This is a genomic window from Rhodococcus sp. NPDC055112, from assembly GCF_053607505.1.
Genome location: NZ_JBSGTR010000024.1, coordinates 1 through 56,109, shown reverse-complemented (window position 1 = coordinate 56,109; position 56,109 = coordinate 1). Strand labels below are relative to the sequence as shown.

Genomic DNA, 56,109 nt, shown 5'->3' with positions numbered 1-56,109 from the left:
CAGACGTTCCCGTCGACCAACTCTCACTACCTGCCCAGCGGCAACGCTGCCGTAGACCCTGGCGATCTGCTGGACGCGATCAACCAGGTGCGGAGTAAGGGATTCGGCACCAGCTCCAGCACGCGACTGATTGTGCTCTGCCACCCCATCGAGGCGGAGGAGATCAGCACCTTCCGGGCTGGCATCGAGACCAACGGCATCGCTAGCAAGTTCGACTTCATCCCGTCCGAAGGTGCGCCCGCGTACCTGACGGCTGAGAACGTTGTCGGACAGGTAGCTCCGGGCGAGTTCGGCGGGCTGGAAGTGCGCGGCTCGTACGGTCCGGCCTGGATCATCCCGAGCTACTTCGTCCCGCAGGGTTACCTGGCCGTTGTCGCAACGGGCGGGCCGAACAGCAGCCTGAACCCGGTGGCTTTCCGCCAGCACGCGAACCCGGCTTATCAGGGGCTGCGGATGATCCCAGGTCGCGATCAGCGGTACCCGTTGCAGGACAGCTTCTTCCAGCGGTCGTTCGGCTGTGGTGTCCGGTACCGGAGCGCAGCGTGCGTCGTGCAGGTGACCACGGGCAGCGTCTACACCCCGCCCGTGTGGTCGTGGTCGTGATGCTGCGCCCACGGGAGGGTCACCGCGACCCGGAAGCGGTTCCCGGCGAGTACTCATGGGGGCCGGGGCTGACGCCTAAGGGCCTCGAAGACGCCCCATCGAGCGAGGGCGGGCGGTATCGGGGGAAGTCGCCGGCGACAGAAGACGACCCCGGCTTACGTGCCCTGGCCGACCGGCTGACCGAATGGGGCCGACGATGAGCCGCCGCCGCTCGTACCGGCGCGACCGGCTCGGGCGATTCGCTGGCGCGGGAACGAAGGTCTCTGCGACGGCGAAGGGTGCCCGCATCGCTGCGAAGGCGGTGACCAAAACCGGCGCGACGAAGGCCGCTGGCAGGATCGGCCACAGCTACGTACAAGGTTCCTTCTCCAAGAATCTCGTCGTCGGCCAGGGCGGCGACTACAAGGGCGTGAAGGTTGGCGCGGAGTTCGAGACGCCGAAGGGCCGGGGAGTGCTCGTCAAGGGCATCGTGGGTTATCACGGTAAGCCCAATCGCCGGCTCGACATCACCCCGTCTCTAGATAAGGCGCAGAAGAAAGTCACGGTGTCGGTCAAACCGAACCTCAACCGCCGAGCCAGTGCTGGCACGAGGTTGAGGCGGTAGCGGTTGACCTGCTGCCGGATGTGGGCAACCGCCCGGCAGCATGCACGATATTGTCGCCGCCATGAGTCTTGCGAACCTGACTGCCGAGTCAGTCGAACGTGCGCTAGCTGAGTGCGAGGATCTCGGAGACGATGCATTCCTCGCCAAATACGAGTTCGGTAGGGCCACCGCTTACGTGATTCACCACAATGGGCGGACGTACGACTCGAAGGCGATCGCTGGCGCTGCCCACGGCCACCTCCCTGGCAGGGCCCCTCTCCGTAAAGATGAGTTCTCGGGCGGCGAGAAGACTGTCGCGCGCAAGCTACGCAAATTGGGGTTCCACGTCCCACCTGCGCGCTCACCCAAGTGGACGCGTGATGAGGTAATCCTCGCCTGCGACCTTCTCATGCAGAATCACTGGAAGTATCTAACCCCTGAGGACGAGCGTGTAGTCGAGCTGTCGGCGTTACTCCAGCGGGCACCGTTCTATCCAATCGAAGAACGCAGCGCAAAGCACAGGAATGCGAATGGGGTGGCAAAGAAGACGGTAAACATCGCCAGCCATCACCCGGACTACGTCGGAGCCCCTACAAAGGGCGGCGGTTACGACAAGGTTGTTCTGAAGCAGTTTCTTAAGGACCCGTCCGAAATGCACGCGATTGCTCTTGCAGTACGCGACGCGATCGAGGTGGGGGAAGCCAACCCCATGCTCGCTGTGCCCAACGCCGAGGAGGACGATTCAGCCAGAGAAGGCCGACTCCTGCAACGCCAGCACTACGTCCGCGAACGAGATCCTAAACTCCGCCGAAAGAAGATCACTCAGTTCCTCAAGACAAGTGACCGTGTGCATTGCGAAGTCTGTGGGTTCGACTTCGAACTGGCATACGGAGACCGTGGCCGCCAGTACACCGAAGTACATCACGTCGTGCCGCTGCACCACTCAGGGGCGACCCGCACGAAACTCTCCGATCTGATCCTGCTGTGTGCGAACTGCCACCGCATGGTGCATCGAGCTTCGCCTTGGCTGACGCCCAAGGAACTACGCGGCCGGTTGAGCGCAAGCGCACTGGGCGCGAATGCCGACGCACATTTAGCCGCCATCCAAGCCCCGCATTAGCCCCGTTGCGGGACGTTTCGGGGTGAACAGGAGGCGGCGACGCACTGTACACAAACCGGCGAGAAACGAGCTCTCACCAGCACGTTTACCGAGTGCGTCAGCCGCCCACCTGGGGAGACTTAGCCCCGCTAGACGTTGAAGCGGAACTCCACGACGTCACCGTCGACCATCACGTAGTCCTTGCCCTCCATGCGCACCTTGCCGGCGGCCTTGGCGGCGTTCATGGAGCCGGCGGCGACCAGGTCATCGAAGGAGACGATCTCGGCCTTGATGAAGCCGCGCTCGAAGTCGGTGTGGATGACGCCCGCCGCCTGCGGGGCGGTGTCACCCTTGTGGATGGTCCAGGCGCGCGACTCCTTGGGGCCCGCGGTCAGGTAGGTCTGCAGCCCGAGGGTGTGGAAGCCGGTCCGGGCCAGCGCGTGCAGGCCGGGCTCGGACTGACCGATCGAGTCGAGCATCTCCTGGCGGTCCTCCTCGTCCAGCTCGAGCAGCTCCTGCTCGACCTTCGCGTCCAGGAACACCGCGTCCGCCGGGGCGACGGAGTCGCGCAGCTCGGCGACCTTTGCCTCGTCGGTGAGCACGGCCTCGTCGGCGTTGAAGACATAGAGGAAGGGCTTGGTGGTGAGCAGGCTCAGCTCGCGCAGCAGCCCGAAGTCGAGCTTGTCCCTGACGCTGAACAGGGTCTTGCCCTCGTCGAGGAACGCCTGAGCCTTGACCGCCTCCTCGTGCAGCGGCTTGAGCTCCTTGTTCTTCTTCGCTTCCTTCTCCAGGCGCGGGAGGGCCTTCTCCAGCGTCTGCATGTCGGCGATGACGAGCTCGGTCTCGATCACCTCGATGTCCGAGGCGGGGTCGACGCGACCGTCGACGTGCACCACGTCATCGTCGGCGAACACGCGAACGACCTGGCAGATGGCGTCGGCCTCGCGGATGTTGGCCAGGAACTTGTTGCCGAGGCCCGCGCCCTCGGACGCACCCTTGACGATGCCTGCGATGTCGACGAAGGACACGGTCGCGGGCAGCAGCCGCTCGGAACCGAAGATCTCGGCGAGCTTGGCCAGCCGAGGATCGGGCAACTCGACCAGGCCGACGTTGGGCTCGATGGTCGCGAACGGGTAGTTCGCGGCCAGCACGTCGTTGTTGGTCAGCGCGTTGAAGAGGGTGGACTTGCCGACGTTGGGCAGTCCGACGATTCCGAGGGTAAGGCTCACGGTCTCCAGAGTCTACGGACCGGTGCGGGCGCCCTGCACACACCGGTCCGTAGACCTGCGGATCAGTACCCGCTGGCGCTCTCCTCGACGCCGCTGATCGCGACGGCGATGATCACCCCGTAGAGGATGACGAACAGCACCCCCAGGCCGATCCCCACCCACAGCGCGATCTTGCCGAGCTGCTTGGCGCGGTCGGAGGCGTACTGCGCGCCGTGGTAGTCGCCGAGCGCCCACCTCGGGTAAACCGAGGACGAGTGATTGAACGCGGCGAACGCCAGCGGCCAGAAGAAGACGAGCGCGGCCACCGCCCAGCCGGCGTTCGACGGCGGCGGCGCGGGCACCGCGCCGGGGATCGGACCCCCGTACGGCGCCTGGGCCTGCACGGGCTGCGGAGCCTGCATTTGCTGTGCGGGCTGCTGATAGGACGGGTATGTGGGCGCCCCGTAGGACGGCGCCGCCGCGGTCGTGGGCGCGCTCGTAAATTCGGTTTCGGACATGGTCCCCCCTGAAGATCATTCGGATGCAGCGCAAGCACCCTAACCGAGCGAGTTGTCGCGCTGTCGTCAGAGCAGCCCGGACTGCGGGCCTGCACCCACGGCTCAGCGAGGGCGGGCAAAACAAGTAGCCCACGGCCGTGACATGCGGTGTCCCGGCGCTCACAATGAGAAGAGCGCAATCCGAGGGCACCCGGAACCGCGCGGTGCGCTACGCCGCGCCACCAGGAGGAACACCATGACCAGAAATCGACTCCGCGCAGCAATAGTGGCCGCGGCTACGGTTCCGATGATCGCGTTCGGCCCGGCGATCGCCGCCGCGGGACCGGCATCGCCGGTCCCCACCCCCGTCTCGCCCGCGACCCTCAATCCACAGCAGGGCCCATTGGGTGCCGCACTGACCTGCTCGCCCCTGGCCTTCATTCCGTTCGCCGGGCCGCTCGCCATAGCCTGTTGGGTCTGAGGCGGCCGCTACCCTCGCTTGCGCGCGACCGTCACCGCCCATGTCGCGTCCGCCCGCCATGGCCGCAGGTCCCACGTCGCGAAGCGCTGCTCGAGTACCAGTCCGGCGGCCTCCAGGTCGGCGTCGAAGTCCCGGACCGAGTACCGGTAGTCGGTGGCGAACCCCGTCACCAACACCCCGCCGTCGGCCAGGTGCGCGGCAAACCGTTGCAGCACAGTCCGTTCCGTTCCCGGCTCTAGGAAGATCAACACATTCCCCGCCGCGATGATCGCGTCGAACACCTCGCCCGGCAGGTCGAGTTCGGCGAGGTCCGCCCGGTGGACGGTCAGCTCCGGGTGCGCCCGCGCCGCCTCCACCAACACCGGATCCAGGTCGACTGCGGTCACATGGTGTCCACGCCTGGCCAATTCGACGCCGACACGCCCGGTGCCGCATCCGGCATCGAGCACCCGCGAGCCCGGCACGATCACGGCATCGAGCATCCGGGCCTCCCCGTGCAGATCCACGCCCTGCGCCGCCAGCTCCTCGAAACGCCGGATATAGGCGCGTGATTGCTCTTCGTCACGTTCGTTCTCCCAGCGCGTCACATTGTTCAGACTATGTTCAGATGCCCCGTCAGCCCCAGCGAAACTCATTCGCGCCGCGTACGCTCTGTGAGCACGCCGAGGACCGGATCATGCGGTCTCCGTGTGGATCAGCACTACAAGCGCTTCACCGACGATCACCTCTGAAAGGGGAACAACGTGGCGGACACCTTGCAGGCCGGTTCGAGCCTCACGGCCGGACAGTCGATCACCTCCAACAACGGCGCGTACACGCTGACGCTGCAGGACGACGGCAACCTCGTGCTCAGCGAGGGCGGCAACGCTGTGTGGGCCAGCAAGACCAACGGCAAGAGCGCTGTCAAGGCAGACCTGCAGGACGACGGCAACTTCGTGCTGTACACCGAGGGCAACGACGCCGTGTGGGCCTCCGAGACCTCGGGCAACTCCGGCGTCAAGCTGGTCGTCCAGGACGACCGCAACGTGGTGCTCTACGCGGGCGACAAGGCCGTCTGGGCCTCGGACACCGCCGTCGAGACCCCGGCCGAGCCGGAGCCCGAGCCCGCCCCCGTCGCCCCGGCCGCCGCCGAGGCTCCCCCGGCTCCCCCGGCCCCGCGCACCCACACCGTCGCCCCCGGCGACACCCTCTGGGACCTCGCCACCCACTTCTACGGCGACGGCAACCAGTACCAGCGCATCGCCGATGCCAACGGCATCCCGAACCCGGACGCCATCAACGTCGGCCAGGTTCTGACCATCCCGGCGTAGTACACCCGCTCCACCCGACACGGCGGTCCCGGACTCGTTTCCGGGGCCGCCGTGTCGTTTTCGGCGCCACGCACGGCCGAGTGCGAGACTCGATCGACCCGACCGGCGATGGACGTGACACGAAAAGGATGCACCGTGGTGAGATGGCTGATCGTTGTCGGAGTGTGGCTGGCCGGACTGGCTGCGCTCGCCCTCGCCCTCGGCGTCGGGTCCGGATGGTGGGTTCTCGCCGTGATCGCCCTTGCGCTCGCGTGCCTCGGCACCTGGGACCTGATCCAGCGTCGACACAGCATCCTGCGCAACTACCCCATCCTCGGGCACGCCCGGTTCCTGCTCGAGAAGATCCGCCCCGAGATCCAGCAGTACTTCATCGAATCATCCACCGACGGAACGCCGTTCGACCGTGAGACCCGCGATCTCGTGTACGAGCGGGCCAAGGGCACCAAGGACGACGAGCCCTTCGGCACCGAACGGGACGTGCACGCGCCCGGGTACGAGTTCATGGCTCACTCGCTGCGGGCACGGCACGCCCCCGAGGCGACCCCGACGGTCCGGCTCGGCGGGCCCGACTGCACCCAGCCCTACGACATCGCGCTGCTCAACGTCTCCGCGATGAGCTTCGGCTCGCTGTCCGCCAACGCGGTCGAGGCGATGAATGCTGGCGCCGCGCGCGGCGGCTTCGCCCACGACACCGGCGAGGGCGGCATCAGCCCCTACCACCGCAAGCACGGCGGTGACCTGATCTGGGAGATCGGTTCCGGCTACTTCGGATGTCGCACCCCGGACGGGCGGTTCGATCCGGAGGTCTTCGCCGCGAAGGCCGTCGACCCCCAGGTCAAGGCGATCTCGATCAAGCTGTCCCAGGGCGCCAAGCCCGGACTCGGCGGCGTACTGCCGGTCGCGAAGGTGAGCCAGGAGATCGCCGACACCCGTGGGGTCCCGGTGGGGGTGACCGTGATCTCGCCGCCCGCGCACAGCGCCTTCGACACCCCCGTCGGGTTGATCGAGTTCGTCGCGACACTGCGCGCCCTCTCGGGAGGCAAGCCCGTCGGGTTCAAGCTCTGTGTGGGCTCGCGTGCGGAGTTCCTCGGCATCTGCAAGGCAATGCTGGAGACCGGGACCGCGCCGGACTTCATCATCGTGGACGGCTCGGAGGGCGGAACCGGCGCCGCCCCCGTCGAATTCGAGGATCACATGGGCATGCCGCTGACCGAGGGCCTGATGCTCGTGCACAACGCGCTGGTCGGCGCCGGCCTGCGGGACCGGATCAGGATCGGCGCCTCCGGCAAGGTCGCCAGCGGGAGCGACATCGTCAAGCGCATCATCCAGGGTGCCGACTTCACCCTGGCGGCCAGGGCGATGATGTTCGCGGTCGGCTGCATCCAGGCCCAGGCCTGCCACACCAATCACTGCCCGGTCGGTCTCGCGACCCAGGACCGCGCTCGCGCGAAGTCGATCGACGTACCGGACAAATCGGCCCGGGTGTACCGGTTCCAGAAGTCGACGGTGGCCAGCGCGAAGCAGTTGATCGCCTCGATGGGCCTGGACGGTTTCGACGAGCTGCGGCCGTCCATGCTCAACCGGCGCGTGGACACGTACACCACGAAAACCTATGCGGATCTTTATGAGTGGCTGCAGTCGGGCGAGCTGCTCGAGGACCCGCCCGCAGGCTGGCGGGGTGACTGGATCGACGCGGACGCCGCCCGGTTCTGACCTGGCGACCGCGCCGCGCCGTCAGTCCGCGAAGTTCCGATCGATCCAGTCGATGGTCTGCATGCCGAACAGGTCGGTCCCCCACCCGTACGGGTCGGTGAACAACCGGTTCAGGTTGCAGTCGCTCGGCGCATAGGTGACGTCCGTGCCGCCCGCCCGGTAGCGGTCCGCGAGGTCACGGGAATCCTGAGCGGGTACAAGGGACATGGGCGAATCGTCCCTGCCGCACGAGGAGATCAGCACCTTGGATCTCGGCGCCTTTCCGCCGAGCCGGTTGTCGTCGTATACATGCTGGAACTCGGGGATGTCGGCGGGACTCTGGCCGTTGGCGAACAGCAGCCGGAGCGGCACGAAGGGCGCCGTGAAATAGGACGGCATCTGGCACTGCACGCGGTACTCGTCCGCCAACGCCCGACCGACCGGGTTGAGCTTGTCGTTGATCCTCATCTCCGGGTACCAGGGCTCGAGTCCGAGCAGGGTCGCGAAGGCGAACCCCGATCCGACCGAGCCGTCCGCGGTGCGCATGAAGTTCCGCTGATCGATGACCATGCCCTCGAGGACAGTGGATTTGACGTTCAGCTCGGGTGCGTAGTCGGCCTGCATCTCCGCCGAGGACGCGGCGCCGACACCGCCGCCCGCGACGCCGAACAGCGCGATGGGGGCCCGCGGATCGAGTCCCGTTGCGCCGCCGGAGGTGGCCGCGCGCAGCGCGTCGAGCTGGGCATGGCCCGCGAACTTCGCCGCGAAGACGCCGTGCGGATCGGGGTCGGCGTCGTTGCCGACATCGGAGATCACGACGGCATACCCCTTGCCGAACATCAGCGCAAGCGGACCGAGCGCGGACCACGAGGCGCCGTCGAGGGGGTCCCCGCCCGTCCACTGGGTGCTGGGGTGGCAGTAGGCGCCGACGCTGTCGTTGGCCTCCTGGTACCCGATGACCTTCTTCTGCGCGGCGGGCACGCCGTCGACGGGGATCATCACGATCCCGGTGCTGATCGTCGGGGTCACGCCGTCGTTCCCGGTAGTGACGTACATGATCTTGTACGCCTCGAGGTTTGCCGGCTTGAAGCCGGTGAACATCACCTCGACCCGTTTGGCCTTGAGGAGGGTGCCCGGCTTCTCGGCGCCGGTGAGCGGCGGCTCGGCGTAGAACGGATCGTTCGGCCGCAGCGCTCCGAGGATCTCGTCGCGGGTGCCGAACTCCCCGCCCTCGAACGCGCCCTCGACGAAATCGTTGAACACCTCGCCCTGCAGCGCGGGGGTGTCGACCGGGACGGGCGGCGGGGGTGCCTGCGCCGCACCGACACCCGGCGACAGGATCGCGAGGACGACGGCCGCGGCGGCGGCCGAGAGCGATCGCGCCCCGCTGGTGCGGGGACGAGGGTGGCGCGGATCGGTCGACATCAGGACACCGTCACTTTCGTGTTCTGGAGGGCCGATTGCAGAATCTGCGGAATGTTCATCAACGGCCGGTGACTCTCGATCTGGATCTCGTACGGGGTGCGGAGCTCCACCGCGAGCCGCGGCCAGTCGTATTCGACCGTCGCCTTGTACCTGGGCAGCAACTGGGTGGTGATGTAGTCCCACCGCTCCTCGTAGACCGACCAGTTCCAGCTCGGCAGCGGCGTCGTCAGGGTGGCGGTCCTGCCGTCGGGCAGCGCGGTGGCGATCTCGACGGGACGGAACGAGCGCGGCGGCAGCACGCCGGCGACCGAGGGTGACCCCGCGACCGTGGACAGGTAGGTGACGGCCTCTCCGACGTCGCCCTTGTAGGCCCGCACCGCGTCCCATTGTTCCCGGATGATCACGCCCTGCTCGCGACGCAGCAGGGCCACGTTGCCACGGGCGATCCGGTCCGCATCCGTCGAGGCGATGTCGCGCCACGCGTCCATCACGTCCTGCCCGAACAATCCCGCCACGCGCATCTCCTCGAGAGCGGGCAGGCCCTCGGTGACGTACGCGCGGTGCATCGGCATCAGATCCGAGAAGATGTTCTTCTGCATCACCAGGATCATGCCCAGGATGTGGTGCAGGTCGTCGCCGGTGACCGTGGCGCCGGCACCGGCCAACGCGCGCAACCCCTTCGGGAGCCGGTCGACGATCTGCGGTCCAGCCACCTCGGTTGCCGTCGCGACGATGGCGCGCGTGCTCTGCTGCAGCTGCGGAATGTCGTAGATGTTCGTGATCAGCTCGAAATCGATGAGCCCGCCGCCGAAGTCGGCGCCGACCTGCCCGGCCATGCCCGCCCACTGCAACTCGCGGTGCTGCAATTGCAGCTGCTCGTAGTACCGGTACGACCGGATCAGATTCTCCCGATTCGCCTCCACCCCGGTGCGGGGATCCCACCCCGCCAGGTCGATTCCGGCCTCGGAGGTGACATCGACGAGCCAGTACTGGTAGAGCAGTGCCGCATACGAGGTCGGCGCCGCACCGGACGCCCTTGCCTGGTCGAGCAACCGCGCGAGCACGCCGCGATCGGTCGGCAGCGCCGGGTTCACCCCGCCCGGTCCGTGCGCGGCGTCGCGATTGACCAGCGGCAGGTTCAGGTAGGTGTCCACCTCGGACGCGGCGGCGGGCGCAGGAGTGCTCGGTCCCGCGACGGCCAGACCCATCACGACGGCGGCCAGCGCGGGTAGGCACCTCCGGAGAACGGAGGACCGCGACGGCGCGCGGGTGATGCGAGCACTCATGGCTCTCCCGGTGTCCGAACATACCGCGAAGTAGGTTTTCCGAGACTAGTTCACCTTCCGTGAGGCTCTTGGCATTTTCGGCGGACCGTTCTCCTCGGCAGCCTCACTCCACGCCGGCGATAATCTCGCGCAGCGCCGCAACATGCGCCTGCAGCGACTTGCGGCCCTTCGCGGACAACGAGAGCCAGGTGGTCCGGCGTCCCAGGTGCACACCCTTGCGGCTGCGGACATACCCGGCCGCGGCGAGCGCCGACACGTGCTTGGAGAGCACCGAGTCGCTGACCTCGAGCCGATCCCGCACCGTCGCGAACTCCGCCTCCGTGACCGCCGTCAGCATCGACATCAGCCGTAGCCGGGCCGGCTGCTGCAGGTGTGCGTCGAGCTCCGGCATCAGCGACCGATCACCAGCAGGACGAGACCGGCAAGAGCCAGGACGCCGACCAGCGCCAGCCACACGACACTCTCCGCGGTGGCCAGGCGCGCAGGCTCTCGCCGGTACGACGCGACCCAGCGCCGCCCGCTCATGGCGTAGGCGACTCCCCCTGCGGCCGCCGCCGGAACGGCCAGCCACCACCAACCGTGTGTCATGGCGGCGTAGGCCGCACCCAGTCCGGCGGCGTACCCGATGGCAGCCAGCACACCGCTACCGAAAACCACGCGGCTGGCGAAGCCCTCGACCCGGACGCCGTTGGCGCGCCGAAACCGGCGCAATTGCCACCACGCCACGGCGGCGTAGACCGCGACGCCGGCCGCGATCCACCACGGCCCCCACCGATCCCCGCTCGGCATCCCGACGGCTGCCGTCGCGATCTGCACCGCCACCGCCGCGCCCAGCCAAACATGGGTCGACGACGGAATGACCACGCCGCCCGCCAGGCCGAATCGCGACGCCTCGACGGCCTCGAGGGCGTCCGCAGCCTCGTTCGGCCCCACTCCTGAATTTTCCATATTGGAAACTATGTCGCACACTTTCCAGATTGGCAAGAAGCGGGGCGGTCGCGGCCACACGCTCGACAGGGCCGGGTCCCGCGATTCGGACAATCGTCCAGTTCCGGGCGCAAGCCGGAGCGGCTGCACTTAGGATCCGAGGTTCCCTCAGTGAACGGAATGTGTCGGATGTCTTCGAATCGCCTTGCCTGGATCGCGGCCCTCGCACTGGGTCTGCTGGTGATCATCCAGGCCGCCGCAGATCCGAGCGGCCTGCTGAGCCTTGTCGGCTGGACCGGCGCGGACCTGTGGCCGATTCGGGCGCCATGGCAGATCGCGCCGTTCGTCGTCTACCTGCCGGTACTGCTCGGCGTCACGTGGTGGGCGGTGCGGTCGATCGCCGCGTCCCGCTGGCTGTTCGCGACCACCACCGCAAGCGTGGTGCTCGCCGTGCTCCTGGCGAAGTTCGCGATGTCATTGGTGGCGGTGGGTGACCTCGGGACCGCGGCGTGGGGCAGTGGATTCGCCCTCGCCAAGGCCATTCCGGCCGGCCTGATCGTCGCGGGCGTCGTCGCGGTCGCGGGCCGCGGCCGCAGCGTGGACGACGGACCCGACGAGGTGCCCACGGTGTGGGCCGGGGCGCTGCTCTTCGGCGCCGTCGCCCCGCTCCTCGCGGGCCAGTGGTGGGCGGGCGCCCCCTACGACCGGTGGATGCCGGCGCCCAACATCCTCAACGGCGTGCTCGCGACCGTCGGCGGGATCGCCGTGCTCGTCCTCGGCGCCATCGTCTGCCAGCGGGCGCTCGGCCGCCGGGTGGCGGGCGGTGCCGCGGCCACCTTCCTCACCGGATGGTTCGCGGCGATGGGCGCGGGCGCGCTGCTCGCCCTCGCCGCGTCGATCGTCGGGATGGTCTCCGACGACGGATTCGCGGGCGACCTCTGGCCGCTGATGGCCGGGTACATCCGGCTCGCGGACGGCGTCGCCTACGGCGCCTGCACGGGATGGATCGTCGGACTCGCGGCGCTCTGGTCGCGGCGGCAGGCCACCCAGCCGTCGCCGATCCCTCGCCCTGCCATGCGGGCCGGCGCGGTCACGCTGGCCGCCGTGGCGGTGGCCGTCCCGTTCCTGGCCCGCCCCGATGCGCTGCCCGCGTCGCCGGCGCCCCTCGACTCCGTCGAGGCGGGAACCCTACTGCCCCTGCGCGTCTCGGGTGAGGTCATCGCCGACGCGGCGGGCCGCGAGGTCCTGCTGCGCGGGGTCAACGTCAACCAGCTCGTCGACTTCTACGCGCCACGGCCAGAGGTCCCCTCGACCCTGCCGCTGACCGACGCGGACTTCGCAGGCATCGCCGATCACGGATTCAACGTGGTCCGGCTCGCGCTGTCCTGGTCGGCGCTCGAGCCGGAACGCGGCCGCTACGACGAGTCCTATGTCGACCAGATCCGGGTCGCCGTCGCACAGGCCAAGGCGCACGGCCTCTACACCGTGCTCGACATGCATCAGGACGGCTGGTCGAACGCCCCGTCCCCCGATGACGTCAGCTGCCGGCCTGGCACCTCGCCCATGTGGGGCTACGACGGCGCGCCCGACTGGGCCACGATCACCGATGGCGCGCCGCGCTGCCAGTTCACCGGGCGCGACATCTCGCCCGCGGGCGGGCGCGCGTTCAACAACTTCTACTACGACACCGACGGCGTGCAGGAGCAACTCGTCCAGGCCTGGGCGATGCTCGCGGGCGAGTTCAAGGACGAGCCTGCCGTCGCCGGGTACGACCTGCTGAACGAGCCGAACTTCGGCGAGTCCGCGCCGCTCACCTCGTCGCTGCTGCTCGGCCGCTTCTACGACCGGACCATCGACGCCATCCGCGACGCGGGTGCCGAGCAGATCGTGTACTTCGAGCCGAGCATCCTGTGGTCCGGCCTCGGGTTCGACAGCGGCCCCCCTGCCGGTTTCACCGACGACACCAACATCGTCTTTTCGCCCCACCTCTATGCCGAGTCCATCACCATGGACGCCTCGCTTGGCCTGCCCACGATCGTCAGCATCGAACGGGGCTTCACCCTCGCCGACCGGGTGGCGAACAAGTACGGCGGCATCCCGGTCTGGACCGGCGAGTACGGCTACTGGGGTGACGATCGCGTCGACAAGGCCACCCGCTTCGCGAAGGAGCAGGACGCGAACATCCAGGGTGGCGCTTTCTGGGTGTGGAAGCAGGCCTGCGGGGACCCGCAGAACGGCATCCAGGAACTGGGCGACGGACTCATGCCGGTGCTGTGCAGCACCGGCGAGGACGCCCCGCGGAACACCCCGCTGATCGATGAGCTCACCCGCGCATACCCGAGATTCGCGCCAGGACGGATCACCCACCTCGCGGCCGACGGCAACCAGCTGGCGCTGACCGGCAGCGCAGGCGACGGCAGCTGCCGGCTCGAGGTCTGGTTCCCCACCCGGGTCGGCGCCGACCCCTCGGCCGTCGACACGGTCGGGGTCGAGGACGTCGCCTTCACCCCGCTCGGCGGGGGCTCGCTGATGACCGGGTGCGCCACCGGCGACTACGAGGTCCGCACCGGCGCCTGACCCTCGAGTGTGCACCTGCTCGCGCTTGCCCTCGGGCGATGCGACGTTCCCCCGAGCACTTCGTGCAGGGAGGTGCCCCCAGGTGCACACTCGGCGCCCGACGGTGATGTCCGATTCCCGCTAGCGCGGTCGCGGGCGCGCTGCCACAGTGGTGACTGTGACCGCACCGCATCTCGACTTCGACCGCTGCTACCGCGCCGTGTCCTCCCGCGACGCCCGCTTCGACGGGCAGTTCATCACCGCGGTGCGGACCACGGGCATCTACTGCAGGCCCTCGTGCCCGGCGATCACTCCGAAGCCTGGCAACGTCAGCTTCCTGCCGACGGCGGCCGCCGCACAGCAGGCCGGGTACCGCGCCTGTCGCCGGTGCCTGCCCGACGCCGCGCCCGGCTCGCCGCTGTGGAACGTGCGCTCGGATCTCGCCGCGCGCGCCATGCGGCTGATCTCCGACGGCGCCGTCGAGCGCGGCGGAGTCGAATCGCTGTCCGCCTCGCTCGGATACTCGTCGCGGCACCTCACCAGGGCGTTGACCGCGGAACTCGGCGCAGGACCGCTCGCCCTGGCCCGGGCACATCGCGCACACACCGCCCGACTGCTGATCCAAACCACGTCGATGTCGATGTCGGACATCGCCTTCGCCGCGGGATTCTCGAGCATCCGACAGTTCAACGACACGGTCCGCGAGGTGTTCGCGGTGACCCCCTCGACGATGCGCACCGAGGCCGCCAAGCGCGCCGACGCCCCACCCGCCAAGGGCACGGTGTCGTTGCGGCTGCCCTACCGGAAGCCCCTCGACGCCGGCTGGCTGGCCTGGTTCCTGTCCGGGCACGCCGTCGCGGGCATGGAGCGCTGGTCCGACGGCGAGTACCGCCGAACGCTCCGGCTCCCCCGCGGCTGCGGGGTGGTCGCGCTGCGCGTCCTGCCCGAGTACGTACGGGCCGAGCTCACCCTGCGGGACATGCGCGACCTCGCGCCCGCCGTCGCCCGACTGCGGCACCTCCTCGACCTGGACGCGGACCCCGAGGCGGTGGACGGCGCCCTCGCCGCAGATCCCGCGCTGGCGCCAGGCGTCCTGACAGCCCCCGGCATCCGGGTACCGGGCAGCATCGACGCGGACGAACTCCTGCTGCGCACGATGATCGGGCAACAGATCTCGCTGGCGGCGGCGTCCACCCAGACCGCCCGCCTGGTGGCCGCGCTCGGCGCCCCGGTCGACGACCAACACCTGACCCACAGCTTCCCCGGCGCCGACGTCATCGCGGCGGGCGGGCGCGAGGTGCTCACCGGTCCCGCCCGCCGGATCGATGCGATCATCGGGGTCGCGGAGGCGCTCGCCTCCGGGACACTGGCGCTGCACGCCGGCCGCACCGCCGAGGATCTGCGCGCGGATCTGTTGTCGTACAAGGGCATCGGACCTTGGACGGCCAACTACGTGGTGATGCGTACCCTCGCGGACCCCGACGTGCTGCTCGACACGGACCTCGTCGTCCGCCAGGGAGCGCAGGCGATGGGCGTCGACCTGACCGACTCCTCACGCTGGACGCCCTGGCGCTCGTACGCATCAATGCACCTGTGGCGCAGCGCACTTGCCGCGCGCGGTGCGCTCCTTCCCACACCGACCCCCGACACGGAGGACCAGAAATGATCGCCAAGTACGCCACCACCACGACCCCGATCGGTCCGTTCACCGCACTCGTCGACGACGACGGCGCGGTCCTGGCGTCGGGATGGACGGACGACCCCGAGGAGCTGCGGGCGCTGATCCACCCGAGCCTGCGTCCCGCCGCACTCACCCGGCTCTGTGATCTCGGCGCCGTCACCCGCGCCGTCGCCGACTACCACCGCGGCGATCTGACCAGCATCGATTCGATCACCGTCAGGCAGCAGTCGGGCGAGTTCCTGGTGCACGCCTGGGATGTGCTGCGGACCGTGCCCGCCGGGGACCCGATCACCTACACCGAGTTCGCGGGCCGCTCGGGACGTCCCGCCGCGGTGCGCGGCGCGGCGTCGGCCTGCGCCCGCAATGCCGCCGCGCTGTTCGTGCCCTGCCACCGGGTGCTGCGCACCGACGGCTCACTCGGCGGGTTCCGGTGGGGGCTGCCGGCAAAACGCTGGCTGATCTCGCACGAGGAGCACGCACGGTAGATTCGGTCCTTCACCGCCAGGAAGGACCGACCGTGAGCGATCAGCCCACCGCGCCGCCGACCGAGCCGCGTCAGCACCACCCCCGCGATCGCGGCGAGGTACTAGGCATGGGCGGCATGTGGCTCGCCAAGTGGTCACTGTGCCTGGTGCTCATCGCCGCGGGCGGCTGGGTGGTGTGGACCCTGCTGGGCGTCCTGTGGGTCGCGGTCCTGCCGGTCCTGCTGGCGATCGTGGTCTCCACGGTGTTGTGGCCGCCCACCCGCGCGATGACCTCACGCGGCGTGCCCGCGGGGGCGGCGGCGGGCATCACGCTGATCGCGTTCCTCGGCATCTTCGGTGGAATCGTGGCGCTGATCGTGCCCTCGGTGGTCGACCAGTCGCCGGAGTTGGCCAACAAGGCGAGCCAGGGCATCACCCAGGTGCAGGAGTGGATCAAGGGCCCGCCGATCAACCTGCAGGACGATCAGATCGACTCCGCGGTCCAGGCGATCATCCACAAGCTGCAGACCAGCGCGCAGGCCATCGCCACGGGTGTGTTCAGCGGCGTCAGCGCGGCCGGCTCCATGCTCGTGACACTCACCCTGGTGCTCGTGCTCGCGTTCTTCTTCATCAAGGACGGACCGCGCTTCCTGCCGTGGCTGCACAGCGTCTCCGGCGGTCGCGCCGGACGGCACTTCGAGGCGGTGTCCATCCGGATCTGGGACACCCTCGGCGGCTTCATCCGCACCCAAGCGCTTGTCAGCTTCGTGGATGCCTTCTTCATCGGCCTCGGCCTGATCATCCTGGGTGTTCCGCTGGCCCCGATGCTCGCCCTGCTCACCTTCATCGCCGGCTTCATCCCGATCGTCGGCGCCTTCGTGGCGGGCGCCCTCGCCGTTCTGGTCGCGCTCGTCGCGAAGGGCTGGACGACCGCGCTCATCGTCCTGGTCATCGTGATCGCCGTGCAGCAGCTCGAGGGCAACGTGCTCCAGCCGGTGCTGCAGAGCCGCACCATGAAGCTGCACGCGGTGATCGTGCTGCTCGCGGTGACCGCCGGCGGCTCCATGTTCGGGATCATCGGCGCGTTCCTCGCCGTCCCGGTCGCGGCCGTGGTGGCCGTGGTGATCCGCTACATCGGCGAACAGGTGGACCTGAAGCTGGACGATCGGGACCCCGCCGCCGGGACCGAGGCCGAGGTGGTGAGCGAGGAGGTGCCCGCCACCGAGCCCGGCGATCTCGCGACCGCGGACTGACGCAGGCGCGCCCGCCCGCACTATCCCGCGACGACCTCCACGCTCGACCCGGCCCGCCCGCGGATCACGTGCAGCCGGCTCGGAATCCGCTGCCGCATCTCGTCGACATGGCTGACGATGCCGACCACCCGACCGCCTGCGCGGAGCTCGTCGAGGACGCCCATCACCGACTCGAGCGTGTCCGAGTCGAGGGTGCCGAATCCCTCGTCGATGAACATGGTGTCGAGCACCAGGCCGCCGGATTCCGCGGCGACGACGTCGGCGAGACCCAGCGCCAGCGACAACGACGCGAGGAACGATTCGCCGCCTGAGAGGGTCTTCGCCGAGCGCACCACCCCGGTGTAGTCGTCGCGGATGTCCAGGCCGAGCCCGCCCCGCTTGCCGCGCGGCCCGGCCCCGTCCGCGTGCACGAACTCGTAACGGCCACCGGACATCCGGCGCAGCCTGGTCGAGGCGGCGATCGCGACCTCCTCGAGCCTGGCGGCGAGCACATAGGACCGCAGCGACATCTTGCGCGCATTCTGTCCGCGGCCGGCGATCACCTCCGCCAGGCCCGCCAGTTCCGCATGCCGCTCCTGCATCGGGGCCAGCGCACCGACCTCCTTCGCCAGCTGCGCGACCAGGCGTTCGAGGTCCGCCAGCCTGCGGTCGGCCTCCGACGTGACGGCGATCGCCGAGTTCACCACCACGTTCGCTGCCTCGACCTCGGACTCGGCGACCGACGGGTCGACGGGGTCCATCCCGGCGACGGCGGCCACCTCCGCCTCCGCAAGGACCGATTCGGTCCGCACCAGCTGGTCCCGCGCCTGCGCGAGCGCGGTCTCGATGGCCGCCACCCGACGCTCGTCCCTGGTCGCCGCGACAGCCTCGTCCACCGACTCGAAGCCGGCCTCGGCCGCCACCCGGGCGACCTTCGCGGACAACGCCTCCGCACTCTCCTGCGCGACGGTGACCTGCGCGCGCAGGTCTCGCAGTCGCGACACCGCCGCCGCGAGCGTGTCGAGCCGGTCGCGGCGCGCCTGCGGGCTCTCGTCCACGCCCGAGGCCTCAGAGATCCGCTTCCTGATGGTCTCCAGCTGATGCACCGCCCCCGCGATCCGCTCGTCGAGGGTCGCGAGCTCGGCCGTTGCGACGCGTGAACGTTCCTGCAGGCCTTCCTGTTCTGTGCGCAGCCCGGACAGGCGATCGGAGAGCGCAGGCTCGCGCGCCGCCAACCCGTGTGCGGCCGTGTGCGCCTGGGTGGCCGCCGACAGTTCTTCCGCGACCTGATCCCGGTCACGGTCGCCGCCCCGCTCGAGCAGGACCTCGATGGCCCGATCGATCTTCGCGAGGCCATCGGCCGCGGCATCGGCCGCCTGGGCGAATCGATGCTCCGCCACGCGGGCGGCGTCCTCGTCGGACCTCGTCACGATCGTCTCCGACGGCTCGGCCGGGTTCGGGTGCTCCGCCGAACCGCACACAACACACGGTTCGTCGTCGGCGAGTCCGGCCGCGAGCTCGGCCGCCATTCCGGCGAGTCGGCGTTCGCGAAGGTCGAGCAGCTCGCCGCGCGCATCCTGGTGTCGGCTCCGCGCCGCCGACAGCAGGTCAGCGGCGTCTGCCCGGAACTGTCGCTGTTCGGCAAGGGCGACGGCGGCGGTCTGCACGTCGGCCGCCCTACCCCGCGCCTCGTCGAGGGCGGGCAGCGCCGCGACCGCCTGCCGCGCCGCGGCGAGATCGTCCTCGGCGGCGCGCAGCTGTTCGGGCAGCGCGGTCCGACGGAGCTCGAGTTCCGCTGCGGCGGAGGCGAGCTCGCGGCGCCGCTCGCCGTGGCGGTCCAGGGTCTCCTGCAGGGCATCGGCGACCAACGATTCTGCGATGAGGTCGTCGAGCCGCGCGACCTCGTCGGTCCAGCCGCGGATCGTCGCGGCGATGACGCCGCGGTCCTCGGCGGCCTCGGGCCAGGACAGCCGCTCCAGCAGCGCCCTGCCCTCGTCGACCGCGCCGACACCTCCGGCCAGGGTGTCCATCAGCTTCAGTTCCCGCGCAGCGGTTTCCGCCGCCGCGGCGGCCTCGGCGCGGATCTCGGCGATCGGCGCGGCCCGCACCGCCCTGGCGAGTTCCTCGGTCTGCGCTGTCCGCTCGTCCGCGCCCTCGGCGTGGGTGCGCAGCTCCGCAGCTGCCTTGGCAGCGCGCTGCTGCAGACCCCGGATCCGGGTCACCTCGGCGAGCGTGGCGGCGGCCCGCGCCGCGCCCGCCCTCGCCGCGACGAGTTCCACGGTGGCGGTGTCCCTGGCCTCCTCCGCGTCGGCCCGCAACTTGTGCGCCCACGTCAACGGATCGGCGTCTGCGCCCGCTTCGATGCCCGCCGCCGTGGAGACACGAGCGAGCATGAGGTCAACGGACTTACGTCCGGATTCCAGCGTCGCCGCGCTCTCGCGCCTGCGTTCGGCGAACCAGTCCTCGACCGTGCCGAACCGGGTGGTGTCGAACAGCCGCTCCAGCAGGTCGCCCCGCTCGTCGGTGTCCGCGCGCAGGAATCGCGCGAACTCCCCCTGCGGGAGCAGCACCACCTGGAAGAACTGGTCCGCGCTCATGCCGAGCAGCCGGCCGATCTCCTCGCCGATCTCGTCGAGGCGGGTCAGGTTCTGGCCGTGACCGTCCAGCCAGGTGAGCGTGGCCTTCGCGTTCTCCTTGGTGGTGCCGGTGCCACGGAGTTTGGCCCGTTCGTATTCGGGGCTACGGGTCAGGCGGAGCCTGCGGCCGCCGATCGTCGCCTCCAGCACCACCTTCGGCACCGAACCCGCGGCGGCGTGATCCGAGAGCAGTCGCTTGCCCTGCTGCCGGGCGCCGGGGACGGTGCCGTACAGCGCGAAGGCCACCGCGTCGAGGATCGTGGTCTTGCCCGCGCCGGTCTGGCCGTGCAGCAGGAACAGGCCGTCCGCGCCGAGGGCGTCGAAGTCCACCGTCGCGGTGTCGCCGAACGGCCCGAACGCCGAGACCTCCAGGCTGTGCAGTCTCACGCGATCTCTTCCATGGCCGCCGGTTCGCCGAGCTCGTTCTCGCGGACCGCGGCGCTCAGCGCGCGCTCGACCAGGCGCAGCTCGCTCGCCGTCGGCTCGCCGCGCATGTCGGTGAGGAAGCTGGTGGCGATCTGCAGGTCGCTGCGCCCGCGAACGCGCTCGCCGTAGTGCAGGTCCGCGCTGCCCTCGTGTCGCTGCCATTCGAGGTGCACCATGTGCGGGAACCGGGTCTGCAGGGTGCGCATCGGATCCTGCGGCCGGACCGGATCGGTCAGGATCGCCGAGACGTAGTTGTCCTCGTCCTCGGTGAACCGTTCGTCGTCGAGCAGCTCGTCCACGGTGCCGGTCAGCTGACTCAGCCCGCGCACGACCGGCAGGTCGACGCGGCGCACCTCCGCGAGGCCCGCGGCGTCCAGATCGGCGATCCACACCGCCTTGCGGTGGGTCCGCTCGCCGAACGAGTACGGCAGCGGCGACCCGGAATAGCGCACCCGATCGGTGAGGGTCTGCGGAGAGTGCAGGTGCCCGAGTGCCACATAGTCGACGCCGTCGAACGCGGAGGCCGAGACGGTCTCGACCCCGCCGACCGAGATGGACCGTTCCGAGCCGGTCGCCTCGGCCCCGACGACGAAGGCGTGCGCGAGCAGGACCGCACGCGGCCGGGTGCCGTCGACGGCGCGGCCCACGAGATCCGCACGGACGCGCGCCATCGCCGCGTCCAGGATCTCGGCGTGCGAGCGCGCGGTCGGCACGCCGAGCTCCGCCCTTGTGGTCTCGGGCTCGAGGTACGGCAGGCCGTAGAAGGCGACCTCGCCGTGCTCGTCCTCGAGCAGCACCGGACGATCCACCTCGGAGACCCGGGTCATCAGGTGCAATCCGCCCGCGGCCGAGAATGCCGAGCCCGCGCCGAGCCGCGCCGGGGAGTCGTGATTGCCCGAGGTGGCGACGATCACCGCGCCCGCAGCACGGATCGCCTCGAAACCGTTGTTGCACACCGTCACCGCGTCGGCACTGGGGATCGCACGGTCGTACACGTCGCCGGGTACGACGACCACGTCCACCTCGTTCTCCGCGACCATGGCCGCGATGGCCTCGAGCGCGCTCGCCTGATCGGCGAGCAGGTCCACGCCGTGGAAGGTGCGCCCGATGTGCCAATCGGAGGTGTGCAGGATTCGCATGCGCCGACCGTAGATCACGGCGCCGACACGATCGGTGACGCGCGCCGGGGCACGGGCACGAGCGACGCTCCTGGCCGAGCGTGTCGGTGCCCTCGTGCACCATCTGCCCCATGGACCCCGTCACCGCGCTCGGACTGCTCGTCGCCCTCGGCCTCGGCATCGCCGTCGGCTGGCTCTGGCACGCCTCCCGGTCCGGCCAGCACGCGGCGCGGGCCGAGGCCCAGCTCGCTGCGCTGCGCGAGAACGAGAAGACGCTGCGACAGTCCCTCGCCGCGGTGAACGAGGACTCGGCCAGGCGCACGTCGGGCGCGGTCGGCGAACAGGTCTCCCATCTCGTCGGCCCGCTGCACGACGCGGTCGACGCGCTCGCACACCAGGTCCAGCAGGTCGAACGCAGCCGGGTGCACGCGTACGCCGGGCTGTCCGAGCAGGTCGCGGGCATGCATCGCGCCTCCCAGCAGCTCACCACCCAGACCGGCCAGCTCGTCACCGCGCTGCGCGCCCCGCAGATCCGTGGCCGTTGGGGTGAGATCCAGCTCGAGCGGGTGGTCGAGCTGGCGGGCATGGTCAAGCACTGCGACTTCGACACCCAGGTCAGTGGCGAGGGCGTCCGGCCGGACCTGCTGGTCCGGCTGGCAGGCGGCAAGCAGATCGTGGTCGACGCCAAGGTTCCCCTCGCGGCGTACCTGGACGCCGCGCAGGAAGAGGACCCCCGCGTCAGGGACGGTCACCTGACCCGGCACGCCCGACAGCTGCGCACGCACGTCGACCAGCTCTCCGCCAAGGCCTACTGGGCCTCGTTCGATCCGAGCCCGGAGTTCGTGGTGCTCTTCGTCCCCGGCGACCCGTTCCTCGACGCCGCGCTCACCGCCGACGCCGAGCTGCTCGAGCACGCGTTCGCCAAGAACGTGATCCTGGCCACCCCGACCACCCTCGTCGCACTGTTGCGCACCATCGCCCACACCTGGCGGCAGGAGACGCTCTCCCGCGAGGCCGCGACCATTCACCGCCTCGGCCGCGAGCTGTACACCCGGCTCGGGGTGGTCGGCAGCCACCTGGACCGGCTCGGATCCCAATTGGGCAAGGCCGTCGACTCGTTCAATCTGACGGCCGCCTCCATGGAGTCGCGGGTCATCGTGACCGCCCGCAAGCTCCACGAGCTGGAGGTCGGGGACGGCGAGGTCGCCGAGATCGGGCGGATCGACTCGTGGCCGAGGGCCGTCGGCCTCGGCGAGAACTTGCCCACTAACGGTCGCGCCAACGAGGCGATCGGATCGTGAACAGCTAGTGTCTAAGGGTGTCTGCAACCCAACGTGCTCGCTCTGGGGTGCCGCTCGAGATGCGGTCTGTTCTCCCCACTGTGCCCGGCGTGCCCGCAGCGGCCGCCGTTCTCATCGCGGTGGCGGCGACCTTCGTTGGATTCGCCATTGACGCGGTCCGTGGCAACGAACTGACGTCCGCGTTCTCCGTCTTCTACTTCCTCGGCTGCGTCGGCGCGGTCCTCGCGGTCCGTAGCCGCGGCCTGTTCGCCACGATGGTCCAGCCGCCGCTGATCCTGTTCGCGGCCGTGCCGCTGGCCTACCAGTTCTTGTCCACGGGATCCAAGGGCGGACTCAAGGACCTGATGTTCAACGTGGCGATTCCGCTGGTGAACCGCTTTCCGCTGATGTTGACCACCACCCTCGCCGTGCTCATCATCGGCGGGGTCCGGCTCTACCTCGGCCAGCAGGCGGTCCGCACCCCTGCCCGCGCGAGGAGCAGGTCCGCGGACGCAGGCACCGACCGCGGCACCGACCGTCCCGCGACCCGGCCGCAACAGGCCGCACGACGGACCGACCAGCCGCGCACCGCGGCCCAGCGCACCGCACCGGCACCGCGCCCGCACGGGACTCCGCAGACCCAGCCCGGACGCGCGGTGTACCGGGACCCCGCACCGACCCAGGTCCAGCGTCGCCCGGTACCCCCGCCGCCCGCGCCGGGGAATCTCGGCCGTAGGCCGGAACGCGCGCCGAGCGCCGCGACCGCACGGGTGCAGCCCCCTCGCGGCGCCGCCGACCCGTACACCCCCGTGCACCCGATCCCGCAGGTGCGGTACCGGGACCGGGAGGACTCGGCTCACGATCAGCCGCGCGGCAGGTACTGACGATCACCCGGCGCTGACCCCACGGACCGGCCCCGTTGGCCGGACCGGGGTGTCACGGCCGCACTAGGAACTGGTGTTGCTCGGCTTGCGCAGCTCACGCGGCAGCGAGAAGACGAGGGTCTCGTTCGCGGTGGTCACCGGCTGCACATCGTGGAATCCGTGATCGGCGAGAAGCTCGATCACACCGCTGACCAGGATCTCCGGCACCGAGGCACCCGAGGTGACACCGACGGTGGTGACGCCGTCGAGCCACGCGATGTCGATCTCGCGCGCGTAGTCGACCAGGTAGCTCGCCCGCGCGCCCGCGCCGAGCGCCACCTCGACCAGCCGCACCGAGTTCGACGAGTTCCGCGACCCGACCACGATCACCAGATCGCACTCCGGGGCCATCGCCTTCACCGCGACCTGCCGGTTCTGGGTGGCGTAGCAGATGTCGTCGCTCGGCGGGTCCTGCAGGAGCGGGAACTTCTCGCGGAGCCGGGCCACCGTCGCCATCGTCTCGTCGACGCTGAGCGTGGTCTGCGACAGCCAGATCACCTTGTTCTCGTCGCGCACGGTGACGGCATCGACCGACTCCGGTCCGTCGACCAACTGGACGTGATCGGGGGCCTCGCCCGCAGTCCCCTCGACCTCCTCGTGGCCCTCGTGCCCGATCAGCAGGATGTCGAAGTCGTCCCGCGCGAACCGCTTGGCCTCCTGGTGCACCTTCGTCACCAGCGGACAGGTCGCGTCGATGGTCTTGAGGTTGCGCTCGGCCGCCGACTCGTGCACGGCCGGGGACACCCCGTGCGCGGAGAACACCAGCAGCGAGCCCTCCGGCACCTCATCGGTCTCGTCGACGAAGACGACGCCGCGGTCCGACAGGGTCTCGACCACGTGCCGGTTGTGCACGATCTCCTTGCGCACGTAGATCGGCGCGCCGTGCTTCTCGAGGGCCCGCTCGACCGTCTCGACCGCGCGGTCGACGCCCGCGCAGTATCCACGTGGTTCGGCGAGCAGGACGCGCTTGCCGGAGCCGCCCGGAGCAGGGGCGCTGGAACGGGCGATGCCCAGGTTCAGGGGGACTGCGGAAGACATGACACCAGGGTACGGGCAGCCGTGGCGCGGTGCCCGATCAGGCACACCGCGCGCCCAGCTACCAAAAGGGGCATTCGTCAGGCAGTCTTAGGGCCATGATTCGTCCCCCTTTCGCTGCGCGGGTCGCTGCCGGGATCGCCGTCACGGTTGTCGAAGAGGTGCAGAAGCTGCCGAATACCGCGGTCGCGCTCCCCATGACCACGATCAGCCACATGCTGCAGACGACGATGCGCGTCCAGCAGTCGATGACGGCGCTGGCGATCAAGGGCGATCAGGCGTTCTCGATGCTCTTCCACCAGGACGAGGAGCAGCCGGAGTGGGCGGTCTTCGACGAGGACGCCGCGCCCGCACCGTCGGGCGGCGACGGGGCCGCGGCCAAGCCCGCGAACCAGGGCCGGTTCGCGCTGTACTCGATGCAGCCGGAGTCCGAGCCGGACGCGCCCGCGGCGACGACCGCCACCACCGCACCCGAGAAGGCGGCCGCGAAGAAATCCTCCGACGGCACGCCCGCGTCGACGCAGGCGAAGCCGGCAGCGACGCGCCCCGAGATCGCCGAGTACCTCGACTACGACAACCTGACGCTCGCCCAGCTCCGGGCGCGGCTGCGGACGTTGACGGTCGAGGAGCTCGATGCCCTGCTGGCCTACGAGAACGCCGCCCGCGCCCGCGCCCCGTTCCAGACCATGCTCGGTAACCGGATCACCAGCGCCAAGGCCAAGTGAGCTCCGTCCAGCCGAGCCAGACGGGCGCGCCGACCTCGAACTCGCCCGAGCACCCGTGGCCGGTCCGATCCGTCGCGACCAAGGTCTCGCAATGGATCGATCGCCTCGGCAGCATCTGGGTCGAGGGCCAGATCACCCAGATCAACGTCCGCCCAGGCACCCGCACCGCGTTCCTGGTGCTGCGCGACGCCTCCGTGGACATGTCGCTGTCGGTGACCTGCTCCCCCGCGCTGATCCGCGATTCCCCGGTTCCGCTGACCGAGGGCAGCCGGGTCGTGATGTTCGGCAAGCTGTCCTTCTACACCGGGCGCGGCACGGTGTCGCTGCGCGTCACCGAGATCCGGGCCGTCGGGATCGGCGAACTGCTCGCCCGGATCGAACGACTGCGCGCACTGCTCGCGGCCGAGGGCCTGTTCGATCCTCGGCTCAAGCGGCCGCTGCCGTTTCTCCCGCACACCGTCGGCCTGATCACCGGGCGGGCCAGTGCCGCCGAGCGTGACGTGCTCAGCGTCGCCGGAAAGCGTTGGCCCGCCGTCCAGTTCGAGATCCGGAACACCGCGGTGCAGGGTCCGACGGCAACCGCGCAGATCGTCGCGGCGCTGGCCGAGCTGGACTCGAATCCGGCGGTGGAGGTGATCGTCCTTGCGCGCGGTGGGGGCAGCGTCGAGGACCTGCTGCCGTTCTCCGACGAGACCCTGTGCCGCGCGATCGCCGCATGCACGACCCCGGTGGTCAGCGCGATCGGCCACGAACCGGACAACCCGCTGTGCGATCACGTCGCGGACGTGCGAGCCGCGACGCCGACCGACGCCGCCAAGCGGGTGGTCCCCGACGCGGTCGCAGAGCAGGCCCTGGTCGCCGAGTTCCGGGCGCGCGGCGCGGCCGCACTGCGGAACTGGGTGGCACGCGAGGCGCGGTCGCTGGCCGACCTGCGCAGCAGGCCGGTGCTCGCCGACCCACTCGCCGCCGTCGAGCGGCGGGCCGAGGAGATCGCGCGGCTGCGCGAGGCGGGCAGGCGCGACGTCAACCGGCTGGTCGCCGGTCAGGCCACCGTCGTCGAGCACCTCGCGGCCCGGCTGACCACCCTCGGGCCTGCGGCGACGCTGGCCCGCGGGTACTCGGTGGTGCAGAAGGTGGTGCCCGGGTCGGATCCGGAGGTGCTGCGCTCGGTGGAAGACGCCCCGCCCGGCACCCAGCTGCGGGTGCGGGTCGCCGACGGCGCGGTCATCGCCGCCGTCATGGGCAAGGACAAGTCAGGAGAAGCACAGTGAGCCAACCGGTATCGGAGCTCGGCTACGAGGCCGCGCGCGACGAGCTGGCCGACGTGGTCAAGATGCTCGAGCAGGGCGGCCTCGACCTCGACCACTCCCTCGCGCTGTGGGAGCGCGGCGAGGCACTGGCCAAGCGTTGCGAGGAACACCTCGCGGGGGCGCGGGCACGGGTCGAGAAGGCGCTCTCGCACGCCGACGACGAGGACGACCCGCGCTAGCGCGGAGCCTGCCTCAGCTGCTCGCCGAGTAGGTCGCGCGGCCGGACAGGTACGTCGCCTCCACCGTGAGATCGGCTATCGCGGCGGGATCCACGGCCCGGGGGTCGGCGGACAGCACGACGAGGTCGGCATATTTGCCGGGGGCCAGCGTCCCGATGATCTCGTCGGCGAAGAGTTGGTGTGCGGGCCAGATCGTCTGGGCGCGCAGTGCCTCGTCGACGGTGATGCGCTCCTCCGGCGCGAGGACCCGCCCGGTTCGGCTGGTCCTGGTCACCGCGACGGAGATGTTGCGCAGCGGCTCGACCGGCGTGACCGGCGAATCGTTGTGCAGGGAGATCCGGATGCCCGCGTCGATGGCGGAGCGCGCACGCATCCAGTGCGAGCCGATCTCCTCGCCGAACAGTCCGTCGACGAGCACATCGCCCCAGTAGTAGAGGTGGTCGATGAGCAGGCTGCAGGTCACGTCCAGCCGGGCGGCCCGCCGGAACTGGTCCGCGGTCATCGCCCCGCAATGTTCCAAGCGCAACCGGTGGTCGGCTCGGGGATGCTCGGTCAGCGCGGCCTCGTACACGTCGAGAATCGTGTCAACACCGTGGTCGCCGAGGACGTGGCAGGCCATCTGCCACCCCAGCGGGAAATACGCGCCGACGATCGCCGAGAGCTGTTCGCTCGTGTAGTTCGCCTGGCCACGGTGGTCGTGTCCGAGGCCGATCACGTTGAGCGTGGCGTCGGTGTTGAGGTACGGGAACGAGGTATCGATGTTGCCAACCCAGGGTGACCCGTCGACCCACAGCTTGATGCCGATCTGCCGGAACACGTCGTCACCGTCGCCCGGCGAAGAATCGGAACACATTTCGGCGGTGGACATCTCGTACGTCCGCAGCCGGACGAGGGGGTGATCGCCCGCGTAGTGGGTGCGCATCAACGGCAGTTGGTGAGGCGAGAACGCGAGGTCCGCGATCGTGGTGATGCCACGCGCGGCCAGTCCCTGCAGCTCGTCGCGCCACAGTGCCGCAGGGTCGACGTCTCTGCTCTGCATTGGCCCCGCGAGGGCGAAGATCGCCGGGACCTCGTACGCCTTGCCGGTCAGATTCCCGTCGGCGTCACGCTCGAAATGCGCGCCGGTCGGATCCGGTGCGTCCGCGGGCAGCCCCGACAGCCTCAGCGCCGCAGTGTTCGCCCACGCGAGGTGCCCCGAGTTGTGCATCACCAGAACGGGCCGCTCCCCGGCGAGTTCGTCGAGCCAGGGCCTGGTCGGCTCGGGGAACCCCGATTGGAGCAACGGGTCGAGTCCGCTGAAGATGAGCGGGACGGACGCGGGCGTTGTCGCCAGGGTGTCCCGCATGAGGGCGATCACCGCGTCCGCGTCCGGGACGACGACGGGACGGATGTCGACGACGGTGTCCGCGTAGCGGGTCATGTCCATGGTGGGGTGGCCGTGTGCCTCCACGAAACCGGGAAGCACGGCCCGTCCGCCGAGATCGACGATCTCCGTGTCGGCGGTCCGCAGCGCGAGGATCTCCTCCGCCGTCCCCACCCCCGCGATCCGCCCATCGCGCACCGCGAGCGCTTCCGCAACGGGCAGGGCCTCATCCATCGTGACAACGATTCCGTTGGTGAAGATCAGGTCCATGTCGCCTCCGAGGAAAATTGACACTTCCGGATTCCCCTCACAGTCTGCGGCGTCGATGCGCGAAACCTGTCGAATTGAGGGAAGAGTGTGGGCTCGGTCCGGTCGTCCGCTGAGCGAACTCCCGATGAGCGGGATGGCCCGCTGCCCGCGTCACCGGCGACTCCCTAGCCTCGGCGCATGGCAGGCGAAAAGGTGTACGTCATCGACCGGGTCGTCACCAGGCCAGGGCGCGCACGGGAATTCGTCGACGCGTACCTGGCCGAGTACGCCCCAGGAGCCAGGGGGCGGGGCATGACTCTCGAGCACGTGCTGGTGAGTCCGCCGATCTGGTTCGACGACGAGTCGAACACGATCACCGCCACCTGGACGCTCGACGGCGCGGAGGGCTGGTGGCGAATGACGTGGCAGGGACGCCCGGACCCCACCCTCGGGCAATGGTGGACGCGGATGGACGAGATGGTGCTCGAGCGCACCCGCACGATGGCCTCCGCCGCGCAGGACCTGGACGGGTTGACCGATGTTTAAGATCACCAAGCTCATTCACCATCGCCCCGACGTCGATGACGACGCCCGGGCGCGGTTGGCCGACGACCTGCGCCGCGCCGCCGACCTGGCGGGCGCACACCGCGCGCTGGTCCAGCCGACGCTGCCCGGTGTCCGCAACGGCGGCGACCTGCTCGCACATCTCCAGTTCGATGTCGAGGATCGATGGCGCGCGGCCGAATCCGCGGTCGATGCGCTCCTCGATCCCGCGGTCGTCGAACACGTCGACGGCGTCGAGTACCGCGGCGAGCCACGCGGGCGGCTCGGGGTCGGTGCCGAGGGCGGGGTCTACCGGACGTTGCTGCTGAGGGTGGATCCCGGCGCGGCGGACGCCGTGGTGGAACGATTCGAGACCGAGCTGCTCCGGATGCCCCGCCATGTCCCCGCGATCCGCGCCTGGCAGCTCAGCCGGGTGTCGCGGGCGGAGGGCGCGTCGCCGTGGACGCACGTGTGGGAACAGGAGTTCACGGACCTGCAGGGGCTGATGGGCCCCTACCTCGCGCACCCCGTGCACTGGGCCTACATCGACCGGTGGTTCGACCCCGAGTGCCCGGACGTGATCGTCCGCGACCGGGTCTGCCACAGTTTCTGCGCGCTCGACGGTTCGGCCGTCTAGCGGACAGGGCGGATGGGCCGGGTCAGGGCGTCAGCGGCTGGGCGGCGTCGACGGCCGTGGCGAGCTCGGTGAACTCCTCGGTCGTGCCGCTGCCCTTGATGAGGATCCGGACGTCGCCGAGATCGGTTACCCAGATCGGCTCGCTGCCCTCCTCGGCGTACTCGACCCACCGATCGCCCGTGACCGGGGCGACGCCCGTCGGGCTGCGCAGGTCGCCCGCGACCCAGGGCACCAGCGCCTCCTCGGTCGCCTCGCTCTGGCTCAGCTGCAGGTAGCGACCCTTCGAGGTGATGTAGCCGACGGTGGTCACGTCGCCGCCGCCGTTACTGCCCGCCACGCCTCGGCTGCCGGAGTTCGGCTGCCAGCCCTCGGGCACGGCGGGGTCGCGGACCGGGAACCCGAGCACACCGGCGTCGTATTTGAGCGACGCGTCGACGTCGAAATGCGGCACCGGTCCCGAGGTGGGACCGCCAGGACTGAACTCGCAGCGGCTCGCGATCCCCGCGACGATCAGGCAGATCAGAACCAACGGGATCATCGACCACACAATGTCGCGGTTGTTCTGCAGAATCCGGGGTTTCTTCTCGGCCACGCAGCTAGTATCCCAGCCGCGTGTCGGCCGAGGCCCGGCGGTTCCCACCGGCGGGCGAAACGCCGCCGCAAATCAAATATATGTTGTTAGATGTCCGGCATGCGTTCGAGGATCTTCATCCGCCCGCCGGCCATTCGCACCGCCGCGATCCGCGGGCTGCTCCTCGTGCTTGGACTCGCCGCCGTCGGCACGACCGCGCCTGCAGCGGCGGTCGCCAAGCCCGCCGGCTACGCCGCACTGCTCGACCTCACGCCTGCCAACGCGAAGGCCGAGCTGGCGGGCGGTCTCGACCCCCTGCTGCCGACCGACCCCGCCGTCCTCGGCGACGCGCTCGGCGAGGCAAGGGCGGCAGGCGTGCCGCCGGGCCGCTATTCCGCACTGCTGCACCAGTACTGGCTCGCCAGTGGCGCCAGGGCGGCGGGCATCGACCTGGCCACCTGGGACCCGAACGCCGGCCTCGCCGCCAACGCCGCGCTGGTGGACCGGGTGTACGAGAACTACGGCAGGTACCAGCGCGCCCGCGCCGAGCTGTACTGGGCCGGGATGGCGGGGATGGCGGGCGCGTCCTTCACCGGCGGCTTCTGGGACCTCGACATGGGCCGCGCCGCACTCGGCGTCGACGCAGTCCGCGGCATCGGCGCCGCGGTGGCCGCGGCCACCGGCGCCCTGCCCGAGGCGGCGACGGCGCTGCTGCCGCAGGACGTCCGGGCGCTCGCGACCGTCGGCCCCGCCGTGACGGCGCAGGATCTGGACTGGTACCAGAAGCGCCTGCTGATCATGCAGAAGCACATCTTCTTCGACATGGTCCCGATGCACGAGGCATACCTCGCGGGCGGCCGGGTGGCCGTCGACGAACTCGACGCGGCGGGTCTGCTCGACGACAACGCGAGGGCCGCGTGGGTGGGCATCTACTCCGGCACCCCGGCCGGCTACGCCGATGCCATGGTCCGGATGGCGGACCGCGAACAGAACCAGGTCGTCGCGGACCAGTGGGATGCCACGTCGGCGGCACGCGGCGGCGTCGGGCGGGCCCTGACCTATGTGACGACCATCGCCGCGAAGCCCTCGGTCCCCGGCTCGCTGGCGCCGGGGGTGTTCGCCCCGATATCGGTCACCGGGGAGGTCGCAGGCGCCGACTACCGGCTGCGGGCGCCGCTGCCCGACTTCAACTGGGCGGATCGTGGACCGCGCTGGACGTACATCGCCGGAGACATCGCGGTCGCCTATCAGCGCCTCGCCGAGGATCGACCGGAGGTGGCCGCCGCGCTGCTCACCCAGCCGTTCCGTCAGTTCGCCGACCAGCAGCGTGCCCTGCACCGCGCCCCCGACCTGCTGCGCGACCTGAGCACGGGATGGTCGCTCGAGCGGCAGCCGTAGCCCAGCCTCATCAGCGGACCACCGGTGATGAGACAATCACGCTCGAGTCGAACCCTGACTTCCCCCGACGGAATCTATGGCGGCGCCCGCACGCGCCTGCCACTAGGAGGCACCGCCCATGACGGCCAGCACCCCATCGAGTCGCCGCGAGGCGCCGGACCGCAACCTGGCGATGGAGCTGGTCCGCGTCACCGAGGCGGGCGCGCTGGCCGCGGGCCGCTGGGTCGGCAAGGGCGACAAGGAGGGCGGCGACGGTGCCGCCGTCGACGCCATGCGTCAGCTCGTGAGCAGCGTGTCCATGCGCGGCGTCGTGGTGATCGGCGAGGGCGAGAAGGACGAGGCGCCCATGCTCTACAACGGCGAGGAGGTCGGCAACGGCGACGGCCCGGACTGTGACTTCGCGGTCGACCCCGTCGACGGCACCACGCTGATGTCCAAGGGCATGCCGAACGCGATCTCCGTCCTCGCGGTCGCCGAGCGGGGCGCCATGTTCGACCCGTCCGCCGTGTTCTACATGGAGAAGATCGCCGTCGGCCCCGACGCAGCCGACGTCATCGACATCACCGCCCCGGTCGCCGAGAACATCAAGCGCATCGCGAAGGTCCGCAAGTCCTCGGTCTCCGATGTCACCGTCTGCATCCTGGACCGCCCCCGGCACGCGCAGCTGATCTCCGACGTCCGCGCGACCGGCGCCCGGATCCGGCTGATCTCCGACGGCGACGTCGCGGGCGCCATCGCCGCGGCCCGCCCCGACTCCGGCACCGACATGCTGATCGGCATCGGCGGCACCCCCGAGGGCATCATCGCCGCGGCCGCCATGCGCTGCATGGGTGGCGCGCTGCAGGGCCGGCTCGCCCCGACCGACGACGCCGAGCGCCAGAAGGCCATCGACGCGGGCCACGACCTGGATCGGGTGCTGCTCACCGAGGACCTGGTCTCCGGCGAGAACGTCTTCTTCACCGCCACCGGCGTCACCGACGGCGACCTGCTGCGCGGCGTCCGTTACAGCGGCGGCGGCGCGCACACCCAGTCGATCGTGATGCGCAGCAAGTCCGGCACGGTCCGGATGATCGACGCCTACCACCGCCTGTCGAAGCTGCGCGAGTACTCCTCGGTCGACTTCGACGGCGACCCGGACGCGCAGTTCCCCATGCCGTAAAGCGCTCCGCGCCTGTGAGTCCTTTTGGTCCGCACAAGGGCCAAAAGGACTCACAGGCGGCGCAGCCGCTTCGGTGGCAAGCTGCTAGGTATGACTGAGAACGCCGAATCGCAGTTCCGCATCGAGCACGACACCATGGGCGAGGTCCGGGTCCCGATCGACGCGCTGTGGCGGGCCCAGACCCAGCGCGCGGTGGAGAACTTCCCGATCAGCGGACGCGGCCTCGAACGCGCCCAGATCCGGGCGATGGGCCTTCTCAAGGCCGCCTGCGCGCAGGTCAACAAGGACCTCGGTCTGCTCGATGCCGTCAAGGCCGACGCGATCATCGCGGCCGCAGGCGAGATCGCCGAGGGCAGGCACGACGACCAGTTCCCGATCGACGTGTTCCAGACCGGCTCGGGCACCAGCTCCAACATGAACGCCAACGAGGTCATCGCGTCGATCGCGAAGGGCAACGGCGTCGAGGTGCACCCCAACGATCACGTCAACATGTCGCAGTCCTCGAACGACACCTTCCCCACGGCGACCCACCTCGCGGCGACGGAGTCCGCGGTGAAGGCGCTGATCCCCGCGCTCGACCATCTGCGGCTGGCACTGTTCGACAAGGCCGCCGAATGGAAGTCCGTCGTCAAGTCCGGGCGGACCCACCTCATGGACGCCGTGCCGGTCACCCTCGGGCAGGAATTCGGCGGCTACACCCGGCAGGTCGAAGCAGGCATCGAGCGGATCATGTCTGCACTCCCCCGGCTCGGCGAGCTGCCGATCGGTGGCACCGCGGTCGGCACCGGACTCAACGCCCCGGACGGGTTCGGGCCGCTGGTGGTCGCCGAACTCCTCCGGGCCACCGGCATCGACGCACTCTCCCCGGCGCGCAACAGCTTTGAGGCTCAGGCCGCCCGCGACGGACTGGTCGAGGCATCGGGCGCACTGCGGACGATCGCCGTCTCGCTCACCAAGATCGCGAACGACATCCGCTGGATGGGGTCGGGCCCACTGACCGGACTCGGCGAGATCCAGCTCCCCGACCTGCAGCCCGGCTCGTCGATCATGCCCGGCAAGGTGAATCCCGTTCTGCCGGAAGCGGTCACGCAGGTAGCCGCGCAGGTCGTGGGCAACGATGCGGCCGTCGCCTGGGGTGGCGCGGCGGGCGCCTTCGAGCTCAACGTGTACATCCCGATGATGGCCAGGAACCTGCTCGAGTCATTTCGATTGCTCGCCAACGTCTCCCGACTGTTCGCCGACAAGTGCGTCTCGGGCCTTGTCGCCAACACCGATCACCTCAAGACCCTCGCGGAGTCGTCGCCGTCGATCGTGACGCCGCTGAACTCCGCGATCGGCTACGAGGAGGCCGCCGCCGTCGCGAAGGAGGCGCTCAAGGAGCGCAAGACGATCCGCCAGACGGTGATCGACCGCGGGCTGGTTCCCGAGAAGCTGACCGAGGCGGAGCTCGACCGCCGCCTCGACGTCCTCGCGATGGCGAAGGTCCAGGAGTAGCCGGGGCGTCAGGCGGGCGGCGACTTTCGCGCGCGACGTTTGGCCCATAGCATCCGCGCCAGGTAAGCCGGGCTCGGCTCCAACCAGCCGAGTTGCTCGGCCATGCCCAGATCATCGCGGTCGGCCCAGTGCTCGATCACCAGGCCGTTCTCGAGTCGAACCCAATGTGATTGGGAGACAGCGAAACTCCGGCCGGTGGGCGGGAAGGCCCCGGCGACGGCACCGCTCTCCTCGAAGTTCAGGAACAGCCCCACGTGGCGACCGCTCATGGTCACCTCGACCGCGACGAGGTCGCCGTCCGCCACCACATTCCCGATCTCGAAGTGCAGGTCCGCGAACGGCCGGCGCAGCCACAGCGCGGTCGCATGCCAGGATCCCGGTCCGTGAACCCGGGTGTGCGGCGGCTCTGTCTTGGTCTCGTGGTTGACGGCGTCCGGATGGATGATGGCGTCGAAGTCCTCGCGACTGCCCGCGGCCACGAACTCGATGCTGCGCACGGCGATCGACTTCGCCTCCGCCGATGGGGTGGATCGATCGCCGTTCACTCCGACCTCCCTGACAGTCGACGAGTCCTTGCTCAGGCCGCGATGGCGATGACCGCACCCGGCTGCAGCCACCGGATCAGCCAGACCAGTGCGCCCTCGCTCACCGCGACGCAGCCCAACGTGGGCTCACCGTTCGAGACGTGCAGGAAGAAGGCGCCGCCGCCGCCGGGCACCCGCTCCTTGTTGACGCCCATCACCACCGCGTAGCGATAGGCGGGGATCTCCAGCTCCTCGCTGGCCGACTCGTCGAAGGCGCAGGACCCGGGGGCGCAGACCTGATGCGTGTTGTAGGTCGCGCTGTCCGGGTCGCCGTCCCACCAGTCGTTCGGACCCACCTTCCGGTACGGCAGGCCGCCGCCGGGGTTCCCTGCGGTTCCGAACGCCGCGTCCAGGCTGAACACGCCCTCCGGGGTCGCGGGCACGCCGTCCACGGCCGCATCCGCGAACCCGTCCGCCCCCACCTGTGCGGGCAGACTCGGGGAGATCCGGTGCCAGCCGAGCGGGGAGCGCTGCCAGGCCTCCAGAGTGGCATTCGAGCCGCCGGAACCGCGGACGCTGATGACCTGGGTGGCCCCTCCGACGGCCCCGTCGAACCAGGGCCCCTGAGCCAGGGCGTGCGGCGCACACAGCAGCGCCAGCACCGTTGCGATGACGGTCGATAGGATCGCGCTCGCCAGTTTGCGCACACCACATGGTGTCCCGCGAGGCCCGCGCGGTCAAGCACCTTTCGGGCTCGACCCCGGCGCTCGACCGGTACGGTCGGGTCACCGTCACCCCCGGCCACACGAGCGATCGGATCGACATGAGTCCTGCAACCAGCGAACCGCTTTCCGTGGACACCCCCGCCGACGTCCGGGTGGTGCGCGCGTTCCTGGCCGCCCTGACCAGGGCCGATGTCGACGCCGCGGCCGCGTACCTGCACCCCGAGATCGCCTGGCACAACGTCTCGCTGCCGATCCTGCGCGGATACCCCACGGTGACCCGGGTGCTGCGGCAGCTCGCCCGCCCCGGCCTGCGGTTCGACGTGATCATGCATCACGCGGCGGGCGAGAACGGCGTGGTCCTCACCGAGCGCACCGACCTGCTCGGCGCGGGGCCGATCAACGCCGAGTTCTGGGTGTGCGGCACGTTCGAGCTGCGCGACGGCAAGATCGCGGTGTGGCGGGACTACTTCAGCGTCCGCGACGTCGTCCGCGGCATCGTGGTCGGCGTCGTCAGGGCCGTGACCGGCAGGCGCGGCGGACGCGGCACGGGCTACCTCAGCGACGCCGCAGCGCTGGACGAGTGAGAAGCGAACCCGTCAGTCGTAGAACGACGCCGGGTCCACCTCGGACAACGCGATCCAGTCCGGCCCCTCCGGCGACCCGGCACCCGCGGAGCCGACGGCGACCGAGTCGTCGGACCGCAGCCGGACGGCCAGCGCCGGTTCCTCGTCGATCAGCTGGACGAGGGCGTACACGGCCGCCAGGTGGTGCAGGCACGGCGCCCGGCGACTCGTGCAGGAACACGTCGCCCCGCACTCCGCCGGTGTCGCGGCCACCGCGATGCCCGCGCCCTGCAGCTTCGCCACCGGACCATCCGGGAGATCACCTGATGCGCCGCCGCCGAGCCCGGGCGCACCGAGCACCTCGCGCACCAGTGCCAGCGCGGCATCGTCCCAGCGCGGCACCTCGATGGTGACCGCGTGGGACCTCTGCTTCGCCGCCACTTCCGCGCACACCCGCCCGGCGGACACGCCCGTGAGAGTCACCGACCCACCCCTGGCGAGCCTCCTGGCCTGGGGTAGCTGCGCATTCGGCGCCGAGGCGGCCGTCGACTCGATGGTGCGAAGCCAGGCCCGCCCCCACGCGGTCGCTCCGAACTCTGCTGCCGTCATCGAACACCCACCGCGTCGAGGTCGAGCAGCGAGCGCAGCTCGCCGTCTGCCAGCTCGGCCAGCGCTACCTCTGAGTTTCCCGAAATCGATTCCGCCAGAGCACGCTTCGATTCATGCATCGAGGCGATGTGGTCCTCGATGGTGCCGCCGGTTACGAGGGTGTACACGTTCACCGTTCGGCGTTGGCCGATCCGATGGGCCCGATCCGTGGCCTGGTCCTCGACCGCGGGATTCCACCATCGGTCGTAGTGCAGGACATGGCTGGCTCGGGTCAGGTTCAGGCCGAACCCGGCCGCGCGCAGACTCAGGACGAGAACGGGCGCCCCGTCCGGATCGTCCTGGAATTCCTCGACCATCCGATCACGCGACCGTGCGCTCAGACCACCGTGCAGGAAGGGGATCTCTCCGACCCCGAGCTCGGCCGTCAGATGCGTCGACAGCAACTCCCCCATCGTGCGGTACTGGGTGAACACCAGGGCCCGGTCGCCGTCTTCGACTATCTCCGAGAGCATCTCGGTGGACCGGTCGAACTTGCCCGACCTGCCGCGCAGCGCGCCGCCGTCGCCGAGGAGCTGTTCGGGATGGTTGCAGACCTGTTTGAGGGTGGTCAGCAACGCGAGCACGTTGCCGCGCCTGGTGATTCCACTGCCGAGCCCCACGTCGAACGCGCGCTCCACAGCCTGACGGTACAGCCGCACCTGCTCCTCGGACAGCGTGCACGCGACGGTCGAGTACTGCTTGTCCGGCAGCTCGGTGGCCACCTCGGCCTTGGTACGCCGCAGCACGTGTGGCGCGATGAGGGCGCCGAGCCGGGCCGCGGCCGTCGCCGACCGCCGAGACTCGATCGGCACGACGAACCGCTGACGGAAGCGCGCCCTGGTCCCCAACAGCGCCGGGTTGGTGGCGCGGAAGATCGACCACAGCTCGTCGAGCCGGTTCTCGACCGGAGTACCGGTCATGGCGGCCCGGATGCGTGCGGTCAGCCGTGCCGCCGCCCTGGCCGCGAGGGAATCGGGGTTCTTGATCTGCTGCGCCTCGTCGAATATGACTACGTCCCAAGACGCTTCGCACAGTCGATCGATGTCCGAGCGCAGCAGGCCGTAGCTGGTCAGCACCACGGTCCCCGGGCTCACCGTCGCAGGCAGCGCCCTGCCCGCACCGTGGTGGACGATCACCGGGACGTCGGGGGCGAACCGCCCGAGCTCGCGACGCCAATTCCCGACAACCGAGGTCGGGCACACCACGAGGTGGGGACCCAGCTCGTTTCGGGTGGCGAGCACGCAGATGGCCTGCAGCGTCTTGCCGAGCCCCATCTCGTCCGCGAGGATGCCGCCGCCCACCTCGTCGAGTGCCAGCAGCCAGGCCACACCCTGGACCTGGTACGGCCGCAAGGTGGCGCGGATGTGTGCCGCCGCCAGATCGTCGGTGGTCCGCGCCGCCGAGATGAAACTGCTCAGCAGGGCGGCCGCGGTCTGGATCGCAGATTCGTCCTCGTTCAGCACGGCGTGGGCCGCGGCGGGCATCCGCGCGGCGAGCTCGGCGCACAGCTCGTCGCTCGGCACTCGGTTCCCACCCGCGAGATGCGCGGCCGCGCACCACGACCGGACGGATCCCCCCGCGCCGACCTCCGGCTCCATCGCCCGCAGCGCGGGCAGCACGTCCACCAGATCGATCAGTCGCGCATCGACCGTGCGCGGCGCGACGGCGCCGCCGACGGGTACCGCGAACCGGCAGCTCGCCGCCCTCCCCTGCGGCAGACCCCACCGAGCCAGCCCGGCGGCCACATCGTCTGTGCCCCACCACGCCATCGCCCCGAGGACCGGGATGAAGGTCGCCTGCAGCAGGCCAGGGCGAACCCAGTCCGAATCCGCGTCGATCAATTCGCTCTCACCGTGCACGCCCGCCGATGGTACGGAGGCCCCGCGGTACGCGCCATCGACAGACGCCTCGAAAAGCCCTGGTGAGGTGTGTTCATCCCGACATTGACGGGTGTCGATCCGGCGTGTCTGTCGACCCATAGAATTCACCGGATCGATTTACCGATCCGGTACCGAAGGGACCCATGATGGAAAAGCTCCGCAACTACGGCCTGCTCATCAAGTACGTCGCCACCACCCAGTGGCGCAAGCTCCGCGGCACGGACAAGGCGGCTCAGACGCCGGCCCAGGACCAGTCTCCGCAGCAGTAGCGAGCGGGGAGGCCCGGAGACCGGGCCTCCCCACCCCCGCACGTCAGGCGGTCGGGCCGAACTCCTCGAGCATCTCGGTCACCAGCGCCGCGATCGGTGACCGCTCGCTGCGGGTGAGCGTGATGTGGGCGAAGAGCGGGTGCCCCTTGAGCTTCTCGATCACCGCGGCGACGCCGTCGTGCCTGCCGACCCTCAGGTTGTCGCGCTGGGCGACGTCATGGGTGAGCACCACCCGCGACCCGGTGCCCAACCGCGACAACACCGTGAGCAGCACGTTGCGCTCGAGGGACTGCGCCTCGTCCACGATCACGAACGAATCGTGCAGCGACCGGCCGCGAATGTGGGTGAGCGGCAACACTTCCAGCATCCCGCGGTTGATCACCTCGTCCATCACCTCGGGACTCGCCAGGCCGTCGAGGGTGTCGAAGACCGCCTGCGCCCATGGCCCCATCTTCTCGCTCTCGCTGCCGGGGAGGTAGCCGAGCTCCTGTCCGCCGACCGCGTACAGCGGCCGGAAGACGACCACCTTCCTGTGGGTGCGACGCTCGAGCACCGCCTCCAGCCCGGCGGTCAGGGCGAGCGCCGACTTACCGGTTCCTGCCTTGCCGCCGAGCGAGATGATGCCGATGCTCTCGTCGAGCAACAGGTCGAGGGCGATCCGCTGTTCGGCCGAGCGGCCGTGCAGGCCGAAGGCCTCCCGTTCGCCGCGGACCAACTGCACCCGCTTGTCCGGGGTCACCCGGCCCAGCGCGCTGGAACTTCCACCCATCAGCCGGATTCCTGTGTGACAGGGCAGTTCTCGCGCCTCGTCGAGATCAATGTTCCCCTCGGAGAACAGCTCGTCGATCCGGGTCGACGCGACGTCGAGTTCGGTCATCCCCGTCCATCCCGACGGCACCACGTCGTGCGCGTGGTACTCGTCGGCGGGCAGACCCACCGCGCCCGCCTTGACCCTCAGCGGGGTGTCCTTGCTGACCAGGACCACTTCCTTCCCCTCGGCAGCGAGGTTGAGGGCGCAGGCCAGAATCCTGGAATCGTTTGAGTCGGTGCGGAACCCGATGGGGAGGACCGTGGGGTCCGTGTGATTGAGCTCCACCTGGAGCGTGCCGGCGTCGGTGCCGATCGGAACCGGCTGATCCAGCCTCCCGTGCTCGATCCGCAGGTCGTCGAGCATCCGAAGCGCCTCGCGGGCAAACCATCCCAGCTCGTGGTGGTGGCGTTTGCCCTCCAGCTCCCCGATGACCACCAGGGGCAGCACAACCTCGTGCTCCGCGAAACGCGTGACGGCCCAAGGATCCGAGAGCAGAACCGAGGTGTCGAGTACGTAGGTGCGAACTGACCGTTCGGGAGACTTCGTGGATGCGGACCTCGGGGAATTCCCGGCATGTCCGGAATGGGCAGATACGGAGCGAGTTGCGGTCACGTGAGGCTCCTACGTCTGCGCGGCACCCGCGCAAACTTCAGTTCGCTGGGCCGGTCCGTCCCTGGTGCGTCAATCCGCACGAGGGCCGGGCGCCGGCCCCCTCGCACTGAATGTTTCAGCCACGATCAGAACCTCCCGGACAGGCAACTCGTTCGCTGCCTGTTACCGGGGACGCTACTGCGATCGGCGCCCTGCTGCACTCGCAACACGCAGGGCGCCGATGAACGCGTAGTTAACTCCAGCTCAGGCGTTAGAGGGGTGTTCACCCATATAAGCCCGTTGTGTTCACCAATTGGTGCCGTGATGGTCGACGGCGCCCGCGACCACGAGGGCGGCCGAGGAGGCCGAGACCGCCACTCCGACCACAAGAGCGCTGTGCGCGGGCATGCGGTTACCCGCCCTGACCGGCAACGGAAATGCGGAAACACGGCCGCGGGTAGCATGGAGCGCTACAGACTTGGCAGCAATGAGAGGACGTTCGATGACGACCTCGGTGAAGCAGCGGCCCGGGAACCTGCCGGCGGAGTTGACCAGTTTTGTCGGTCGGCGCCACGAGGTGGCCGAGGTGAGGCGGTTGCTGGCGAGCTCGAGGTTGGTGACGCTGGCCGGGATCGGCGGGGTCGGCAAGACCCGGCTGGCGTTGCGGGTCGCGGAGGATTCGCGGCGGGTCTTCGCCGACGGGGTGTGGTTTGTCGCGCTCGGCGAACTGCACGATCCCGCCCTGTTGGCGGAGACAATTGCCGCCACACTCGGGCTGCGTGATCAGCCGGGACGTTCGTCGTCGCGTCTGTTGGTCGATCATCTCTCCACCCGCCAGACGCTGTTGGTCCTGGACAACTGCGAGCACCTGCTGGGTGCTGTCCCGGAGTTGGTGCAGGCGCTGTTGCGGGCGTGTCCGGAGCTGCGGATCCTGGCCACGAGCCGCGAGCTCTTCGGGGTGGACGCGGAGCGGGTACTGCGGGTGCCGCCGTTGACGGTGCCGGACCCCCAGCAGAGCCCGCCGCTCGAGGCGATGCCCCAGTACGAGTCGGTGGCGTTGTTCGTCGCACGGGCTGCCGCGGCTGTGCCCGACTTTGCGCTCACCGAGGGCAATTGCGCTGCAGTGGCAGGAATCTGCGACAGGCTGGACGGGCTCCCGTTGGCGATCGAGCTGGCGGCGGTGCGGATCCGGGCGATGTCCGCCGAGCAGATCCTGCACCGGTTGACCGACCGGTATCAGTTGCTGACCCGCGGGTCGCGGGTCGCGCCGACCCGGCAGCAGACGTTGCGGTCGTGTGTGGACTGGAGTTACGAGCTGTGTGAGGCCCGGGAGCAGAGGCTGTGGGCGTGGCTGTCGGTGTTCGTGGGTGGTTTTGAGCTGGATGCGGCCGAGAGCATCTGCCCCGAGGAACTGGTCGCCGACGGCGTTCTGAACGTAGTGGCCTCACTAGTGGACAAGTCGATCCTGGTCCGCGAGGAGTGCGGGGCGGTGGTGCGATTCGGCATGGCCGAGACGATCCGCGACTACGGCCTGGAGAAGCTGCGTGAATCCGGCGATCTGTCGACGGCTCAGCGGCGGCACTTCGCGTGGTACGAACGGCTGGTTGAGCGGGCCGCCTCCGAGTGGGTCAGTCCTGAGCAGGCGGGCTGGATCGCCCGAATCGATAGGGAACAGCCGAACCTGCGGGAGGCGCTGGCGTTCAGCCTGACTCAGGCGGTCGTCGAGATCGATTCGGATGTCGCCATGCGTATCGTCAACGCCCTGTTCGTGTTCTGGACATGTCTGGGTCTGGTGGGGGAAGCCAGGCATTGGATGGACCGCGCCCTGACGAGCTCGCACACTGCGCGGGCAGAGGAACGTGTGTTGATGTTGTACTTCGACAGCGTGGCGGCAGGAATGCAGGCCGAACTCGTCGAGGCCAAGGTGAGGGCCACACAATGCCGCGCGCTCGCGGAGCAGCTGGGGGACGCGGAGTCGCTCGAGATCGGGAACTACGCGAGCGGCTATCTGGCTGTGTTCAGCGGCGACCTCGCTGGTGCGGTAGAACCGTTCCAGACCGCACTTACGAGCGATCCCAGCCCCAGCCAGTCCTGGCGCCAGACCGCACTACTGTTGGGCGTCCTCCCCTCCCTAGCGCTCGTGAGCGGACTACTGGGGGACGAGGAGACGGCCATCGCCTGTCACGAACGGGTGCTTGCGATCACCACCCCGCAGGGCGAGTGCTTCTACAGGGCCTACTCGTTGTGGGCTCTCGGCGTGACAACGCTTCGCGTGGGAGACGCCGATCGGGCAGTCACCCTGTCGGAACAGGCATTACGACTGATCCGACAGATCAATGTCCAAGTCCTGACAGACTGGTGCTTGGAGTTGTTGGCCTGGATCGCGATCCGCGAAGGCAATCCGACGCGTGCCGCCGTCCTGATGGGTGCCGCCGAGACGCTCTCACGGAAGGTGGGAAGCGCCTCGGTGACCCTCCCGTACCTGCTCGACTACCACGACATATGCGAGCAATCCACTCGTGAGGCGCTCGGGACCCGCGGCTACGAAGAGGCATTCCGCACAGGTGCCGCCATGAACCTCGACGAGTCCGTCGGATACGCACTCGGGGAGGGCCCGACCGACCAGCCGCGGACCACTGCGGTCGCCTCCGTGCTGACCCGGCGCGAAACCGAGGTGGCCAACCTCGTCGCCGCCGGCCATTCGAACAAGGTGATCGCCTCGATGCTGGTGATCTCGCCCCGCACCGCCCAGGGCCACGTCGAACACATCCTGTCCAAGCTCGGGTTCACCTCGCGGACACAGATCGCGGCCTGGACCGCCGAGAACACACAACAGAACAGGCAGCTCTGACCGAACCCTGTCCGACAAGACGTTTGCGGCGAGGTCAACACCGCGCCCCTGGCGAAACCGGCCGCCTCACCGATCTGGCAGGGTCGACTTGTTTCCACGCCGAGCGCGGTGGACCTGGTGCGATCTAGACCCGGCAGCGCGAGGGCATCGACGGCCAATTCCGGGCTGATTCATCATCACGATCGCGGGTCGCAATACACGTCCATCGCCCTCGCCAAATCGCGCCTTGGAGCGGTCAACGATCCCCAAGCGCACACGTGGCGACAGTCCTCTGTGCGGTGCGCGCATCGAGACGGGGTTGTTCGGGCACCGCACCCTGACGCGCCTGATGACGTCGCTCGAGGCGCTCCCCTTCGTCGTCGGACATGTCGGTACCACCCCGATCTCGGCGCCGTCGCGTACAACTTCGAGTCCCTGCACATACCGGACGACGAAATGCGCATCTCCGTCTACACGAGCACCGCCACCTGAGACCGTTCTATCAGCGCACAGGCTCGATCGCGATCCAGTCACCTCGGCATGCGACCCACTCCCTACTGGTGTGATCAGGAGCCCCCGTTAAGTGTGATCACCAACTGGTCAACCTATCCAATCCATGTGCCGCCCAGTACGGCCCGCCATAGGTGAACACCCCTTAGACCGACTTGGAGAGCAGACCCCAGTCCTCGAGGCCCTCGTACAGCGGCAGATCAAGGGCCAGCTTCGAGACCCTGGCGCGCAGCGCGGCGAAATCGGTGTCCGAGCCCTGTGCCAGCGCGGTCGCGATGATGTCCGCGACCTCGGTGAACTCGGCGTCGCCGAACCCGCGGGTCGCCAGCGCGGCGGTGCCGATGCGCAGGCCGGAGGTGACCATCGGCGGACGCGGGTCGAAGGGGACCGCGTTGCGGTTGACGGTGATGCCGACCTCGTGCAGCAGATCCTCGCCCTGCTGGCCGTCCAGCGCCGAGTTGCGCAGGTCCACCAGGACCAGGTGCACGTCGGTGCCGCCGGTGAGCACGGAGATGCCCTTGTCCGCGACGTCGGCGGCGGTGAGGCGCTCGGCCAGGATCCGGGCGCCGGACAGGGTGCGCGCCTGGCGGTCCTTGAACTCCTCGGTGCCCGCGATCTTGAGCGAGACGGCCTTCGCGGCGATGGCGTGCATGAGCGGCCCGCCCTGCTGGCCGGGGAACACCGCGGAGTTGATCTTCTTGGCCCACTCCTGCTTGGCCAGGATCAGTCCGGAGCGCGGGCCGCCGAGGGTCTTGTGCACGGTGGTGGACACGACGTCCGCGTAGGGCACCGGCGACGGGTGCAGGCCGGCCGCGACGAGCCCGGCGAAGTGCGCCATGTCGACCCACAGGTAGGCGCCGACCTCGTCCGCGATGGACCGGAACTCGGCGAAGTCCTCGTGCCGCGGGTACGCGGACCAGCCGGCGACGATCACCTTCGGCTTCTCGGCCACCGCGATCTTGCGGACCTCGTCCATGTCGATGCGGTGGTCTTCCTTGCTGACCCCGTAGGACGCCACGTCGTAGAGCTTGCCGGAGAAGTTGAGCTTCATCCCGTGCGTCAGGTGGCCACCGTGCGCCAGGTCGAGGCCGAGCAGCTTCTCGCCCGGGTTCATCAGCGCCATCAGCACCGCGGCGTTCGCCTGCGCGCCGGAGTGCGGCTGGACGTTCGCGAACTCGGCACCGAAGAGCTCCTTGGCGCGGTTGCGCGCCAGGTCCTCGATGACGTCGACGTGCTCGCAGCCGCCGTAGTAGCGACGGCCCGGGTAGCCCTCGGCGTACTTGTTGGTCAGCACGCTGCCCTGGGCCTGCAGCACCGCGCGCGGCACGAAGTTCTCGGACGCGATCATCTCGAGGGTGTCGCGCTGACGGGCCAGCTCGCCGTTCATCGCGGCCGCGACCTCGGGATCGAGTTCGGCGAGCGAGGCATTGTTGACGTCGGTGCTGGGCACAGCGGTCATCGAGGAATCTCCAAGCGGGAGCTACGGCAGGGGCACGCTCAGTCTAGGCAATGGCTGTCAGCGCAGCGCAGACGGGATCAGCGGCTCGTCCAGCAAGCGCCGGAACAACTCGGATCGGCCCGCGGCGTCGGCGCCGCGATCGAGCCAGCTCCCGAGCAGCCGGTAGCCCTCGACGTAGGTGCTGATGTAGGCGCGCCACAGCGGGTCGGACAGGAATCGCAGCGTCTGCCGGGCCCGCTCCGGGGTGGACAGGGTCCACCGCTGCAGGAACGCGGCGACGTCGTCCTGGCTGCGGCCGCGGTCGTGCAGCAGCAGCGCCGCGTCCTGCCGGACCCCGAGCAGCGAGGCCGACGCGTTCGCCAGCCGCTCCGCGCGTTCGCCGTCGAAGCGCAGCCCCAGGTCCGCGTAGATCTCCTGGGCCCACGACCCCCAGCCAGAGCCCATGGGAGTTCCGCCGGCTCCACTCCACCCGACGATCGAGCCGAGCGCGTGGTCCGCCAGCCCCTCCGCCATCAGGCACTGTGGCGTGTTGACCAGGAACAGGGTCTGCTCCGCCTGCCCGGCCCCGACCAGCCCCGACTCCTTGCGGCAGTGCTCGGTGTGGTGGCCGGGATACGACTCGTGGGCGATCAGGTGCGGCAGGTTCGCCATGTGCTGCTTGAGATCGGAGTTGATCGCCACCTTCGACCGGTAGTCACCGAGGTAGTAGTTGAACCCGGACCAGGGCTTGTCCCCGACCACCTCGTACTCGACCCGCTCGGTCTCGGGCAGCGCGTACTCCGCCCGCACCCGGTCGCGCAGCGCGCTGGAGAAGGCCTCGACGCACTCCGGCAGCCGTTCGGGCGGGATCTCGTCGGCGGCGCGGTGCGCCTGCAGCCGCTCGGCCAGCGGGCGCGCGGCATCACCTGCCAGCACCTCGTCCATCGCGCGGTGCGCCGCCCGGTACTCGTCCTCGGAGCCCGGCTCGATGCGCACGTCGAAGTAGGCCTGTACCTCGTCGACGAAACCGATCTGCTCGCCGGCGAACTTCCGCGCGGAGCACTCCAGCGCGCGCAGGTGCACGTCGAGGAACGCGGCCCGTTCGGCGGGCAACCCGGAACCGGCCACCTCGCCCCGCAATTCCGCGGCGCGGCGCGCGAGCAGGCGCGGATCGGGTGGCGGCGCGTTCTCCACCTGCCTGCGCAGCGCCTGGTCGCCGGTGAAGGCGTCGACGAAGCCCTCCTCCAACCGGTCGAAACCGAGCCCGAGCAGCAGGTATTCGCGGACGAGTGCGACGGGGTCCATGGTCGTCCACCCTAACCACCGGCGAGTTGTCCGACCCGCCGCCGCCGCGCACGGTGGTGTCGAGCACAATCCGACTATGCAGAGCGAGATCCAGGTGCGCGCATGGCACGAGTGAGCGAGAGCAGCCCCTACGTCGAGTTCGACCGCAAGCAATGGCGAACCCTGCGTAAGTCGACACCGCTCGTGCTCACCGAGGAAGAACTCCTCGGCCTGCGCGGCCTCGGCGAACAGATCGACCTCGACGAGGTCGCCGAGGTCTACCTGCCGCTCTCCAGGCTCATCCACCTCCAGGTGGCCGCGCGGCAGCGCCTGTTCGCCGCCACCGCGACGTTCCTCGGCGAGAAGCACCCGGATCGGCAGGTGCCCTTCGTGATCGGCGTGGCGGGCAGTGTCGCGGTGGGCAAGTCCACCACCGCCCGCGTGCTGCAGGCCCTGCTCGCACGCTGGGATCACCACCCGCGCGTCGATCTGGTCACCACCGACGGCTTCCTGTACTCGACGGCCGAGCTGACGCGTCGGGGCCTCATGCACCGCAAGGGTTTTCCCGAGAGCTACGACCGCCGCAAGCTGCTGCGCTTCGTCACCGAGGTCAAGTCCGGCGCGGAAGAGGTCGCGGCCCCGGTGTACTCACACGTCTCGTACGATGTCCTGCCCGGCCAGTACCACCTGGTGCGCCAGCCCGACATCCTGATCATCGAGGGCCTCAACGTCCTGCAGACCGGACCGCGGCTGATGGTCTCGGACCTGTTCGACTTCTCCATCTACGTCGACGCGCGGATCGAGGACATCGAGCGTTGGTACATCAAGCGCTTCCTGGCGCTGCGCAAGACGTCGTTCGCGGACCCGACGTCGCACTTCCACCACTACTCCGGGCTCTCCGACGAGCACGCCACCCTGGCCGCGGACGACATCTGGAACTCGATCAACCGGCCGAACCTGGTGGAGAACATCCTGCCGACCCGCCCGCGCGCCACGCTGGTGCTGCGCAAGGACGCCGACCACTCCATCAACCGGCTGCGGCTGCGCAAGCTGTAGGCGGCTACGCCGCCCGTGCGTGATCGACGAGTCTCAGGACTCGTCAACCGCGCACGGGCGCGAAGCGCCTATGCGCCGAATCGACGGTGCCGGGCCGCGTAGTCACGAAGCGCGCGCAGGAAGTCGACGTGCCGGAACTCCGGCCAGTACGCCTCGGTGAACCAGATCTCGGAGTACGCGCTCTGCCACAGCAGGAAGCCAGACAGTCGCTGCTCCCCCGAGGTGCGGATCACCAGATCCGGGTCCGGCTGCCCGGAGGTGTAGAGGTGGCCGTCGATGCCCTTCACGGACATCGCCCCGACCAGTGCGTCCCCGGACAACCCCTCGTCGAGCTTCTCGCGTAGCAGCGACTGCACGGCGTCGGCGATCTCCTGCCTGCCGCCGTAGCCGACGGCGACGTTGACGTGCGTGCCCGTGCGACCCGCGGTGCGCTCGGCGGCCTCGCGCAAGCGCCGCGCCTGCTCCTCAGGAAGTAGGTCGAGGGTGCCGACTATCTTGACGCTCCAGTTCTGCCCGGGACCCGAGATCTCCTCCACCACATCGGTGATGATCTCGAGGAGGGTGTCGAGCTCCTCCGGTTCGCGCCGCAGGTTCTCGGTGGAGAGCAGGTAGATGGTGGCCATCTCGATGCCCGCCTGATCGCACCAGCCGAGCATCTCGGCGATCTTCAGCGCACCCATCCGATGACCGTGGCTGACGTCGGTGAAACCGTTCTCCCTGGCCCATCGACGGTTGCCATCACACATCACCGCGACGTGTCGCGGGTGCTGGAGCCCCTCGAGCTGACGGCGCAGGCGTCGCTCGTAGATGCTGTACAGCAGGTTCGGGACCTTCACCTGGACATCACCACGAGAGCCCACATTACGCGGCTCCGGTGAGGCCCCGACGGCCGCCGCTGTAATCGTCGTCTCACCCCGTTTCCGGCGGCGCCGGCGGCCGCTACAGTGGCCACCGACGCCCAAACCTACGCAACCGTAGGTTCACGACCGCCCGGGAGCAGCAATGTCCGAACTCGACCTCGCAGCGCCCCCGGTGAAGCCGCGGATGCGGGGCTGGATCCACCTGTGGGCATTCGTGGTCGCGGTGATCGCGTGCGCCGTGCTCGTCGCCGCCGCCGCCCAGGAATCCGGCCGGGCCGCCGTCGCGACCGCGATCTACTCCGTGACGGTGTGCGGGGTGTTCGGCGTGAGTGCCACGTACCACCGGGTGCACTGGGCGACCGCGCGCGGCCGGATCTGGATGAAGCGCGCCGACCACTCGATGATCTTCCTGTTCATCGCGGGCAGCTACACGCCGTTCGCGTTGCTCGCTCTGCCGCCCGCGACCGGCCGGACGCTGCTGGCCGTGGTGTGGGCGGGCGCGCTGGCCGGGGTTGCGCTGAAGATGCTGTGGCCCACCGCCCCCCGCTGGGTCGGCGTCCCGCTCTACCTGATCCTCGGCTGGGCGATCGTGCCGGTCGCCGGACAACTGGTCGACCAGGTCGGCTGGCTGCCGCTGATCCTGCTCGCGGTCGGCGGGGTGCTCTACAGCGTCGGGGCGATCCTCTACGCCACCAAGTGGCCCAACCCCTGGCCCACCACCTTCGGCCACCACGAGTTTTTCCATGCGGGCACCGTGATCGCGGCACTGTGCCATTACATCGCGGTGTGGCTCGTCGTCGTCAACTGAGCATCGCGGTGCGGGCGAGACCGGGGCGTGTGTGCGCCACGCGATTCGCTCCATTCTCACGTCAGCAGCCCCTCGAGATCGGCGCGATGCCCGCGAAGCGGTCCTCGAGAAACTTCCACGCGCCGGGGAGACCGATCGCCGCGGCCGAGAGGTGATCCGGGCTCGAGACCACCTCAGACTGAACGGGCACACCCGCGTCGCAATAGCGGCGCATCGTCTTGGTGATCGAGTCGACCGGGATCAGCACGTCGGTCCCGGAATGCCACTCGTACACAGGCGCGTTCGGGACGGAGGCAACGTTCTCGACGCTGTTCTCGGCGAGCACCGCCTGCACCGGCGGGCTGTCGAGCAGCGCACGTCCGACCGCAGGGTCGGCGACGTCTGCCATGGATCGACCGGCGCCGGAGAGAATGATCTCGTTGGTGCACGCGTTCGCGATGCGGTCCCGCAGGTCCCGGCCAACCTGGTTGAGCTGGCTGGTGACCGGCATCCGGTCCGGGTACTCGCGCTCGAGGCCGAGCGCGGCGGCCATCGCGAGCCCGAACACGGGATGTCTCTGCTCACCGAGGGCCTTGGCCATCTTGTCGATGTTCATCGGGGCACCGCCGTAGGCACTGCCGGCGAGCTTGAGCTCCGGCGCGTAGGTCGGGGCGATCGCGGCGGCCATCGCGGTCGCCATGCCACCGCCGGAGTAACCGGCCAGACCGACCGGGCTCTCGGCCAGCCCGAGCGCGGCGTACCGCTGGGCCGCCCGGATCCCGTCGAGGGTGATCTGCCCACCGACCTTCGCCGCACCGTACGCGCTGTTGGGCCCGAGGTGATCGGGGACGGCCACCGACCAACCCTTCTGGATGGCGACGTTCAACGCGGGCGTCGCTCGAATCGCGGGTTCCGGATCGTCGGTGTACATCGCCGTCGACGGCGCGCACCCGAGCCCGAGTGCGTTGATGATCTGCTGATAGGACAGCAGCGGGCGCCCTAGTGCGGCATTCCGCGGCGAGAACACTGTGGTCACCGCCGAGATGGGCTTGCCTTCCGAGCTGGTCGACCGGAACTTGAGCTGCACCGCGTCGGTATCGATGAACCCGAGAGGCGCGGGCACCGACCTCGCGGCGAGTACGTCGCCCGGCTGCCGGTCCGCGATGTCGGCGGGTGTTCCGTAGAAGGCGTCCTGGAGCGAGGCCGGGTAGACGATCGGGCCCGCGCTGGCGGCCGGCGCCGCGGCGAGGACAGCCGCAGCGGCGGCAGACACGGCGATGCCGGCACCGATCGCGTGAGTCCTGGATCGTGGAGTCGCAGTTCGCATTCTCATCCTTCATCGGGTGCCCAGCACGGTGCACCCCATCTGGGGCCGCTGGTACATGGCAGATACGTGTTCGCCCGGCCACGCGGTTGCGTGCGGACCGTGTTGACCGAGGCCGGGTCGTCGTCGCGGGCGGATGCACTGTGTCTGGCTATTGCCGCCGAACTCGATCGGGTGCATGGAGATTCATGGAGTGTCAGTCAGAACCGTTGGGAGAGTTCGTGACCAACTGAATCGCGTGGTCCGCAGCTCACAATCCACGCGCTACAAACCGAATGGTCCCATCCGATTACCGGAGGCGGCCGGGGACGTTTTGTTCAATCACCGGCCGCTCCAGGGATTGGGCGGCCGGAACGCATGCGGCGCCGTTCCTTCGGGGTCTTTCCGCCCCACACTCCGAACGGCTCGGCGGCGCCGAGGGCATATTCGAGGCATTCGGCCACGACCGGACAGCTCTGGCAGACTTCCTTGGCAGCGCGGACATTTTCCTGCCGACAGCGGTCTGGAAAGAATTCGTCTGGTTCCGACCGGGCGCACTGGGCCCCTGCACGCCACCCCTCGATGTCGCCGAGCCCAACGGGTGGTCTGATGGCCGGCCGAACCAGATCGGTGCGAGCACCGGCAGCCATTGCGTTGGTCATGCGATATCCCCTAATCATCCCGGAACCATCGGGGCCTGTTTCCTAGCCGGTCGACCGGGGTTGCGCTGGTACAGATGTCGCACTGGCCGACCGCCAGGACACCGAATCCGCACCTGCGCCCCACTGGAGTCGAGACCGCCCAGTGAACCGAGTCCGCCCGCGTCACCGCGGGGCGCGACGGACCCTGCAGCCGACCGGATACGAGCCTCCCTGGTGCCCCCTGACCAGACCACTCTCGAGCCTGCCGGCGGACATCAATGCGGCCGAATGTGCACTCCATCGGTCCTGCCAGAACCGTCCCCCAACCCCGCGTTCGGTCGCCTTCTCGACGCGCGGAGGTCGCGCAGCGTACGGCCACCGACAGTGGCCTGCACACGAACGCCAGGCCCTCAACGTGGTGACCGCGCACGAGATGGACACCCACACCGGGGTCCACGTGAATCGACACTAGAGCGGTTGGCAGCGGAACTGAAACAACAGATTCGCGACGAATCAACAAGGCACTGTTGTCAATAGGGGTACGGGTGCGGGGAGACCGCACCGACTGGCGACCGTGTCATCGAAGACATCCACCCGCTCCCTGGCGGCGAGCGCAGCGACCCGTCGAGCGCCGCGTTGCTACCGCGCCAGAGCGGCCCTCAGTTCGTCGATGCCGGTCGCAGGCCGGTCACAGACGAACCCTCGACACACGTAGGCGGCCGGTTCGCCGTCGACCAGTGGGCGGTCGACGAGCAGCGGTGACGTGTCCGGTGCACCGCCGATCACCACCGCGCCACCCGGCGCCTCGCGACGGGCCGCGTCCAGCAGGTCGGAGCCGGTGCCGGTCATCGACACCGCCACCTGGATCGGTCCACGCACCGAGGCCTCGGCCACGGCCAGCCAGTGCCCCGCGGACCTGGCCGCCCTGGCGAGCAACAGCGCCCCGCGGTCCAGGGTGTCCGCGGCCGCCGCGGCGTACCGAGCGGATCGCTCGGGACCGGCAAGCGCCGCTGCGGCCAGCAACGCCTCCGCCATCGTGGACGCCCCCGACGGCGTCGCCCCGTCGAAGGGGTCGCGCGGCCGGGTGATCAGGGCCTCGGCGTCGTCGGCGGTGTCGAACCAGCTGCCCGGTTCCTCGGGATCGGCAAAATGCGCGATCGCGAGGTCGATGAGTTCCTCTGCGCGGGTGAGCCATTCGAGGTCGCCGGTCGCCTGGTGCAGGGCAAGCAGACCGACCGCCAGCGCACCGTGATCGTCGAGCACCGCGGCCGCGTCACCGACCACCCCGTCGAGCGAGGCCCGGCGCAGTCGCCCGTCGACCAGATGTTCGCCGAGGAGCGTCCTCGCGCAGTGTGCCGCGGCCTCGACCCAGTCGGGGCGGCCGAGACCGGCCCCCGCCTCGGCCAGCGCCGTGACCACGAGACCGTTCCAGGCGGTGACGACCTTGTCGTCACGCCCCGGCTGCGGGCGACTCGACCGCGCCTCGAACAGCCTCGACCGCACCGAGTCCCAGCGCGCGGGGTCCTCGGGATCCGCGGGCAGCTGCAGCACCGAGGTGCCCGCCTCGAAGGTGCCCGCGGAACTCACGGCGAGCAGCCCGGCGGCCCACACACCGTCCTCGAAGCCCAGGACCGAGAGCAGCTCGTCCGGGGTCCACGCGTAGGTCAGGCCCTCGATGCCGTCGGTGTCGGCGTCCAGTGCCGAGGCGAAACAGCCGGAGTCGGTGCGCAGGTCCCGCAGCAGGAACTCGACCGTCTCCTCGGCCACCCGGATCGCCAGCGCCGACCCCGTCCGCCGCCCCAGGTGGGCATACGCCCGCAACAGCTGGGCGTTGTCATAGAGCATCTTCTCGAAGTGCGGAACCACCCAGTCGGCATCCACCGAGTAGCGCGCGAACCCGCCACCCAGCTGGTCGTAGATTCCGCCGCGCGCCATCGCCTCCGCGGTACGTTCCACCGCGGCAAGCACTTTCGCGTCTCCGCTGCGCTCATAACCGCGCAGCAGCCCCTCCAGCAGCGCGGACGGCGGGAACTTCGGGGCCGCCCCGAATCCGCCCCTGTCCTTGTCCTCGTCGCGCAGCGCGGCGACGATCGCGGCGTCCAGCAGGTTCACGTCGAGAACCACCTGTCCCCCGGGAACCCCGGCGGCGTTGGCGGTCAGCTGTGCCGTGATCGCGGCGGACGCCTCCTCCACCTCCCCGCGCCTGCCCCGCCAGGTGTCCGCGATGGCCTCGAGCAGCTGGGTGAAGGACGGCATGCCGCCGCGCGGCACCGTCGGGTAGTAGGTGCCGCAGTAGAACGGCTCGGCCGAGGGGGTCAGGAAGCAGGTCATCGGCCAGCCGCCCTGGCCGGTCATCGCGACGGTCGCGTTCATGTAGACCGCGTCGAGGTCCGGCCGCTCCTCGCGGTCCACCTTGATGCAGACGAAGTTCTCGTTCATCAGCGCCGCGGTCGCCTCGTCCTCGAAGGACTCGTGGGCCATCACGTGACACCAATGGCAGGCGGAGTAGCCGACGGAGAGCAGGATCGGCACGTCGCGCACGCGCGCCCACTCCAGCGCCTCCTGACCCCACTGCTGCCAGTGCACGGGGTTGTCGGCGTGCTGACGCAGGTAGGGACTCGTCGCCCCGCCGAGAGTGTTTCGGGCCAGGGCCGACATGGCGCGCTGCCTAGCTCGTCGAGCCGGTCGGCGGTTCGGCGTTCTTTTCGTCGGTCGGCGCCTCGCCCGCCGCGCCCCGATCGGTGCCCTCGTCCGCGGCCTGGTCGAGCTCGGGATGCTCAGGCTCGAAGGTGTCGGGCAGCTTGCGGAGCTGCTTGTTCATCGAGCGGACGAGCAGCACCGTGCCGACGAGCAGGGCGACGATGATGACGAAGCCGATCGGTGAGGCCTTGCCGAACTCCGGCCCTACCGGGCTGCTGGGGGTCTGTGCCAGCCAGCCGGCCGCACTTGCCAAGATCACTTCTTCTCCTCAGGGTGGCCGTAGCCGACGTGGTCGATGCCTGCGAACAGGTCGGACTCCGGGATCGCGGTGCGCACCCTCGTCTTCGCGAGCTCGAACTCCTCGGTCGGCCAGATCTTCTGCTGAATATCCAGCGGCACCGCGAAGAACGACCCGTTGGGGTCGATCTGGGTGGCGTGCGCACGCAAGGCGTCATCGCGCTGCGGGAAGTAGTCACCGCAGACGATCTGGGTGGTCACCCGCGCCATCAGGTCGCCCTGCTCGGTCCGCCACTTCTTGAGCCACTCCGCCATCGGGAACTCCTCGCCGCGGCGGTCGTACTCGTCCTGGAACAGCAGCAGGCGCTTACGGATGAAGCCGTGCGAGTAGTAGAGCTTGAGCGGCTCCCACGGCTCCCCCGCCCCGGGGAACCGCTCGGGGTCGCCCGCGGCCTCGAACGCGGCCATCGACACCTCGTGGCAGCGGATGTGATCGGGGTGCGGGTATCCGCCGTTCTCGTCGTAGGTCGTGATGACGTGCGGACGGAACTCTCGGATCACCTTGACCAGCGCCTCGGCGGACTCCTCCAGCGGCACCAGCGCGAAGCAGCCCTCGGGCAGCGGCGGCAGCGGGTCACCCTCGGGCAGCCCCGAGTCGACGAAGCCGAGCCAGAGCTGCTGGACGCCGAGGATGCGAGCGGCCTCGGCCATCTCCTCCTTGCGCACCTCGCTGATCCGGTCGCGCACGCCGGGCACATCCATCGCGGGATTGAGGATGTCGCCGCGCTCGCCGCCGGTCAGCGTCACCACCAGGACCTCGTTGCCCTCGGCCGAGTACCGAGCCATGGTGGCGGCACCCTTGCTCGACTCGTCGTCGGGATGGGCGTGCACGGCCATGAGACGCAATCCGCTCACAGTGCTCCTTCACCTCAGCTTCGCCTGTAGCGACGTGGTGGTCCGACGCCGACGTCCGCCGACAACGCACCGTTGTCCTTCCCCTATAGTTCCACCCGGTACTTCCGCCGTCAGCCGTGGCCCCGCCCCAGCAGCGTGCGAGGTACGCCGACCGGGCCGTCGCAGGCCCGGTGCCGCTGTACGAGAGCTGAGCGATATGACCGAGACGCCTCCCGCCGACCGTTACCCGACGCCGACGCGCGATCTGCGCGGATCCCGGGTGGTGGCGATCATCCTGAGCATCGGCGTGGTGCTCCTTGGGCTCGCTCTGGCCTTCTTTGCGTACAACAAGTTCGCCGGCGACGACGTCGAGGGCCAGTCGATCGCGTACAACCTGGTGGACGAGTCGACGATCAGCATCCGGTTCACCGTGACCCGCGAGGACCCGTCCGAGCCCGCCGTCTGCATCGTGCGGGCCAGGTCGAAGGACGGCTCCGAGACCGGCCGCCGCGAGGTGTACCTGGGACCGTCGGACAGCGGCACCGTCGACGTGACCACGCTGATCAGAACGTCTCAGCGGCCCGCCATCGCCGACATCTACGGCTGCGGGACAACCGTGCCGGAGTACCTGACCACCGGCTGATCCGCCGGGGCCGCCCCGTGCCCGCACAAGCGCGATTTTCATGGAGAAATCCCTGCTCGTGCTAGAATCCTCGGGTACACGGTTCCGGCTCTGGAACCGTGTATTGCTGCATTTGCGTATAGATGCATAGCGGCAGGGTGCACCGCTCACATGACTGAGCGAACCGGGGGGATCCAACCACCGGGGGTAGGCGCGCTCTCGTCGCCGAAGGCCACTGGAGTTCAGTGGCCCGCCCAGGGGACCCGGATGGGTTCCGACTACGAGGAGTGATCGAGCATGACCGAGACCCAGGTGACCTGGCTTACCCAGGAGTCACACGACCGGCTCAAGAGCGAACTCGACCAGCTCATTGCCAACCGCCCGGTCATCGCGGCCGAGATCAACGAGCGACGCGAGGAAGGCGATCTCAAGGAGAACGGCGGCTACCACGCGGCACGCGAGGAGCAGGGCCAGCAGGAGGCCCGCATCCGCCAGCTCCAGGAGCTGCTCAACAGCGCGAAGGTCGGCGAGGCGCCGACCCAGTCCGGTGTGGCACTGCCCGGTTCCGTGGTCAAGGTCTACTACGACGGCGACAAGTCCGACACCGAGACCTTCCTGATCGCCACCCGCGAAGAGGGTGCCCGCGACAACAAGCTCGAGGTCTACTCCCCCAACTCCCCGCTGGGCAGCGCGCTGCTCGAGGCGAAGGTCGGCGAGACCCGCAAGTACACGCTCCCCAACGGCAACACCATGCAGGTGACGCTCGTCAGCGCGGAGCCGTACCACAGCTGAGGCGCGGTCTCACCCCGCACAGACGAACGAACCCCGGTCCGAGCAACTCGGACC

At 69.5% G+C, this 56,109-nt stretch carries 52 protein-coding genes (1 of these 52 only partly in view); 27 read left to right on the top strand and 25 right to left on the bottom strand.

The window, feature by feature from the left end; all coding sequences use genetic code 11:
* From ACWFRB_RS13460 to ACWFRB_RS13450, 3 genes are all read left to right on the top strand, one after another.
* Positions 1-603, top strand: the 3' portion of a protein-coding gene (locus ACWFRB_RS13460; protein WP_452641610.1) for a hypothetical protein. 567 nt of this gene lie to the left of the window's left edge; only the last 603 of its 1,170 coding nucleotides appear in the window; its start codon lies off the left edge, out of view; it ends in the stop codon at positions 601-603.
* Between the two features lie 196 nt (positions 604-799).
* Entirely contained in the window at positions 800-1,207 is a 408-nt protein-coding gene (locus ACWFRB_RS13455; RefSeq protein WP_452641609.1) for a hypothetical protein, read from the top strand.
* A 61-nt stretch (positions 1,208-1,268) separates the two neighbouring features.
* Positions 1,269-2,306 (top strand): HNH endonuclease, encoded by a 1,038-nt coding sequence (locus tag ACWFRB_RS13450; RefSeq protein ID WP_452641607.1) that lies wholly within the window; start codon positions 1,269-1,271, stop codon positions 2,304-2,306.
* Positions 2,307-2,434: 128 nt separating this feature from the next.
* Here ACWFRB_RS13450 and ychF read toward each other — a convergent pair whose 3' ends face one another.
* Positions 2,435-3,514: a redox-regulated ATPase YchF gene (gene ychF / locus ACWFRB_RS13445; RefSeq protein WP_452641606.1), complete on the bottom strand. Its 1,080-nt coding sequence runs from the start codon at positions 3,512-3,514 to the stop codon at positions 2,435-2,437.
* 62 nt (positions 3,515-3,576) lie between these two features.
* Entirely contained in the window at positions 3,577-4,011 is a 435-nt protein-coding gene (locus tag ACWFRB_RS13440; RefSeq protein ID WP_452641604.1) for a CD225/dispanin family protein, read from the bottom strand.
* Between the two features lie 235 nt (positions 4,012-4,246).
* On the opposite strand from ACWFRB_RS13440, the gene ACWFRB_RS13435 reads away from it, so the two are divergent.
* A complete protein-coding gene (locus tag ACWFRB_RS13435) occupies positions 4,247-4,471 on the top strand; it encodes a hypothetical protein (RefSeq protein WP_452641603.1) in 225 nt (74 codons plus the stop codon).
* An 8-nt stretch (positions 4,472-4,479) separates the two neighbouring features.
* Here the strand turns inward: ACWFRB_RS13435 and ACWFRB_RS13430 are convergent, their stop codons facing one another.
* Positions 4,480-5,106 (bottom strand): class I SAM-dependent methyltransferase, encoded by a 627-nt coding sequence (locus tag ACWFRB_RS13430; RefSeq protein ID WP_452641602.1) that lies wholly within the window; start codon positions 5,104-5,106, stop codon positions 4,480-4,482.
* Between the two features lie 108 nt (positions 5,107-5,214).
* Here ACWFRB_RS13430 and ACWFRB_RS13425 point away from each other — a divergent pair, with 108 nt between their 5' ends.
* Together ACWFRB_RS13425 and ACWFRB_RS13420 are read left to right on the top strand one after the other, a co-directional pair.
* On the top strand, positions 5,215-5,781 hold the full coding sequence (locus ACWFRB_RS13425; protein ID WP_452641601.1) for a LysM peptidoglycan-binding domain-containing protein: 567 nt from the start codon (positions 5,215-5,217) through the stop codon (positions 5,779-5,781).
* 135 nt (positions 5,782-5,916) lie between these two features.
* Positions 5,917-7,494, top strand: coding sequence for an FMN-binding glutamate synthase family protein (locus ACWFRB_RS13420; protein ID WP_452641600.1), 1,578 nt, complete (start codon positions 5,917-5,919; stop codon positions 7,492-7,494).
* A 21-nt stretch (positions 7,495-7,515) separates the two neighbouring features.
* On the opposite strand, the gene ACWFRB_RS13415 is transcribed toward ACWFRB_RS13420, so the two are convergent.
* The 4 genes from ACWFRB_RS13415 to ACWFRB_RS13400 all read right to left on the bottom strand — a co-directional run bounded on the left by ACWFRB_RS13415 (position 7,516) and on the right by ACWFRB_RS13400 (position 11,132).
* Complete coding sequence (locus ACWFRB_RS13415) at positions 7,516-8,898, bottom strand: lipase family protein (RefSeq protein WP_452641599.1); 1,383 nt, start codon at positions 8,896-8,898, stop codon at positions 7,516-7,518.
* On the bottom strand, positions 8,898-10,184 hold the full coding sequence (locus ACWFRB_RS13410; RefSeq protein ID WP_452641598.1) for a hypothetical protein: 1,287 nt from the start codon (positions 10,182-10,184) through the stop codon (positions 8,898-8,900). Before ACWFRB_RS13410 ends, ACWFRB_RS13415 begins: the two co-directional genes overlap by 1 nt.
* 103 nt (positions 10,185-10,287) lie before the next feature.
* Positions 10,288-10,575, bottom strand: a complete 288-nt coding sequence (locus tag ACWFRB_RS13405) for a transcriptional regulator (RefSeq protein WP_136910460.1) — start codon at positions 10,573-10,575, stop codon at positions 10,288-10,290.
* Positions 10,575-11,132 (bottom strand): hypothetical protein, encoded by a 558-nt coding sequence (locus ACWFRB_RS13400; protein ID WP_452641596.1) that lies wholly within the window; start codon positions 11,130-11,132, stop codon positions 10,575-10,577. The genes ACWFRB_RS13405 and ACWFRB_RS13400 overlap by 1 nt, the downstream gene beginning before the upstream one ends.
* A gap of 168 nt (positions 11,133-11,300) precedes the next feature.
* Here ACWFRB_RS13400 and ACWFRB_RS13395 point away from each other — a divergent pair, with 168 nt between their 5' ends.
* The 4 genes from ACWFRB_RS13395 to ACWFRB_RS13380 all read left to right on the top strand — a co-directional run bounded on the left by ACWFRB_RS13395 (position 11,301) and on the right by ACWFRB_RS13380 (position 17,065).
* Positions 11,301-13,688: a glycoside hydrolase family 5 protein gene (locus ACWFRB_RS13395; protein ID WP_452641595.1), complete on the top strand. Its 2,388-nt coding sequence runs from the start codon at positions 11,301-11,303 to the stop codon at positions 13,686-13,688.
* Between the two features lie 151 nt (positions 13,689-13,839).
* Positions 13,840-15,333 carry a DNA-3-methyladenine glycosylase 2 family protein gene (locus ACWFRB_RS13390; RefSeq protein WP_452641593.1) on the top strand — a complete coding sequence of 498 codons (1,494 nt, stop codon included), beginning with the start codon at positions 13,840-13,842 and terminating at the stop codon, positions 15,331-15,333.
* Complete coding sequence (locus tag ACWFRB_RS13385; protein ID WP_452641591.1) at positions 15,330-15,833, top strand: methylated-DNA--[protein]-cysteine S-methyltransferase; 504 nt, start codon at positions 15,330-15,332, stop codon at positions 15,831-15,833. Before ACWFRB_RS13390 ends, ACWFRB_RS13385 begins: the two co-directional genes overlap by 4 nt.
* A 32-nt stretch (positions 15,834-15,865) precedes the next feature.
* The gene (locus ACWFRB_RS13380; RefSeq protein WP_452641589.1) at positions 15,866-17,065 is read left to right on the top strand and encodes an AI-2E family transporter; all 1,200 of its coding nucleotides are present in this window, start codon (positions 15,866-15,868) and stop codon (positions 17,063-17,065) included.
* A 20-nt stretch (positions 17,066-17,085) separates the two neighbouring features.
* Here the strand turns inward: ACWFRB_RS13380 and ACWFRB_RS13375 are convergent, their stop codons facing one another.
* On the bottom strand, positions 17,086-20,067 hold the full coding sequence (locus ACWFRB_RS13375) for an AAA family ATPase (RefSeq protein WP_452641588.1): 2,982 nt from the start codon (positions 20,065-20,067) through the stop codon (positions 17,086-17,088).
* On the bottom strand, positions 20,064-21,245 hold the full coding sequence (locus tag ACWFRB_RS13370) for an exonuclease SbcCD subunit D (RefSeq protein ID WP_452641586.1): 1,182 nt from the start codon (positions 21,243-21,245) through the stop codon (positions 20,064-20,066). The genes ACWFRB_RS13375 and ACWFRB_RS13370 overlap by 4 nt, the downstream gene beginning before the upstream one ends.
* 110 nt (positions 21,246-21,355) lie before the next feature.
* Between ACWFRB_RS13370 and ACWFRB_RS13365 the strand changes: the two genes are divergently transcribed.
* Positions 21,356-22,525: a DNA recombination protein RmuC gene (locus tag ACWFRB_RS13365; RefSeq protein ID WP_452641585.1), complete on the top strand. Its 1,170-nt coding sequence runs from the start codon at positions 21,356-21,358 to the stop codon at positions 22,523-22,525.
* A gap of 89 nt (positions 22,526-22,614) precedes the next feature.
* Positions 22,615-23,388, top strand: a complete 774-nt coding sequence (locus tag ACWFRB_RS13360) for a DUF6542 domain-containing protein (protein ID WP_452641583.1) — start codon at positions 22,615-22,617, stop codon at positions 23,386-23,388.
* Positions 23,389-23,451: 63 nt separating this feature from the next.
* Here ACWFRB_RS13360 and ACWFRB_RS13355 read toward each other — a convergent pair whose 3' ends face one another.
* The gene (locus ACWFRB_RS13355; protein WP_452641582.1) at positions 23,452-24,465 is read right to left on the bottom strand and encodes a 4-hydroxy-3-methylbut-2-enyl diphosphate reductase; all 1,014 of its coding nucleotides are present in this window, start codon (positions 24,463-24,465) and stop codon (positions 23,452-23,454) included.
* A 95-nt stretch (positions 24,466-24,560) separates the two neighbouring features.
* On the opposite strand from ACWFRB_RS13355, the gene ACWFRB_RS13350 reads away from it, so the two are divergent.
* From ACWFRB_RS13350 to ACWFRB_RS13340, 3 genes are read left to right on the top strand one after another with little or no spacing between them, the layout of a single operon-like run.
* Entirely contained in the window at positions 24,561-25,187 is a 627-nt protein-coding gene (locus ACWFRB_RS13350) for a lipid droplet-associated protein (RefSeq protein ID WP_452641580.1), read from the top strand.
* Complete coding sequence (gene xseA / locus ACWFRB_RS13345) at positions 25,184-26,458, top strand: exodeoxyribonuclease VII large subunit (RefSeq protein ID WP_077042538.1); 1,275 nt, start codon at positions 25,184-25,186, stop codon at positions 26,456-26,458. Before ACWFRB_RS13350 ends, xseA begins: the two co-directional genes overlap by 4 nt.
* Complete coding sequence (locus ACWFRB_RS13340; RefSeq protein ID WP_452641578.1) at positions 26,455-26,676, top strand: exodeoxyribonuclease VII small subunit; 222 nt, start codon at positions 26,455-26,457, stop codon at positions 26,674-26,676. Before xseA ends, ACWFRB_RS13340 begins: the two co-directional genes overlap by 4 nt.
* 13 nt (positions 26,677-26,689) lie before the next feature.
* On the opposite strand, the gene ACWFRB_RS13335 is transcribed toward ACWFRB_RS13340, so the two are convergent.
* Positions 26,690-28,309: an amidohydrolase gene (locus ACWFRB_RS13335; protein WP_452641577.1), complete on the bottom strand. Its 1,620-nt coding sequence runs from the start codon at positions 28,307-28,309 to the stop codon at positions 26,690-26,692.
* Between the two features lie 177 nt (positions 28,310-28,486).
* On the opposite strand from ACWFRB_RS13335, the gene ACWFRB_RS13330 reads away from it, so the two are divergent.
* The gene (locus ACWFRB_RS13330) at positions 28,487-28,834 is read left to right on the top strand and encodes a hypothetical protein (protein ID WP_452641575.1); all 348 of its coding nucleotides are present in this window, start codon (positions 28,487-28,489) and stop codon (positions 28,832-28,834) included.
* Entirely contained in the window at positions 28,827-29,468 is a 642-nt protein-coding gene (locus tag ACWFRB_RS13325; protein ID WP_452641573.1) for a Dabb family protein, read from the top strand. The genes ACWFRB_RS13330 and ACWFRB_RS13325 overlap by 8 nt, the downstream gene beginning before the upstream one ends.
* Before the next feature lie 22 nt (positions 29,469-29,490).
* Here the strand turns inward: ACWFRB_RS13325 and ACWFRB_RS13320 are convergent, their stop codons facing one another.
* The gene (locus tag ACWFRB_RS13320; protein ID WP_452641572.1) at positions 29,491-30,060 is read right to left on the bottom strand and encodes a DUF4245 domain-containing protein; all 570 of its coding nucleotides are present in this window, start codon (positions 30,058-30,060) and stop codon (positions 29,491-29,493) included.
* A 99-nt stretch (positions 30,061-30,159) separates the two neighbouring features.
* Here ACWFRB_RS13320 and ACWFRB_RS13315 point away from each other — a divergent pair, with 99 nt between their 5' ends.
* From ACWFRB_RS13315 to ACWFRB_RS13305, 3 genes are all read left to right on the top strand, one after another.
* Entirely contained in the window at positions 30,160-31,437 is a 1,278-nt protein-coding gene (locus ACWFRB_RS13315; RefSeq protein ID WP_452641570.1) for a hypothetical protein, read from the top strand.
* 118 nt (positions 31,438-31,555) lie between these two features.
* The gene (gene glpX / locus ACWFRB_RS13310; protein WP_027501030.1) at positions 31,556-32,596 is read left to right on the top strand and encodes a class II fructose-bisphosphatase; all 1,041 of its coding nucleotides are present in this window, start codon (positions 31,556-31,558) and stop codon (positions 32,594-32,596) included.
* A gap of 90 nt (positions 32,597-32,686) precedes the next feature.
* A complete protein-coding gene (locus tag ACWFRB_RS13305) occupies positions 32,687-34,090 on the top strand; it encodes a class II fumarate hydratase (protein ID WP_452641568.1) in 1,404 nt (467 codons plus the stop codon).
* 8 nt (positions 34,091-34,098) lie between these two features.
* Here the strand turns inward: ACWFRB_RS13305 and ACWFRB_RS13300 are convergent, their stop codons facing one another.
* Together ACWFRB_RS13300 and ACWFRB_RS13295 are read right to left on the bottom strand one after the other, a co-directional pair.
* Positions 34,099-34,635 carry an ester cyclase gene (locus tag ACWFRB_RS13300; protein WP_452641566.1) on the bottom strand — a complete coding sequence of 179 codons (537 nt, stop codon included), beginning with the start codon at positions 34,633-34,635 and terminating at the stop codon, positions 34,099-34,101.
* 32 nt (positions 34,636-34,667) lie between these two features.
* A complete protein-coding gene (locus ACWFRB_RS13295) occupies positions 34,668-35,321 on the bottom strand; it encodes a L,D-transpeptidase family protein (protein ID WP_452641564.1) in 654 nt (217 codons plus the stop codon).
* 116 nt (positions 35,322-35,437) lie between these two features.
* Here ACWFRB_RS13295 and ACWFRB_RS13290 point away from each other — a divergent pair, with 116 nt between their 5' ends.
* Positions 35,438-35,923 (top strand): limonene-1,2-epoxide hydrolase family protein, encoded by a 486-nt coding sequence (locus tag ACWFRB_RS13290; RefSeq protein WP_452641626.1) that lies wholly within the window; start codon positions 35,438-35,440, stop codon positions 35,921-35,923.
* Between the two features lie 12 nt (positions 35,924-35,935).
* Here ACWFRB_RS13290 and ACWFRB_RS13285 read toward each other — a convergent pair whose 3' ends face one another.
* Positions 35,936-36,511, bottom strand: a complete 576-nt coding sequence (locus ACWFRB_RS13285) for a hypothetical protein (RefSeq protein ID WP_452641562.1) — start codon at positions 36,509-36,511, stop codon at positions 35,936-35,938.
* Complete coding sequence (locus ACWFRB_RS13280) at positions 36,508-38,409, bottom strand: DEAD/DEAH box helicase (RefSeq protein WP_452641561.1); 1,902 nt, start codon at positions 38,407-38,409, stop codon at positions 36,508-36,510. Before ACWFRB_RS13280 ends, ACWFRB_RS13285 begins: the two co-directional genes overlap by 4 nt.
* Before the next feature lie 164 nt (positions 38,410-38,573).
* Here ACWFRB_RS13280 and ACWFRB_RS13275 point away from each other — a divergent pair, with 164 nt between their 5' ends.
* Positions 38,574-38,699, top strand: a complete 126-nt coding sequence (locus ACWFRB_RS13275; RefSeq protein WP_452641559.1) for a hypothetical protein — start codon at positions 38,574-38,576, stop codon at positions 38,697-38,699.
* 43 nt (positions 38,700-38,742) lie between these two features.
* Here ACWFRB_RS13275 and ACWFRB_RS13270 read toward each other — a convergent pair whose 3' ends face one another.
* Positions 38,743-40,122, bottom strand: a complete 1,380-nt coding sequence (locus ACWFRB_RS13270; RefSeq protein ID WP_452641558.1) for a PhoH family protein — start codon at positions 40,120-40,122, stop codon at positions 38,743-38,745.
* Positions 40,123-40,603: 481 nt separating this feature from the next.
* On the opposite strand from ACWFRB_RS13270, the gene ACWFRB_RS13265 reads away from it, so the two are divergent.
* The gene (locus tag ACWFRB_RS13265) at positions 40,604-42,952 is read left to right on the top strand and encodes an ATP-binding protein (protein ID WP_452641557.1); all 2,349 of its coding nucleotides are present in this window, start codon (positions 40,604-40,606) and stop codon (positions 42,950-42,952) included.
* Positions 42,953-43,586: 634 nt separating this feature from the next.
* On the opposite strand, the gene glyA is transcribed toward ACWFRB_RS13265, so the two are convergent.
* Together glyA and ACWFRB_RS13255 are read right to left on the bottom strand one after the other, a co-directional pair.
* The gene (gene glyA, locus ACWFRB_RS13260; RefSeq protein ID WP_452641555.1) at positions 43,587-44,900 is read right to left on the bottom strand and encodes a serine hydroxymethyltransferase; all 1,314 of its coding nucleotides are present in this window, start codon (positions 44,898-44,900) and stop codon (positions 43,587-43,589) included.
* A gap of 57 nt (positions 44,901-44,957) precedes the next feature.
* Positions 44,958-46,184 carry a DUF885 domain-containing protein gene (locus ACWFRB_RS13255; RefSeq protein ID WP_452641553.1) on the bottom strand — a complete coding sequence of 409 codons (1,227 nt, stop codon included), beginning with the start codon at positions 46,182-46,184 and terminating at the stop codon, positions 44,958-44,960.
* A gap of 102 nt (positions 46,185-46,286) precedes the next feature.
* Between ACWFRB_RS13255 and coaA the strand changes: the two genes are divergently transcribed.
* Positions 46,287-47,219: a type I pantothenate kinase gene (gene coaA, locus ACWFRB_RS13250; protein ID WP_072749537.1), complete on the top strand. Its 933-nt coding sequence runs from the start codon at positions 46,287-46,289 to the stop codon at positions 47,217-47,219.
* Between the two features lie 68 nt (positions 47,220-47,287).
* Here coaA and ACWFRB_RS13245 read toward each other — a convergent pair whose 3' ends face one another.
* Complete coding sequence (locus tag ACWFRB_RS13245) at positions 47,288-48,055, bottom strand: isoprenyl transferase (RefSeq protein ID WP_452641552.1); 768 nt, start codon at positions 48,053-48,055, stop codon at positions 47,288-47,290.
* 166 nt (positions 48,056-48,221) lie between these two features.
* Here ACWFRB_RS13245 and trhA point away from each other — a divergent pair, with 166 nt between their 5' ends.
* Positions 48,222-48,887 (top strand): PAQR family membrane homeostasis protein TrhA, encoded by a 666-nt coding sequence (trhA, locus tag ACWFRB_RS13240; RefSeq protein ID WP_452641551.1) that lies wholly within the window; start codon positions 48,222-48,224, stop codon positions 48,885-48,887.
* A 61-nt stretch (positions 48,888-48,948) separates the two neighbouring features.
* Here trhA and ACWFRB_RS13235 read toward each other — a convergent pair whose 3' ends face one another.
* The 5 genes from ACWFRB_RS13235 to mca all read right to left on the bottom strand — a co-directional run bounded on the left by ACWFRB_RS13235 (position 48,949) and on the right by mca (position 54,662).
* On the bottom strand, positions 48,949-50,193 hold the full coding sequence (locus ACWFRB_RS13235) for a lipase family protein (protein WP_452641550.1): 1,245 nt from the start codon (positions 50,191-50,193) through the stop codon (positions 48,949-48,951).
* A gap of 314 nt (positions 50,194-50,507) precedes the next feature.
* Positions 50,508-50,819 carry a WhiB family transcriptional regulator gene (locus tag ACWFRB_RS13230; RefSeq protein WP_452641625.1) on the bottom strand — a complete coding sequence of 104 codons (312 nt, stop codon included), beginning with the start codon at positions 50,817-50,819 and terminating at the stop codon, positions 50,508-50,510.
* Positions 50,820-51,449: 630 nt separating this feature from the next.
* On the bottom strand, positions 51,450-53,468 hold the full coding sequence (locus ACWFRB_RS13225) for a thioredoxin domain-containing protein (RefSeq protein ID WP_452641548.1): 2,019 nt from the start codon (positions 53,466-53,468) through the stop codon (positions 51,450-51,452).
* Positions 53,469-53,478: 10 nt separating this feature from the next.
* The gene (locus tag ACWFRB_RS13220; RefSeq protein ID WP_452641547.1) at positions 53,479-53,769 is read right to left on the bottom strand and encodes a hypothetical protein; all 291 of its coding nucleotides are present in this window, start codon (positions 53,767-53,769) and stop codon (positions 53,479-53,481) included.
* A complete protein-coding gene (gene mca / locus ACWFRB_RS13215; RefSeq protein ID WP_452641546.1) occupies positions 53,766-54,662 on the bottom strand; it encodes a mycothiol conjugate amidase Mca in 897 nt (298 codons plus the stop codon). Before mca ends, ACWFRB_RS13220 begins: the two co-directional genes overlap by 4 nt.
* Positions 54,663-54,858: 196 nt before the next feature.
* On the opposite strand from mca, the gene ACWFRB_RS13210 reads away from it, so the two are divergent.
* Both ACWFRB_RS13210 and greA read left to right on the top strand, forming a co-directional pair.
* Positions 54,859-55,284: a DUF4307 domain-containing protein gene (locus ACWFRB_RS13210; RefSeq protein WP_072749530.1), complete on the top strand. Its 426-nt coding sequence runs from the start codon at positions 54,859-54,861 to the stop codon at positions 55,282-55,284.
* Positions 55,285-55,560: 276 nt separating this feature from the next.
* The gene (greA, locus tag ACWFRB_RS13205) at positions 55,561-56,055 is read left to right on the top strand and encodes a transcription elongation factor GreA (protein WP_077042557.1); all 495 of its coding nucleotides are present in this window, start codon (positions 55,561-55,563) and stop codon (positions 56,053-56,055) included.
* Positions 56,056-56,109 lie beyond the last annotated feature (54 nt).

What these genes read in the sequence shown, in the direction of transcription:
- ACWFRB_RS13400 (WP_452641596.1), bottom strand. Translation starts at nt 11,132, where the DNA reads ATGGAAAATTCAGGAGTGGGGCCGAACGAGGCTGCGGACGCCCTCGAG.
- ACWFRB_RS13330 (WP_452641575.1), top strand. Translation starts at nt 28,487, where the DNA reads ATGGCAGGCGAAAAGGTGTACGTCATCGACCGGGTCGTCACCAGGCCA.
- ACWFRB_RS13370 (WP_452641586.1), bottom strand. Translation starts at nt 21,245, where the DNA reads ATGCGAATCCTGCACACCTCCGATTGGCACATCGGGCGCACCTTCCAC.
- ACWFRB_RS13285 (WP_452641562.1), bottom strand. Translation starts at nt 36,511, where the DNA reads ATGACGGCAGCAGAGTTCGGAGCGACCGCGTGGGGGCGGGCCTGGCTT.
- ACWFRB_RS13305 (WP_452641568.1), top strand. Translation starts at nt 32,687, where the DNA reads ATGACTGAGAACGCCGAATCGCAGTTCCGCATCGAGCACGACACCATG.
- ACWFRB_RS13430 (WP_452641602.1), bottom strand. Translation starts at nt 5,106, where the DNA reads ATGAGTTTCGCTGGGGCTGACGGGGCATCTGAACATAGTCTGAACAAT.
- glpX (WP_027501030.1), top strand. Translation starts at nt 31,556, where the DNA reads ATGACGGCCAGCACCCCATCGAGTCGCCGCGAGGCGCCGGACCGCAAC.
- ACWFRB_RS13335 (WP_452641577.1), bottom strand. Translation starts at nt 28,309, where the DNA reads ATGGACCTGATCTTCACCAACGGAATCGTTGTCACGATGGATGAGGCC.
- ACWFRB_RS13230 (WP_452641625.1), bottom strand. Translation starts at nt 50,819, where the DNA reads ATGGCTGCCGGTGCTCGCACCGATCTGGTTCGGCCGGCCATCAGACCA.
- ACWFRB_RS13255 (WP_452641553.1), bottom strand. Translation starts at nt 46,184, where the DNA reads ATGGACCCCGTCGCACTCGTCCGCGAATACCTGCTGCTCGGGCTCGGT.
- ACWFRB_RS13365 (WP_452641585.1), top strand. Translation starts at nt 21,356, where the DNA reads ATGGACCCCGTCACCGCGCTCGGACTGCTCGTCGCCCTCGGCCTCGGC.
- ACWFRB_RS13235 (WP_452641550.1), bottom strand. Translation starts at nt 50,193, where the DNA reads ATGCGAACTGCGACTCCACGATCCAGGACTCACGCGATCGGTGCCGGC.
- ACWFRB_RS13435 (WP_452641603.1), top strand. Translation starts at nt 4,247, where the DNA reads ATGACCAGAAATCGACTCCGCGCAGCAATAGTGGCCGCGGCTACGGTT.
- trhA (WP_452641551.1), top strand. Translation starts at nt 48,222, where the DNA reads ATGTCCGAACTCGACCTCGCAGCGCCCCCGGTGAAGCCGCGGATGCGG.
- ACWFRB_RS13210 (WP_072749530.1), top strand. Translation starts at nt 54,859, where the DNA reads ATGACCGAGACGCCTCCCGCCGACCGTTACCCGACGCCGACGCGCGAT.
- ACWFRB_RS13290 (WP_452641626.1), top strand. Translation starts at nt 35,438, where the DNA reads ATGAGTCCTGCAACCAGCGAACCGCTTTCCGTGGACACCCCCGCCGAC.
- glyA (WP_452641555.1), bottom strand. Translation starts at nt 44,900, where the DNA reads ATGACCGCTGTGCCCAGCACCGACGTCAACAATGCCTCGCTCGCCGAA.
- ACWFRB_RS13405 (WP_136910460.1), bottom strand. Translation starts at nt 10,575, where the DNA reads ATGCCGGAGCTCGACGCACACCTGCAGCAGCCGGCCCGGCTACGGCTG.
- ACWFRB_RS13265 (WP_452641557.1), top strand. Translation starts at nt 40,604, where the DNA reads ATGACGACCTCGGTGAAGCAGCGGCCCGGGAACCTGCCGGCGGAGTTG.
- ACWFRB_RS13450 (WP_452641607.1), top strand. Translation starts at nt 1,269, where the DNA reads ATGAGTCTTGCGAACCTGACTGCCGAGTCAGTCGAACGTGCGCTAGCT.
- ACWFRB_RS13395 (WP_452641595.1), top strand. Translation starts at nt 11,301, where the DNA reads ATGTCTTCGAATCGCCTTGCCTGGATCGCGGCCCTCGCACTGGGTCTG.
- ACWFRB_RS13385 (WP_452641591.1), top strand. Translation starts at nt 15,330, where the DNA reads ATGATCGCCAAGTACGCCACCACCACGACCCCGATCGGTCCGTTCACC.
- ACWFRB_RS13275 (WP_452641559.1), top strand. Translation starts at nt 38,574, where the DNA reads ATGATGGAAAAGCTCCGCAACTACGGCCTGCTCATCAAGTACGTCGCC.
- greA (WP_077042557.1), top strand. Translation starts at nt 55,561, where the DNA reads ATGACCGAGACCCAGGTGACCTGGCTTACCCAGGAGTCACACGACCGG.
- ACWFRB_RS13455 (WP_452641609.1), top strand. Translation starts at nt 800, where the DNA reads ATGAGCCGCCGCCGCTCGTACCGGCGCGACCGGCTCGGGCGATTCGCT.
- ACWFRB_RS13410 (WP_452641598.1), bottom strand. Translation starts at nt 10,184, where the DNA reads ATGAGTGCTCGCATCACCCGCGCGCCGTCGCGGTCCTCCGTTCTCCGG.
- ACWFRB_RS13355 (WP_452641582.1), bottom strand. Translation starts at nt 24,465, where the DNA reads ATGTCTTCCGCAGTCCCCCTGAACCTGGGCATCGCCCGTTCCAGCGCC.
- ACWFRB_RS13440 (WP_452641604.1), bottom strand. Translation starts at nt 4,011, where the DNA reads ATGTCCGAAACCGAATTTACGAGCGCGCCCACGACCGCGGCGGCGCCG.
- coaA (WP_072749537.1), top strand. Translation starts at nt 46,287, where the DNA reads ATGGCACGAGTGAGCGAGAGCAGCCCCTACGTCGAGTTCGACCGCAAG.
- ACWFRB_RS13325 (WP_452641573.1), top strand. Translation starts at nt 28,827, where the DNA reads ATGTTTAAGATCACCAAGCTCATTCACCATCGCCCCGACGTCGATGAC.
- ACWFRB_RS13315 (WP_452641570.1), top strand. Translation starts at nt 30,160, where the DNA reads ATGCGTTCGAGGATCTTCATCCGCCCGCCGGCCATTCGCACCGCCGCG.
- ACWFRB_RS13415 (WP_452641599.1), bottom strand. Translation starts at nt 8,898, where the DNA reads ATGTCGACCGATCCGCGCCACCCTCGTCCCCGCACCAGCGGGGCGCGA.
- ACWFRB_RS13350 (WP_452641580.1), top strand. Translation starts at nt 24,561, where the DNA reads ATGATTCGTCCCCCTTTCGCTGCGCGGGTCGCTGCCGGGATCGCCGTC.
- ACWFRB_RS13225 (WP_452641548.1), bottom strand. Translation starts at nt 53,468, where the DNA reads ATGTCGGCCCTGGCCCGAAACACTCTCGGCGGGGCGACGAGTCCCTAC.